The organism is Gilliamella sp. wkB292, from assembly GCF_001690235.1.
GTDB classification, from domain to species: Bacteria; Pseudomonadota; Gammaproteobacteria; order Enterobacterales; family Orbaceae; genus Gilliamella; species Gilliamella apicola_F.
In genome coordinates, this window is the sequence record NZ_LZGO01000020.1 from 1 (window position 1) to 57671 (window position 57671).

General features: G+C 35.8%; 54 protein-coding genes, 1 tRNA gene and 2 pseudogenes (1 of these 57 running past the window's edge). 40 read left to right on the forward strand and 17 right to left on the reverse strand.

Annotated elements, in window-relative coordinates:
* The 6 genes and pseudogenes from A9G09_RS12510 to A9G09_RS01475 all read left to right on the forward strand — a co-directional run.
* On the forward strand, positions 1-1144 hold a 1144-nt coding region (locus A9G09_RS12510), incomplete at its 5' end, for a colicin D domain-containing protein (RefSeq protein WP_081297437.1).
* On the forward strand, positions 1141-1407 hold the full coding sequence (locus A9G09_RS01455) for a colicin immunity domain-containing protein (protein WP_065633147.1): 267 nt from the start codon (positions 1141-1143) through the stop codon (positions 1405-1407). The genes A9G09_RS12510 and A9G09_RS01455, both read left to right, overlap by 4 nt.
* 81 nt (positions 1408-1488) lie before the next feature.
* A pseudogene (locus A9G09_RS13155) lies at positions 1489-1611 on the forward strand (VENN motif pre-toxin domain-containing protein); the annotation flags it as partial.
* 54 nt (positions 1612-1665) lie between these two features.
* Positions 1666-2313 carry a hypothetical protein gene (locus A9G09_RS12515; RefSeq protein ID WP_141671498.1) on the forward strand — a complete coding sequence of 216 codons (648 nt, stop codon included), beginning with the start codon at positions 1666-1668 and terminating at the stop codon, positions 2311-2313.
* Positions 2314-2320: 7 nt separating this feature from the next.
* Positions 2321-2671: a DUF596 domain-containing protein gene (locus A9G09_RS01465; protein ID WP_065633148.1), complete on the forward strand. Its 351-nt coding sequence runs from the start codon at positions 2321-2323 to the stop codon at positions 2669-2671.
* Between the two features lie 330 nt (positions 2672-3001).
* Positions 3002-3385: a DUF596 domain-containing protein gene (locus A9G09_RS01475; RefSeq protein WP_065633150.1), complete on the forward strand. Its 384-nt coding sequence runs from the start codon at positions 3002-3004 to the stop codon at positions 3383-3385.
* A 30-nt stretch (positions 3386-3415) separates the two neighbouring features.
* Here the strand turns inward: A9G09_RS01475 and A9G09_RS13160 are convergent, their stop codons facing one another.
* Entirely contained in the window at positions 3416-3631 is a 216-nt protein-coding gene (locus A9G09_RS13160; RefSeq protein WP_141671503.1) for a SymE family type I addiction module toxin, read from the reverse strand.
* 45 nt (positions 3632-3676) lie between these two features.
* Positions 3677-3805: pseudogene (locus tag A9G09_RS13165) on the reverse strand (transcriptional regulator); the annotation flags it as partial.
* Here A9G09_RS13165 and A9G09_RS01480 point away from each other — a divergent pair.
* From A9G09_RS01480 to csdE, 6 genes are all read left to right on the forward strand, one after another.
* Positions 3765-3959 (forward strand): hypothetical protein, encoded by a 195-nt coding sequence (locus A9G09_RS01480; protein ID WP_065633151.1) that lies wholly within the window; start codon positions 3765-3767, stop codon positions 3957-3959. The pseudogene A9G09_RS13165 and the gene A9G09_RS01480 sit on opposite strands and share 41 nt — an antisense overlap.
* Before the next feature lie 517 nt (positions 3960-4476).
* Entirely contained in the window at positions 4477-5175 is a 699-nt protein-coding gene (locus tag A9G09_RS01485; protein ID WP_141671499.1) for a hypothetical protein, read from the forward strand.
* Between the two features lie 295 nt (positions 5176-5470).
* Positions 5471-6466: a peptidase U32 family protein gene (locus A9G09_RS01490; protein WP_065633153.1), complete on the forward strand. Its 996-nt coding sequence runs from the start codon at positions 5471-5473 to the stop codon at positions 6464-6466.
* A gap of 150 nt (positions 6467-6616) precedes the next feature.
* Positions 6617-7495, forward strand: a complete 879-nt coding sequence (locus tag A9G09_RS01495; protein ID WP_065633154.1) for a U32 family peptidase — start codon at positions 6617-6619, stop codon at positions 7493-7495.
* Positions 7452-8675, forward strand: a complete 1224-nt coding sequence (gene csdA / locus A9G09_RS01500; protein WP_218056781.1) for a cysteine desulfurase CsdA — start codon at positions 7452-7454, stop codon at positions 8673-8675. The genes A9G09_RS01495 and csdA overlap by 44 nt, the downstream gene beginning before the upstream one ends.
* A 58-nt stretch (positions 8676-8733) precedes the next feature.
* Positions 8734-9129, forward strand: coding sequence for a cysteine desulfurase sulfur acceptor subunit CsdE (gene csdE, locus A9G09_RS01505; protein ID WP_065633156.1), 396 nt, complete (start codon positions 8734-8736; stop codon positions 9127-9129).
* 47 nt (positions 9130-9176) lie between these two features.
* On the opposite strand, the gene dolP is transcribed toward csdE, so the two are convergent.
* Positions 9177-9755: a division/outer membrane stress-associated lipid-binding lipoprotein gene (gene dolP / locus A9G09_RS01510; protein ID WP_065633157.1), complete on the reverse strand. Its 579-nt coding sequence runs from the start codon at positions 9753-9755 to the stop codon at positions 9177-9179.
* Positions 9756-10002: 247 nt separating this feature from the next.
* Between dolP and A9G09_RS01515 the strand changes: the two genes are divergently transcribed.
* Positions 10003-10701 carry a DUF1266 domain-containing protein gene (locus tag A9G09_RS01515; RefSeq protein WP_065633158.1) on the forward strand — a complete coding sequence of 233 codons (699 nt, stop codon included), beginning with the start codon at positions 10003-10005 and terminating at the stop codon, positions 10699-10701.
* Positions 10692-13382: a J domain-containing protein gene (locus A9G09_RS01520; RefSeq protein WP_065633159.1), complete on the forward strand. Its 2691-nt coding sequence runs from the start codon at positions 10692-10694 to the stop codon at positions 13380-13382. The genes A9G09_RS01515 and A9G09_RS01520 overlap by 10 nt, the downstream gene beginning before the upstream one ends.
* Positions 13383-13472: 90 nt before the next feature.
* On the opposite strand, the gene A9G09_RS01525 is transcribed toward A9G09_RS01520, so the two are convergent.
* The 3 genes from A9G09_RS01525 to xthA all read right to left on the reverse strand — a co-directional run bounded on the left by A9G09_RS01525 (position 13473) and on the right by xthA (position 17559).
* Positions 13473-15143: a molecular chaperone HscC gene (locus A9G09_RS01525; RefSeq protein ID WP_065633160.1), complete on the reverse strand. Its 1671-nt coding sequence runs from the start codon at positions 15141-15143 to the stop codon at positions 13473-13475.
* Positions 15144-15368: 225 nt separating this feature from the next.
* Positions 15369-16721, reverse strand: coding sequence for an exodeoxyribonuclease VII large subunit (gene xseA / locus A9G09_RS01530; RefSeq protein ID WP_065633161.1), 1353 nt, complete (start codon positions 16719-16721; stop codon positions 15369-15371).
* Between the two features lie 31 nt (positions 16722-16752).
* Complete coding sequence (gene xthA, locus A9G09_RS01535; RefSeq protein WP_065633162.1) at positions 16753-17559, reverse strand: exodeoxyribonuclease III; 807 nt, start codon at positions 17557-17559, stop codon at positions 16753-16755.
* Between the two features lie 114 nt (positions 17560-17673).
* On the opposite strand from xthA, the gene tyrA reads away from it, so the two are divergent.
* From tyrA to A9G09_RS01585, 10 genes are all read left to right on the forward strand, one after another.
* Positions 17674-18795: a bifunctional chorismate mutase/prephenate dehydrogenase gene (gene tyrA, locus A9G09_RS01540; RefSeq protein WP_065633163.1), complete on the forward strand. Its 1122-nt coding sequence runs from the start codon at positions 17674-17676 to the stop codon at positions 18793-18795.
* 158 nt (positions 18796-18953) lie between these two features.
* Positions 18954-20291, forward strand: coding sequence for a phosphoglucosamine mutase (glmM, locus tag A9G09_RS01545; RefSeq protein WP_065633164.1), 1338 nt, complete (start codon positions 18954-18956; stop codon positions 20289-20291).
* A gap of 250 nt (positions 20292-20541) precedes the next feature.
* Positions 20542-21324 (forward strand): F0F1 ATP synthase subunit A, encoded by a 783-nt coding sequence (atpB, locus tag A9G09_RS01550; protein WP_065633165.1) that lies wholly within the window; start codon positions 20542-20544, stop codon positions 21322-21324.
* Positions 21325-21360: 36 nt separating this feature from the next.
* Entirely contained in the window at positions 21361-21591 is a 231-nt protein-coding gene (gene atpE, locus A9G09_RS01555; RefSeq protein ID WP_034901511.1) for a F0F1 ATP synthase subunit C, read from the forward strand.
* A 24-nt stretch (positions 21592-21615) separates the two neighbouring features.
* Positions 21616-22086 carry a F0F1 ATP synthase subunit B gene (atpF, locus tag A9G09_RS01560; protein ID WP_065563773.1) on the forward strand — a complete coding sequence of 157 codons (471 nt, stop codon included), beginning with the start codon at positions 21616-21618 and terminating at the stop codon, positions 22084-22086.
* Between the two features lie 13 nt (positions 22087-22099).
* A complete protein-coding gene (atpH, locus tag A9G09_RS01565; protein WP_065563774.1) occupies positions 22100-22633 on the forward strand; it encodes a F0F1 ATP synthase subunit delta in 534 nt (177 codons plus the stop codon).
* Between the two features lie 11 nt (positions 22634-22644).
* On the forward strand, positions 22645-24186 hold the full coding sequence (gene atpA, locus A9G09_RS01570) for a F0F1 ATP synthase subunit alpha (RefSeq protein ID WP_065633166.1): 1542 nt from the start codon (positions 22645-22647) through the stop codon (positions 24184-24186).
* Positions 24187-24200: 14 nt separating this feature from the next.
* A complete protein-coding gene (gene atpG, locus A9G09_RS01575) occupies positions 24201-25070 on the forward strand; it encodes a F0F1 ATP synthase subunit gamma (protein ID WP_065633167.1) in 870 nt (289 codons plus the stop codon).
* A 47-nt stretch (positions 25071-25117) separates the two neighbouring features.
* Entirely contained in the window at positions 25118-26500 is a 1383-nt protein-coding gene (gene atpD / locus A9G09_RS01580) for a F0F1 ATP synthase subunit beta (RefSeq protein ID WP_065633168.1), read from the forward strand.
* A 26-nt stretch (positions 26501-26526) separates the two neighbouring features.
* Positions 26527-26952: a F0F1 ATP synthase subunit epsilon gene (locus tag A9G09_RS01585; RefSeq protein WP_065633169.1), complete on the forward strand. Its 426-nt coding sequence runs from the start codon at positions 26527-26529 to the stop codon at positions 26950-26952.
* A gap of 82 nt (positions 26953-27034) precedes the next feature.
* Here A9G09_RS01585 and A9G09_RS01590 read toward each other — a convergent pair whose 3' ends face one another.
* From A9G09_RS01590 to A9G09_RS01600, 3 genes are all read right to left on the reverse strand, one after another.
* Positions 27035-27583: a hypothetical protein gene (locus tag A9G09_RS01590; protein WP_065633170.1), complete on the reverse strand. Its 549-nt coding sequence runs from the start codon at positions 27581-27583 to the stop codon at positions 27035-27037.
* An 18-nt stretch (positions 27584-27601) separates the two neighbouring features.
* Complete coding sequence (locus A9G09_RS01595) at positions 27602-28912, reverse strand: hypothetical protein (RefSeq protein ID WP_141671500.1); 1311 nt, start codon at positions 28910-28912, stop codon at positions 27602-27604.
* A gap of 713 nt (positions 28913-29625) precedes the next feature.
* Positions 29626-31212, reverse strand: coding sequence for a hypothetical protein (locus A9G09_RS01600; RefSeq protein WP_065633172.1), 1587 nt, complete (start codon positions 31210-31212; stop codon positions 29626-29628).
* 920 nt (positions 31213-32132) lie between these two features.
* On the opposite strand from A9G09_RS01600, the gene recC reads away from it, so the two are divergent.
* The 14 genes from recC (at position 32133) to lysS (ending at position 46446) form a co-directional block, all read left to right on the forward strand.
* Positions 32133-35348 (forward strand): exodeoxyribonuclease V subunit gamma, encoded by a 3216-nt coding sequence (gene recC / locus A9G09_RS01605; protein ID WP_065633173.1) that lies wholly within the window; start codon positions 32133-32135, stop codon positions 35346-35348.
* 8 nt (positions 35349-35356) lie between these two features.
* Entirely contained in the window at positions 35357-36148 is a 792-nt protein-coding gene (locus tag A9G09_RS01610) for a TatD family hydrolase (RefSeq protein ID WP_065633174.1), read from the forward strand.
* Positions 36149-36205: 57 nt separating this feature from the next.
* The gene (locus tag A9G09_RS01615; RefSeq protein ID WP_065633175.1) at positions 36206-37171 is read left to right on the forward strand and encodes a bile acid:sodium symporter family protein; all 966 of its coding nucleotides are present in this window, start codon (positions 36206-36208) and stop codon (positions 37169-37171) included.
* A 137-nt stretch (positions 37172-37308) separates the two neighbouring features.
* Complete coding sequence (locus tag A9G09_RS01620; RefSeq protein WP_065633176.1) at positions 37309-38712, forward strand: MFS transporter; 1404 nt, start codon at positions 37309-37311, stop codon at positions 38710-38712.
* Between the two features lie 4 nt (positions 38713-38716).
* Positions 38717-39349: an MBL fold metallo-hydrolase gene (locus A9G09_RS01625; protein ID WP_065633177.1), complete on the forward strand. Its 633-nt coding sequence runs from the start codon at positions 38717-38719 to the stop codon at positions 39347-39349.
* Positions 39350-39473: 124 nt separating this feature from the next.
* Positions 39474-40052 (forward strand): biotin transporter BioY, encoded by a 579-nt coding sequence (locus tag A9G09_RS01630; protein WP_065633178.1) that lies wholly within the window; start codon positions 39474-39476, stop codon positions 40050-40052.
* Positions 40028-40609: a YiiX/YebB-like N1pC/P60 family cysteine hydrolase gene (locus A9G09_RS01635; protein WP_081297440.1), complete on the forward strand. Its 582-nt coding sequence runs from the start codon at positions 40028-40030 to the stop codon at positions 40607-40609. The genes A9G09_RS01630 and A9G09_RS01635 overlap by 25 nt, the downstream gene beginning before the upstream one ends.
* 114 nt (positions 40610-40723) lie before the next feature.
* Positions 40724-40799, forward strand: a tRNA-Asn gene (locus A9G09_RS01640).
* Positions 40800-41280: 481 nt separating this feature from the next.
* Positions 41281-42009: a type 1 glutamine amidotransferase gene (locus A9G09_RS01645; RefSeq protein WP_065633180.1), complete on the forward strand. Its 729-nt coding sequence runs from the start codon at positions 41281-41283 to the stop codon at positions 42007-42009.
* 233 nt (positions 42010-42242) lie between these two features.
* Entirely contained in the window at positions 42243-42509 is a 267-nt protein-coding gene (locus A9G09_RS12975) for a VanW family protein (protein ID WP_255307625.1), read from the forward strand.
* A 13-nt stretch (positions 42510-42522) separates the two neighbouring features.
* Positions 42523-42864, forward strand: coding sequence for a VanW family protein (locus tag A9G09_RS12980; protein ID WP_218056783.1), 342 nt, complete (start codon positions 42523-42525; stop codon positions 42862-42864).
* 141 nt (positions 42865-43005) lie between these two features.
* The gene (locus A9G09_RS01655) at positions 43006-43632 is read left to right on the forward strand and encodes a Fe-Mn family superoxide dismutase (protein ID WP_065633181.1); all 627 of its coding nucleotides are present in this window, start codon (positions 43006-43008) and stop codon (positions 43630-43632) included.
* A 175-nt stretch (positions 43633-43807) separates the two neighbouring features.
* Positions 43808-44906, forward strand: a protein-coding gene (prfB, locus tag A9G09_RS01660) for a peptide chain release factor 2 (RefSeq protein ID WP_141671502.1) whose coding sequence is annotated in 2 segments (ribosomal slippage) — positions 43808-43882 and positions 43884-44906 — 1098 coding nt in all. Because the reading frame shifts where the segments join, the coding sequence is not laid out codon by codon here.
* A gap of 25 nt (positions 44907-44931) precedes the next feature.
* Complete coding sequence (gene lysS / locus A9G09_RS01665; RefSeq protein WP_065633183.1) at positions 44932-46446, forward strand: lysine--tRNA ligase; 1515 nt, start codon at positions 44932-44934, stop codon at positions 46444-46446.
* 786 nt (positions 46447-47232) lie between these two features.
* Here the strand turns inward: lysS and A9G09_RS01670 are convergent.
* From A9G09_RS01670 to upp, 3 genes are all read right to left on the reverse strand, one after another.
* On the reverse strand, positions 47233-48579 hold the full coding sequence (locus A9G09_RS01670) for a hypothetical protein (protein ID WP_065633184.1): 1347 nt from the start codon (positions 48577-48579) through the stop codon (positions 47233-47235).
* Between the two features lie 635 nt (positions 48580-49214).
* Positions 49215-50435, reverse strand: coding sequence for a uracil-xanthine permease family protein (locus A9G09_RS01675; protein WP_369126352.1), 1221 nt, complete (start codon positions 50433-50435; stop codon positions 49215-49217).
* Positions 50436-50567: 132 nt separating this feature from the next.
* Positions 50568-51194, reverse strand: coding sequence for a uracil phosphoribosyltransferase (gene upp / locus A9G09_RS01680; protein WP_065633185.1), 627 nt, complete (start codon positions 51192-51194; stop codon positions 50568-50570).
* A gap of 254 nt (positions 51195-51448) precedes the next feature.
* Between upp and A9G09_RS01685 the strand changes: the two genes are divergently transcribed.
* Positions 51449-51808, forward strand: coding sequence for a DUF805 domain-containing protein (locus A9G09_RS01685; RefSeq protein WP_065633186.1), 360 nt, complete (start codon positions 51449-51451; stop codon positions 51806-51808).
* 64 nt (positions 51809-51872) lie between these two features.
* On the opposite strand, the gene gntR is transcribed toward A9G09_RS01685, so the two are convergent.
* Positions 51873-52877: a gluconate operon transcriptional repressor GntR gene (gene gntR / locus A9G09_RS01690; RefSeq protein WP_065633187.1), complete on the reverse strand. Its 1005-nt coding sequence runs from the start codon at positions 52875-52877 to the stop codon at positions 51873-51875.
* On the reverse strand, positions 52877-53563 hold the full coding sequence (gene ung, locus A9G09_RS01695) for a uracil-DNA glycosylase (protein ID WP_065633188.1): 687 nt from the start codon (positions 53561-53563) through the stop codon (positions 52877-52879). Before ung ends, gntR begins: the two co-directional genes overlap by 1 nt.
* A 742-nt stretch (positions 53564-54305) precedes the next feature.
* Between ung and grcA the strand changes: the two genes are divergently transcribed.
* A complete protein-coding gene (gene grcA, locus A9G09_RS01700) occupies positions 54306-54689 on the forward strand; it encodes an autonomous glycyl radical cofactor GrcA (RefSeq protein WP_065633189.1) in 384 nt (127 codons plus the stop codon).
* Positions 54690-54768: 79 nt separating this feature from the next.
* On the opposite strand, the gene A9G09_RS01705 is transcribed toward grcA, so the two are convergent.
* The 3 genes from A9G09_RS01705 to dnaK all read right to left on the reverse strand — a co-directional run.
* The gene (locus A9G09_RS01705; RefSeq protein ID WP_065633190.1) at positions 54769-55860 is read right to left on the reverse strand and encodes a DUF695 domain-containing protein; all 1092 of its coding nucleotides are present in this window, start codon (positions 55858-55860) and stop codon (positions 54769-54771) included.
* A gap of 250 nt (positions 55861-56110) precedes the next feature.
* Positions 56111-57259, reverse strand: coding sequence for a molecular chaperone DnaJ (gene dnaJ / locus A9G09_RS01710; protein ID WP_065633191.1), 1149 nt, complete (start codon positions 57257-57259; stop codon positions 56111-56113).
* Between the two features lie 126 nt (positions 57260-57385).
* Positions 57386-57671 carry the final stretch of a molecular chaperone DnaK gene (dnaK, locus tag A9G09_RS01715; RefSeq protein ID WP_065633192.1) on the reverse strand. 1628 nt of this gene lie beyond the right edge of the window, so the window shows 286 of its 1914 coding nt (coding positions 1629-1914); its start codon lies beyond the right edge, outside the window — the gene reads right to left on this strand; the stop codon is at positions 57386-57388.

Consider the following 57671-nt stretch of genomic DNA (forward strand, 5'->3'; position numbering starts at 1 on the left):
GCAGCAAACCGGTGACAATAAGGTCGCTAACACTATCAGTCATGCCATCCTTGGGGCCGTGGTTGCCGAGCTACAAGGTAACTCAGCTGTTGTTGGCGGAGTTGGTGCAGCGGTCAGTGAGCGAGGCGCAGAAGTGATTGCCAGTATTCTTTATCCGAATAAAAGTATAGATGAATTAACTCAGGATGAAAAACAACAAGTCAGCGCACTCGCCCAACTGGCCACCGGTCTGACTATTGCCGCATTAGGTGGTGATGCTCAGGATATTAATACCGCTATTGCTGGTGGTAAAAATGCGGTTGAGAATAATGCTATGAGCTGGGGCGACGGTGGTGGATTTGGTGGGGATATTGTAGGTCTTTCACCTGAAACAGGAGCAAATTATGACGGCATCCTCCATGCCTCAGCAGCGGGTTATTTAACGCCAGAAGAAACAACTCAGCTGATTGATGATATGAACTCAGGCAGGTTCATGTATGATCCACTGAGAGAAGATTTAAAACGTTTACCTGAAGATATTGCAATATTAACCACTCCATATGGTGACTATATTGCTTTCAGGGATGCTGAAACCTGGGGTGATTATGCAATAGCAGCTGTCGGTGCATTACCATTTGCAAAATACATTAAAGTAGCTGGAAAAATTGTTAAAATAGAGACTAAAGCTGGGCAAGCATTAGTGAAAGAAGCTGAAAAGGCTTATCATTCCGGTGATATCGCCACAGGTAATCAACTCATGAATCAGGCTGCCAGCCATGGAACGACGGTTGAAACTACGGTTGTAAGAAATAGTGGTGCCGGAAAGGGAATGGGTGGTAATTCGGTTGCCAATGAATTAACAGGGATCACACAAAAACAGTTAGATAAAAAGTTTAAACATGCTGCTGATTTTGGGATAACAACAACAAAGAAAAACGCTGAAACACTTAGTCAATATGAAACAGCAATTAAAAGCCATATGGGAGATAAAGCAACCAAACCTCTAGGTACTTATGGCTTTGTAACAGACTCGAAAGTATTTTTTAATTCAAATACAAATAATGTAGTTGTTCTTGATAAATCAGGTAATTTTGTTACCGGATTTAAGATTACTCCAGGAACACCTCAATATGAAAACTATATGAAAAATGGAGTATTACGATGAGCCTCACGATATTAGAATTTGCTAGATCATTAGTTAATGGAAGGATAACTCCTCAAGTTTTTGTTGAAGCTTATATTGAACTTTATCAAATAGAACGAGATAACAATATCTTGATTAATGATGAAGATAGTATAAGTGAATGTTTATCATCCATATTTTGTTTAGCTGATCTTTATAATCCTGATTCTGACAGAGAAGAATATGAATTAGATGAATCACAACTTATTGAACAAATTGAGCAAGAACTAAAAAAGCTAGGATAGTTAAAGGCTACACGTTGGCATGGGATCTTAACTTAACTGACTCGTTAACAACTTTACGGTAAAAATACTAGCAAGTTAACCGAAGCAGAAAAACAACAAGTCAGCGCACTCGCCCAACTGGCCACCGGTCTGACTATTGCCGCATTAGGTGGTGATGCTCAGGATATCAATACCGCTATTGCTGGTGGTAAAAATGCGGTTGAGAATAATTATTTGTGTGTTGAAGCCACCTGCAAATTACGCCCAGGAGAGATAAAAATGACTGGTGGCGGCGGTGCAATTGTTGGTGGGGTACTGGTAGGCAGTGTAATTTTAGCAGAAGAAACTGGTGCATTAGATGGAGCTAAAAATTCATTTGATGAATGGTTGACGACGGGAAGAGATGGTGTTCTTATAAAATCTGATGATGGTTTATCAAATGATGAACCAGCAATTAATAATCCAGTTACTGGTTCAGTAATAGGTGGCGCACCAGGATTACCACCAGATGATGAAGATAACAATAATAGCAAGAAAAATAATGAAAAATATCAAAATGAAAAGCAACAAAAACGATTTGATGAGTTAAAAGACATTTATAATAAAGATAATCCTAAAACTGATTTAGAGATTGATGGTCAATTAATTAGACAAAATGGTGGGAATCGTTACACAACAAGAATATATGATAGCCAAAATTTGACTGACAAACAGATTAGAAATTACGTAGAAGAGTTAGCTGGACAACCATTAACAAAAAAAGCTGATGGTATTTATACAACACGGCTTCAAGATGGTACTAATATTACATTAAGAAATGTATCTAGTTCTAATACTGGAGCTCGTTGGACTGTAGATATAAAAAGCAATCCACAAATGATAAGGTTTGAAAATGGTCTCAGAAGTATAGAGTTAAAATTTAGGTAATATAAATATGTTAACATCAAAAAAGTATTATTTTATAAAGAGTCATTCTGAATTTGGATCTTTCTATTTATTATGGGGACAATGTGCCTCTTTTCCTAGTGACTTTAGTAATTTTTCATATGAAGAGCATAAAAAACTATTTTTTGAAGTACTAAGAAGGTTATTAAAAGATGGTTATTTGAAGCTACACAAGAAAGGAATCTTATTAGATGGCTCAATTGATGAGCAATTACAAAAATTCTATATAAGCTTTCCCAATACTGAAAAAGAAATGGAGGATGGACTCTGGTTTTATTATGACAACTGTCCCGCTGAACCAGCTTGGTTAAAGGAAGATGGTACAATAGAATTTTCTTGATTTCGCTAATATAGAAATTGTCTATATAGATTCATATTTGTTTAGTTTAGTGAACTTTTTCCAGAACTGAGTTTACCCCGTCACTTACCTTTTTACCAATGGTGCATTACTTAGTTCGTTGAAAAAACTAACCGAGCAGCCATTAACAAAAGTTAAAAATGGTATTTATACCGCACGTCTTCAAGATGGAACTAATATTACATTAAGAAATGTATCCAATTCAAATACGGGCGCTCGTTGGACTATTGATATAAAAAATAACCCAACTTTGATAAATTTACATAGGGGATTAAGAACTGGGGCAGAAATTAAATTTAAATAGGAAAAAGTATGATAAACGAGAATGATTTTAACACGGTTGTTGATTGGTCAGAACTAAGAGCATTTAATGGGTTATGGAACTGTATTTCTCCAGAATTGGTTTTATCTTCAGAGTTTACTGGAAACGAGATTCCATTCCAAAAAAGAAAAGCGTTATTTTTTTATTTTGTTCATAGATTACTAAAAGAAGGTCGTCTTAAGTTAGCAAAAGATGGACATCTTCTATCGGGTTCAATAGACGATCAAATAAAATTATTTTATGATGCTTTTCCAAAAACGGCGGATGGAATGTTTGATAAACAAAAATTAATGGATGATTATTGGTTTTTTGATGATTCTTGTCCGGCAGAAGCCGTCTGGGTTTTGGATGATGGTTCTTTAGAATGGACTTAGGTAGTGAGTTCACAATAAATTATCTTCTGATTATGCGATCTGCTTCGCAAGTTCGACAATTAACTTGCCCTGCTCAATCTGAATGATAACATAGCAGTCCACATAAAAGCCGAATTGCTCCTGCCACCTGCCTTTAATTGTTAGTTGTGGTCTGGGGTTGGGTTTTGTGCCTTGTAGCACGTAACCCACGGTATAAAACCGCTCATTGAGTTGTGATGTTAGTGCACCGTTAATCTGCGCTGTTATTTACTGTGTTGTGTTACTTCTCTTGTTTAGCTCGCCCTGTTTTAATTAACCAATCAACTGCTTAGCCTGATGTTTTAAAATCATAGCGCCTAAAATCTCTTTTATTGATTTCTGCTCGTCAGCTGTCATCTGCTTGACCGTCTCAAACTTAAGCTCATCTTGTGGCTTTAGTTCCTCGCTTTTTCAACTATCCACTAATCAAAATCATAGCGAAAATAAAGAGGATTATAAAGTCAGTAGCAGCAGTGTTGGCGTCAGCACCGTTGGCATGCCAATGGTGCCAGCCGGTTATAATAAAAAAGACAATGAACAATCGATAACGCATTAAGCAATAGATAATGGTGAGTTAATTATTCGTGATAGAAAGAATCAGATTCTGGAAGTGAATTAATATGTTAGATTTAAAAACAGTCGTTCATAAGTGTTCAAAGTAAAGTACATGATATTTTTCACTAAATTCTCTACAAGTTGAGATAAAGATGCATTATGTCATATTAATAAAAAACAGTTATTGAATTGATTAATTGAAATATATAGTCAGCCTCCAACAAAAAGCACTACTTAAGACTACATCAACGTTTTTTTAATATTTTATCGCATGTTAATTACAAAATCAGGTAAGAATTAACACTGCTCGAATATAAATATACAAAACAAAAACACAAATAAAAACATTTTTAATCGAAAATATAGATGCATCAATTAAGCTCAAATGTGGCAAACAAATCTCGACATTCGATACTTTTACAACCATAATGAAAACGCATCAAAAAAACACATAGACACATTTCGCATAACTTATTGAAAAATAACAAAAATAATAACACCTAATAGGAATAATAATGATGAAACTTTTTAAATTGTTTATAGTAACCTGTAGTATGTTAAGCCTAATTTCTTGTGCTAATAGAGAGTCACTACCTAGAACAATAATTGTAAATACCGATACAATAACGTTAAATAATGGCACGACAGTTGATATTTTAACTGAAAACGCGATTAATGGTGACGTTGTAGACGATACAAATAATTATTTAAATATTGTCTCTCGTGCAGATACAGCAAAAGTTGTCGGATTAAAGGTTCTTGAATTTGCCACACTATTCCTTGATGGGACTGGTAGCGGTAGTATTGATGGTTTTTCAAAAGAGGATTTAAAAGGCAGTTATATCAATTCGGTTCCAAATAAAACTATGGATTATTTAACCCCACAGTTATATACAATAATTAAAAAATTCGATGCTAATAACCAAAAAGACAATGTTATAACCATACAACCTTATAAATTTAAATTAATTTATGATGGATTAACCGATAATAAATATAATTTTATTTATAACACCACTATACGTACTAATGGATTTCATTTTGATTGTTCTGAGCAAAACGATCTGACACCAGAAGAGAGAACTAAGCCCTTTAATGAATGGGAGATCAATAATTATCAATTAGTACAAGATACCGCCAGTAAAGCAATTAATGCCTGTATAAACCGATTAAAATCAGAGCAAAATATAACTAATTTCGAAAATGCGCTAAAATAGAAAATAAATTAAGTTAATTTTTTATAACATCTAGACCAGATAAAAAATAGTTAATATCTGGTCATTAATTTATTAAATCAGCTCAGTAAGTTGCTACTATTTTACAGTGTCACCGTTACTGACTGTTTTAATTCCTTATTATTTTCAATATTAATTAATCACTATTAACTTTATAATACCTAAAACTAAACTTGTGCTGTTCTTTTAGCTAAGATTAGCTTTCTATTCGCATTAGATGATAATTTATTGCATAATACACCGCGTATTGAATACATAACATAAGTTAGGAATTATTATGGAACTTCTGTGCCCTGCTGGATCTTTACCTTCACTAAAAGTGGCAATTGATAATGGCGCTGATGCTGTTTATATCGGTTTGAAAGATGACACTAATGCTCGTCATTTTGCTGGTTTAAATTTTAATGAGAAACGATTATTAGAAGCTTCAGACTATGTGCATAAACGTGGTAAAAAATTGCATATTGCGATTAATACTTTTGCTCATCCTGAAAACTTTGAGCGCTGGCAACATGCGGTAGATACCGCAGCTAATATTGGCGCTGACGCTTTAATTATTGCAGATCTGGCCATGCTTGATTATGCAGCAGAGAAGTATCCAAATCTTGAACGCCATGTGTCGGTGCAAGCGTCGTCAACCAATGAAGAATCAATTAAGTTTTATTATAATAATTTTCACGTGCATCGTATTGTTTTACCCCGCGTTTTATCTATGCATCAAGTAAAACAACTTTCACAAGTTTCACCGGTACCTTTAGAAGTGTTTGCTTTTGGTAGTTTATGTATTATGGCTGAAGGTCGCTGTTATTTATCGTCTTATTTAACTGGCGAATCACCTAATACCGTTGGCGCCTGTTCACCCGCAAAATTTGTGCGTTGGGAAGAGACCGAAAAAGGTCTTGAGTCCCGTTTAAATAATGTGTTAATTGACTGCCATAAAAAAGGTGAAAACGCCGGCTATCCAACTCTTTGCAAAGGACGTTACTTTGTTGGTAATGAGCTTTATCACCCAATTGAAGAACCGACGAGCTTAAACACTATCGAATTATTACCCGAACTGTTTGCAGCCAATATTGCATCAGTTAAAATTGAAGGTCGCCAGCGTAGCCCAGCTTATGTTGAGCAGGTAACAAAAGTTTGGCGCCAAGCGATAGATCGCTATAAAGCTAATCCTCAAACATTTCAGGCAGAAAAAAGTTGGATGGATACACTTGGTTCAGTTTCTGAGGGAACGCAAACAACATTAGGTGCTTATCATCGTAAATGGCAATAATGTGATATTGGTCGACTTAAAATACCACAATCAAACATTTAAAAAAGATTAAATCTTTTTTAAATCGCTTCTTTTTTGAAGAAATGATGTCGATTAACAATTATTATTAATCATTTTTAACAATAAAATATCAATATAGTGAGCAAAACTATGAAATACGCATTAGGTCCAGTGCTTTATTATTGGCCTAAAATCGAAACAGAAGCTTTTTATCACGCAGCTAAAGATAGTGAAGCTGATATTATTTATATGGGTGAGACCGTATGTACTAAGCGTCGTGAAATGAAAGTGGCTAATTGGTTAGAATTAGCAAAGCAGATCGCGAAATCAGGTAAGCAAGTTGTCTTGTCAACACTTGCATTACTTGAAGCCCCTTCAGAACTTAATGACTTACGACAATTAGTTAATAATGGCGACTTTTTAGTTGAGGCTAATGACTTAGCTGCAATAAATATAGCGCAAGAACATAAATTACCCTTTGTAGCAGGCCCTGCGATTAACTGCTATAACGCTTTAACCTTAAAATTATTACAAAAACAAGGTATGGTACGTTGGTGTATGCCAGTTGAACTGTCACGTGATTGGTTAACTAATGTACTTAATCAATTTGATGGTTTAAATATTGAACGAAAATTTGAAGTTGAAGTGTTCAGTTACGGCTATCTACCTTTAGCGTATTCAGCGCGTTGTTTTACTGCAAGATCAGAAGATAAACCTAAAGATAAATGTGAAACTTGTTGTATCAAGTATCCAGTTGGTCGAGAAGTATTTTCCCAAGAACAACAAAAGGTCTTTGTACTAAATGGCATTCAAACACAAAGCGGTTATTGTTACAATTTAGGAAATAATCTTAAAGACATGAAAGGACTTGTCGATATCGTTAGAATTTCGCCACTTGGGCTAGCAACACTCGACATTGTTAAGCAATTTAAAGCAAATGAAGATGGATCACACCCATTAAACATTGAACATAAACGAGATTGTAATGGTTACTGGAATGGTATCGCCGGACTTGAACTCAGCCAATAAACATTTTTCGCCTAAACAATTTAGAGCGGATTTTCCTGCATTAAATAGCGAAAGTGTTTACCTAGACTCAGCAGCAACCGCACTCAAGCCTAAAGCGATGATTGATACAACAATGCAATATTATACCCATAATACGGCAACTGCTGAGCGTAGTTTACATCACGATGCTGTAAAAGTGACGGAAGCAATCAAGCAGGCCAGACAAAATGTTGCTGATTTAATTGCAATCAAAAACAGTAGTGAAATTATTTGGACCAAAGGGGCGACTGAATCAATTAACTTAATTGCACAAAGTTATGCTCGCCCTTTATTAAAGCCGGATGACGAAATTATTGTTAGTGAATTAGAGCATCATAGCAATTTATTACCTTGGCTAATTGTTGCGCAGCAAACCGGTGCCAAAATTATAAAATGGTCGTCCAATGTTGATGAACTAACATCGCTACTTTCATCGAGAACTAAAATTGTAGCTATCACGCAAATGTCGAATGTCACTGGATTTTGCCCTGATTTATTCGCTATTAGTCAGTTAGTACATCAATATAACGCCATTTTAGTGGTTGATGGTGCCCAAGGCATTGTTCACCAACCGATCAATGTAGAAGCTTTCAACATTGATTTTTATGCTTTTTCTGCCCATAAATTATATGGACCAACAGGTCTAGGTATTTTATATGGTAAAAAAGCATTACTTGAACAAATGACGGTTTGGCAAGGCGGGGGCAAAATGTTAAAAAAGGCGTCCTTTACAGAATTTGTTGTGGCAGATCTACCATATAAGTTCGAAGCAGGTACCCCTAATATTGCTGGAATTATAGGATTTAATGCCACACTACAATGGCTTAAAAATTGGCCATTGACTCAACTTGAGCAATATACAGATCAATTATCTCAGTATGCTAAAACACAGTTAACACAATTAGCTAATATTAAGTTTTACAGCGTTGATAATAGCCCAATTATTAGTTTTAATATTAATCAAATTCACCACAATGATATCGCGATTTTATTAAGTGAGCAGCAAATAGCTATTCGAACAGGTGAGATTTGTGCTCAGCCTTTAATGAATAAATTAGGTTGCCACGGCGTGATCCGTATATCACTCATGCCATATAATAATCAGAATGATATTGATAAATTCATTACAGCATTAAAAAATGCGATGAATGTATTAATCTGACTATACATACATTAGCTTAATCTACTTAACAAGTAATTAGCGATAAAAGGGTTTAATTATGCTATCACCGCAAATGTTAACTGAATTATTTTCAGCACAACAAAACTGGCAAGATCGTTATCGCCAGTTAATTATACTGTCCAAACAGTTACCCGATTTTCCAGACGAACTCAAAACCGAGCAAAATCTAGTACAAGGTTGTGAAAATCGAGTATGGTTAACTTGGCAAAAACAAACAGATGGTACATTCATTTTTCAAGGAGAAAGTGAAGGTAGGATTGTAAAAGGGTTATTGGCTATATTGATTATATTGGCAAACAATAAAACAGCACAGCAAATTAGTAATATTGATTTTCTGGCTGTTTTAAATAAGCTCAAAATTACTGATGAATTAAGCCCTTCACGTTTACACGGATTAAGCCAATTAATTACTCGGATTCAATCTATAGGTTAATTGCAATTAAAATGGGGAGTCAGTTCCCCATTTAATCATCAGATAAATTAATTTTCTGGAGAGGTAAAGAGCGTAATTACCTTTTTAACGCCATCAACTTTACTTGCAACGTCAGCAACAGATTTGCCTTCTTGCTCAGTAACAATACCGATTACAAAAACTTCTCCGTTTTCGGTCACAACTTTTATTTTACGAGCTTTTGTTTCAGCATTGAAAATTAATTGAGATTTTACTTTGGTAGTGATCCACGCGTCATTGGTCATGGTACCTGCATCAACAGGCTCACCAACACGAATTTGATTATAAACTTTTTTTACTCCCTCAACTTCATGGGCTAAGCTATCAGCTTTTTCAATTTGTTCATTCGTTGCCTGACCAGTTAAAAGAATATTACCATCATAAGCAGTTGTTGCAATGTGGGATCCAATAAATGTGGATGCGTTATCTTTTAACTTCATGCCCATACGTGAATTGAGTGTAGTGTCATCAACTTGTGTTCCTGCTGTTCGAGGATCTGAAGCCACTTTAGCAGTAGCACCTGCCCCTGCGCCAATTACGGCAGCAACACAACCTTGCAACATAAACACACCAAATATTAATATTGCGAATAAAGCAATTTTTCTCATGGTGACTCCTTTTTATTTATTGCTTAATAGTAATCAAATAGTGATTACTTTGCTTTTATTATGCCTTGTTGATATTGATTTGCAAAATATAATTACCGTAACTTGCAACAATTCTAAGATTCATTTCACTCAATTAAAGGGATTTTTAAAATGTATCTAATCCCATTAATTTAAATAACAATTTCTTTTTTTAGCTTAAATCTGCTATCTTTTTATATTAAATAATATAAGTAATGATATAAAAAATATGAATCAAGATATTATCGATTGGTTATATGGATTGTCAGCACCAATGGTTGTATTACATAAAGATAAGGGTGCCAGTTATACTTCACCATTTTTTTATCCTCAACAAGATTTTGTTGATATGAGCGAAAGTTGGGGGATTGATTCTCGAGAAACTTTACTAAATTGCGTGTTTGATATGGTCGATGATGGACATGCTTCAACCCTATCTCAATACTATTTTATCTATTCACGATATGCAGAATTTGACTGGTGTAACTATTATAATGAGCAAACTGACTACCAAAAAGTGTTGCTTGATTTTGTTAAACAAACCTTTCCTATATGTGGTGTAGCTAGCATCCGAAGTTGGGATTATGCACGAATGGCCTATATTTTACGTAATGGCATTACAAACAAATATATCACCGAACAAGAAGCATTATGGATTTTATTCAGAATTGGTATTCGTGCCCAATACTATTATAGCTCTTGGCAACATTATTTCACCAGTTGGTTTATTGGCTATCAGTATTGGATATCACTAAATAATAAAGAAAACTTAGAATTACTACGTTGCGAATTATCCAGAGCTTCAAACGCACATACCATGACCAATTTATATTCAGACTTACAAGCACCATTTAACCGCTTACCTTGGTTTATTGATTTGGATGATCAACAAAAACCTGAATCATTAATGGAGTATCAATGGTCATGAATGAAGATATTTGGCATTTATTAGGGATTGTTCCAACAAAAGATATCGCAGTTATTCGTCAAGCATATCGAACTAAGTTACCTGATTATCATCCTGAAAGGGATCCTGAGGGGTTTAAAGCGTTACATCAAGCCTATGACAATGCAATACTGTATGCACAATCTACCGAAACAGTAATTGATCAACCACAAGCAGAATCTGAAGTAAAACCCAACGATCCTGTAAGTGACGAACAAATTCAGGCCAATGAAATTTGTGCTGCTTATCAAGCGCTATTAAACGATCCTAACCGTTGTTACAAAATTGATGAGTGGCAAAAATTTATTGGTTCATTTTATGATTATCCAATGGCGGTAATAGATATCGTCAAATGGCAATTGCTAGAAATAAGTTATGAAACTACCAATATATCACAATCATGTGTTAACTTATTAGCCGAAAATTTGCGTTGGCGACAACAACTCATCACCCAATATCCCGATCAATATGAACACTACAACAATTTTTTAAAATATCTTGAGGGTGGGGATTTTTTTGATTACACCGCCTTACCCACAACGAATAAGCAAATACAAAATGTCACAATTGACTATGTGTATAATGCCAAATGGACATATTGGGAGCAACGTTCAGCTGACCTTTATGCCTATTTACAACAAGATACTGTTATTTATTTGCCTGATGATAAAACATTGATGCTTGCTTTAAGCTACTGGCATTGTGTGGCTGAATTAGAAAATCAAGCAATTTTAGACTATGCGCTATCAGCAATAACACAACCAGATCAAGCCGAACATCTGATTATTGAATGGAAATATATTGCGGCAAATCAATATACTTTACTCAATAATAAAGAACAGGCTTTACAAGCTTGGATTGATCTTTACCATTCAGGGCATTATGTAGAAAAAGCAGAAAGTTGGATTGCGGGTTGGTGTGCATATTATGCAAGTAATTACCTGCCATTATTATTTGTTGCGCTTAATGACTCTTACTGCCTTGAAGTAGATAAAACTGACAATTATCTATTTACCATTCCACAATTTACACCAACCACCATCGCTCGATTAGCCAAAATTGATCCGAGCGAATATAACACTGAGATTGCGGATTTTATTAATTGGGCTTTAAGTACAAACTGGAATTACCGGCAAATATTATTAATGTTATTACATGATGATGGTAACAATCGCTTATTCCGTTTATATCGTCATGCCATCATGTTACGCCACGGTAACGAAACATTGTTACAACAAATTTTAGATGAACAGAGCGATGATCCATTTGAACAATTTATTCTAACTAATTTAAAACGACAAGCTAAACAACATTTAGCATGGCTATCAAGGCTTACACCAGTAAAAGAGTTCAAAGCTTGGCTATATGATAATAATGAAAACTTACCTATTCCAGCTAGATTCGATCCAGATGAAAATGGTGATCAGTTTTTATATAGCCGGTTGTTCCTTGATAGGTTCGATCATTTACCTGACATCGCAATATTACATCTTTATAAAAATCTAAACTACACGCATATGGAGATGTATGACTGGGTTGTATATTTTAAATTTCAAAAAATTTATCAATTACCCTCATCACCCAATGACAACACAATATTTTACAACGAAAATAAATATTGGCAGTGGTATCGTGAATGTATCTTGGCGCTAGCCATTGTTAACTCGCCTTTTAAAACTGCTCAATACCTGCAACAACACAGTAATACCTTTAATTTATCGAATAATAATGAACTTAAACCCATTATAGAAATTTTTAAAAATCCTAAATGGCAAACAAGCGATGAATTATACTGTCTGATTAATAATGATAATAAATTGATTAATAGTATGTTAATCAGTTATCCAGATTCGATAGAGTCTTTTATTGATGACCCAAACAGCGTTGATTTTGATGATATTGAACAAAAATTAGCGCACTCATGGCATGCTAAATTAAAAAATGGCAATCGAATTTATTTAATGTTTTTATATAAAATTGTCTTAAATAAACCTTCGCAAGCTAAACAGCTAGATCAAATACTAAAAAACTTTGCTGGTGATGATAAAGCATTAATCAAATTAGCAACTAATTTAAATAAAGATAGGGGTTTACCCTATTTAAATAACTTCAAACAAAACGCCAGCCATTACCAACCAGCTCAATTGATTCAGTCAATGATTGCACTTTTATCTCAAAAATATGGTATATGTTCAGAAACTGAACTTGAAAAATTAGAAGAGCTAAAAGATAACACAGATAATGATTTGATACTGCGACTTTGTGCCACACTACTTTTAGCCCAAAATAACCAAAAACAAGCGTATTTAAACTCGTTATCGCTGCCTAAAAATGAATGGACGCAATTTTGGCGTTGGAATGGACGTACTGACCTATCAGGATTTGTTAAACAATCATTTGTTAGTTTGATTATCATTGTTTACGGTAAGATATTTATTGATATATATAATCAAACGCCAAATATATTTTATGTACTCCTGACTATATCTTATATTTTTGCCGGAATAAATATCGTGTTTGCCATAAAACGACGTCTGAATGATAGCTATCAAGGACAAAAATACTTTTTTAGTATAGGCACATTTTTGTTAATCTTTTTACTGTATCCTTGTTATCAGCCTAGTTTAAAACAGATCAATCGTTTTGGTCCGCCTTTAGAATAAGGCAAAAGTAATTAGCCAAACTCCCCCTTTTTTAAATCAACAAAATAAAAGGGGGGAATTAAACGTTCATCAAATCATGCAGCTAAGCGATTACCTACCTAACTCGTTTAATTGTGACTCAATTTCAACGCGCATCTGATTTATTTCATCTAAATTTTGTTGATTTAATACCGTTAAAAAATCTTCAATATAAGATCCAATCAACAGTCGTTCATCGCCTAGTGATTGCGCCCACGCACGTTCTAATCTTGCCAATAAAGTACGATTTGGCATTTCATCACGTGGATGTATTTTTAATGCTGTTAACCGCTCATGGCTTTCCTGTTTTTGCTTATCGGTTAATCCAATTGGGCTTTGATCGATCACTTTACCATATTGTTCACCGGTCTCAAGTAGAACGACATCTACTTCTAATAATCCATTTAAATCATAGCTAAAACGAACATCAACACCTTGTGTTTTTTCCATCGGTGTAAGTGGTATTTCAAACTCATCAATCAACACATTATTTTCTACGCGAGGATTTTCGCCTTGATAAACCGAAATGCAGATCGCTTTTTGCTGTGGTTGCGTTGAATAAAACGTTTTTACCTTAGATGTTGGCACAATAGTGTTACGTTCAATGATAGGTGAAAACAAGCCACTTACCTTACCTGAACAACTTTCAATACCAAGTGTATAAGGACAGACATCAGTTAATATTACCTCTTCTACATCTTGATTGCGCAAACGGCAAGCCGCTTGTACCGCCGCACCTTGTGCCACAATCGTAGTCGGATTGATGTGACGATAAGGTAATTTACCAAAAAGTTTAGTCACCAATTCACGTACTACACCTAGCTGTGATGATCCCCCCACTAATACGATATGTTCAAGTTGAGCTGGTTTTAAACGCGCATCACTTAAGGCTTGTTCAACTGGCGCTCGCAAACGATTAAGCAGTGGTAACCAAATCACTTTAGCTCGACTTTCATTAAGTTCAAATTGCCACTCTTTATCTTGCCAAAACCAAGTTAAATATTGCATTTGTTCACCATTTAACTTGCATTTGACTTGTTCAGCTAAATCTAATAATCGAGCATAATCATCAACAGCAATATCTTGTTGTTTAAGCTTCCATTCACTTAAACAAGCTTGAACAATTTCATGGGTAAAATCTTCACCACCTAAATAGTTATCACCCGCTGACGCGTGAACTTCAATAATGGGTAATGCATATTCAAGCACTGTTACATCAAAGGTCCCGCCACCTAAATCAAATACTAACGTATTACCTGATTGTTCTTCATGTAATCCATAGGCCATGGCAGCAGCGGTTGGTTCATTAATCAAACGAACTGCGTTTAAACCGGCTAACTCGGCAGCAAAACGAGTCTGCTTTCGTTGTTCATCATTAAAATAAGCCGGAACAGAAATAACGACATCACGAATTTCTTGTTGCAAAAATGCTTCGGCATCGGCTTTTAACGATTTTAAAACTAATGCTGAAAGTTCTGTTGGGGTGAATTTTTTACCCGCTAGCTCATAAATTTTATTTGAACCTAAAAATCGTTTAAATGCGGCAGCACTTTTATCAGGATGAGTCGTTAAACGAGACAACGCTGCACGACCTACTAAAATAGAATCATCTTCATCAATACTTATCACAGAAGGTGTTACAACTTCACCGATAGCATTGGGAATCAACGTTGGCTTACCTTCTTGCCAGACACAAATTAAACTGTTTGTCGTACCTAAATCAATACCAATTGGAGGATTCATACACTTTTTAAATAAAATAATAATTTGTTATGCTCGAATTATATACTAGTGCTAGCCTAAATTGCAAAGCAAATAACACATTGAAATATCAATAAAAAATATAATTTTCAGCAAGTTTTAACAATTCAATTAATAAATACAGTGAACAATCAATTTAAATATCAGCCTTGTGATAAAGCTTATTTAATTTAGATCGAATACTCTTAATTTTTATATTCACTGAGATTACTTTGAGGTGATATCTTTATCATCAATTGTAGTAATTTGACTAACAAGTTTACCTTGTTTTAACCTGGTAATGATGAAATCACCAACGGTAACTTGTGCAGCACAGCCAACTACCGCATTATCAACCGTTGTGGTCACTGAATAACCTCTTTCTAATGTGGCAAGTGGACTAACACTATTAAGCTGTGAGGTTTGTAAGGCAAATTGATGTTGTGATTGAGTAAATTTTTGCTCAATCAGATGGATTATTTGTTGCTGACGTTGATTAATTGTCTGCTGTAAAGCGCTTATCGTATTTTGCGGAGAGACACGTAACAATCTTTTATCTAAATAATTATAGAGATTTGTTTGTCGAAGCAAATATTGCTGAATATTGTCATATAAGGCATGACGATAAGTTAATAACACATTTAACTGTTTGGCTAACTTTGCTTGCGGATGTTGAGTTTGTAATCGATGATACCCTTTATTTAACATTTCACGACATCTTGTTAAATAGTAATCAATAGCCATAGATAAATACTGTTCTTGAATCTGTAGCCGCTTTATTTGATCTAAGCTATCTTGGCTAACTAATTCAGCAGCAGCCGAAGGCGTAGCAGCTCGAACATCAGCGACAAAATCAGCAATGGTAAAATCAATTTCATGCCCAACTGCGCTGACAATCGGCAAACGGCTGGCAAAAATCGCTCTTGCTACGACCTCTTCGTTAAAAGACCAAAGATCCTCTAACGATCCCCCTCCACGACCAACAATTAATACATCACATTCTTGCCGAATATTGGCAATTTCAATCATTCGAGCAATTTGCGCGGCAGCTTCAGTACCTTGTACTTGTGTTGGATAAATAATTAAATGCAAACTTGGATCTCGGCGCTTTAATATCTGACAAATATCATGTAGTGCTGCACCGGTTGATGAAGTAATAATACCTACTGTTCGAATATTATCCGGTAAGGTTTTTTTATAAATAGCATCAAATAGTCCCTCATCGGATAGTTTTTGCTTTAACTGTTCAAATTTTTGTTGTAATAAACCTGCACCTGCTGGTTGTAGCTTATCAATCACCAGTTGATATTCACCGCGTGCTTCATAAAGTGTGACAGTTGCTCGAACTAAAACTTGCTGGCCATTTTGTGGAGTAAAGCCCGTTCGAAAATTACTATTACGAAACATAGCACATCGCACTTGAGCTGCATCATCTTTTAGCGTGAAGTACCAATGACCTGATGATGGGCGAGAAAAATTAGAAATCTCACCCACTAACCAAATCTGGCCAATAGCATCTGAAAGTACATCTTTTACCATTTGATTAAGATCTTTAACTGATAAAATTGAACTATTTTGCATGCTATTATCCTTACTAAATAGGTGTATAAACTTAAACTAAATCAAACTCTGCCCAAATTGGCGCATGATCAGACGGCTTTTCCATTGCCCGAATTTCATAATCAATACCTGTTTGCTGACAATGAGATAATAGTTTTGGACTGGCTAATATTAAATCAATTCGAAGCCCAGTACCGGTATCAAAGCCTTTGGAACGATAATCAAACCAAGAATATTCTTGTTTTGTTCGATGTTCATTGCGATAAGTATCCGTAAAGCCAAGCGACATTAAATTGTTCATCCAATCTCGCTCTTCAGGTAAAAACGAACATTTACCAGTACGTAGCCAACGTTTACGACTATCGTCTGATATACCAATATCAATATCAGTTGGACAAATATTCATATCGCCCATAATTAAACATAGCTGTTCACTTAATTGTTGCTGTTTTAGGTAATTAATCAGATCCTGATAGAACTTACGTTTTGCTGGATACTTGATTTCATGATGTAAACTCTCGCCTTGAGGAAAATAACCATTAATCACCGTTAAATTACCTTCATTGGTGGGTAACTGTGCCATGATTAAACGACATTGGGCATCTTGTTCATCGGTTGGAAAGCCACATTGTACTGATATAGGCTGTTGCTTGGTTAAAAGTGCAACACCATAGTGCCCTTTCTGCCCATGATAATGTAAGTGATAACCAAATTGGGCTAACTCTTCAACCGGAAACTGATCATTATGGACTTTCGTTTCTTGTAAACCAATTATATCAGGCTGATGGGTATCAATAATCGCAGCGAGTTGATGAATTCTGGCGCGAAGACTATTAATATTAAATGAGATAACTTTCATAATAAATTTATTATACTGGAATTAACGTTGTCATTGACTCATGCTACCAAAAATACGTTATACTGTTAAGCTATTACAGTAAAAGCTTCAATTTGTGCTAAAGGAATCCCATCTATGTCAACGGAATTACTCACACTACGCGATAAAATTGATGAAGTTGATAAAGCAATTTTATCGTTAATTAATCAGCGATTAGCGCTAGTTGCCGAAGTTGGCAAAGTAAAAAGTAAACATGGTATTCCAATATATGATCCAAAACGTGAAGCTGAAATGTTAACAAAAAGACGACAAGAGGCACAAAATATAGGTGTATCCGCCTCTTTAATAGAAGATATTTTACGTCGGTTAATGCGTGAATCCTATATCAGTGAAAACGACAAAGGTTTTAAAAAAGTTTACAACGGCAAAGGCTCGATTGTCATCATTGGTGGTAATGGTCAAATGGGAAGACTATTTGCCAAACTATTTACCCTATCAGGTTATGAAGTTAAAACCTTAGGTTCAAAAACCATGCATCAAGCTGCTGAAGTTGTCGCTGATGCAGCTGTAGTAATAGTTACGGTTCCTATCAATAAAACGTGTGATATTATTCATCAATTACCACCATTACCTAAAGATTGTATTTTAACTGATTTCACGTCTATAAAAGCCAAACCATTACAAGCCATGCTTGATAAACATTCAGGGCCAGTAGTTGGATTACACCCAATGTTTGGTCCAGATGTCCCCAATCTTGCCAAACAAATTATTGTTTATTGCCAAGGTCGTTATCCAGAAAAATACCAATGGCTTATCGAACAAATGCGAATTTGGGGTGCTAACTTATGCGCAATTGACGCTAAAGAACATGATAAATGCATGTCGTTTATTCAAGCTTTACGCCATTTCACCTCTTTTTCATATGGCGTTAATCTACAACGTGAACAAGCCGATTTGGAGCAGCTTATTGCTCTATCATCGCCGATTTATCGATTAGAACTCATGATGGTCGGTCGTTTATTTGCTCAAGATCCAGAGCTCTATGCCGATATCATCATGGCATCAGATGATAATATTGAACTAATCAAACGCTATTATGAATGTTTTGGCCAAATGGTGAAATTAATTGAACAAAGAGATAAGACTAAATTTGTTGAAAATTTTAATGAAGTCACCAAATGGTTTGGTCCTTATGCCGAGCGATTTATAAAAGAGAGCCAAGTTTTATTAAAATTTGCCAATGATAATCGAGATTAAAATTACAATTAACATTCAGTAAAATTTAAATATTTTACGATAAATTAGTCATTAATTGCGCCTTATTGGCGTGTGATTATTAATTATTAATGTTTAATAATAAAAATTACTCATTATAAATGGGTAAATCAAAAATACTTTTGTGTGAGGGAATAAACATGTCGAATCGAAAATACTTTGGAACCGATGGAATTCGAGGAAAAGTGGGTCAATATCCTATCACGCCAGATTTTGCACTTAAATTAGGTTGGGCTGCCGGTCGCGTATTAGCGAAAGATGGAGTAAAAAAAGTTCTTATCGGTAAAGATACCCGCATTTCAGGTTATATGCTTGAATCAGCTTTAGAAGCAGGATTTGCTTCTGCGGGCGTGGCTGCTGCTTTTACTGGACCAATGCCAACGCCTGCTATTGCTTATTTAACCCGAACATTTCGTGCAGATGCTGGGGTTGTCATTTCAGCTTCACATAACCCTTTTTATGATAACGGTATTAAATTTTTTTCGACAGAGGGTAAAAAACTTGATGACGAAATTGAATTAGAGATCGAAGCTCAGCTTGAAAAACCAATAGACTGCGTTGAATCAAAACAACTCGGCCGAGCTAGTCGTATTACTGATGCTGCTGGCCGCTATATTGAATTTTGTAAAAGTACTTTTAACCATGATCTTAGCTTATCTGGTTTAAAAATTGTTGTCGATTGTGCTAATGGGGCAACCTACCATATCGCCCCTAAAGTATTACGTGAACTTGGTGCCAACGTGATAAAAATCGGTTGTGAACCAGATGGCGTCAACATCAATGATAATTGCGGTGCTACAGACATTAGAGCATTATCCAAACGTGTAATTGATGAAAAAGCGGATTTAGGTTTTGCTTTAGATGGTGATGGTGATCGCATTATTATGGTCGATCATAAAGGCTGCAAAGTTGATGGAGATCAGATCATCTATATCGTCGCCCGAGAAGCTTTAAGACAAGGGCAACTGAAAGGCGGCGTTGTCGGCACATTAATGAGTAACATGGGACTTGAGCTAGCGCTAAAAAATCTGGGTATCCCATTTGAAAGAGCAAAAGTTGGCGATCGTTATGTACTAGAAAAACTGATTGAAAAAAACTGGCGACTCGGTGCTGAAAATTCTGGACATGTCCTTTTACTAGATAAAACCACAACTGGCGATGGCATTGTTGCTGGTTTACAAGTATTGGTTGCAATGGTACACAATAATATGTCTTTAGCCGATCTTTGTAGTGGTATGACTATGTTGCCGCAGGTATTAATCAATGTTCGATTCACAAGCCAACATGATCCTCTACAAAGTAATACAGTAAAAACCGCTATTGAACAAGCCGAACAACAACTTGGTAACCATGGTAGAGTTTTGATTCGTAAATCAGGCACAGAACCGCTTATTCGAGTTATGGTAGAAGGAACCGATCAATCCGAAGTTCAAAACCTAGCTGAACAAATTGCCCAAGCAGTCAAAGCGCAAAATTAGCCCCATTTATCCCCATTAATTTAGCTATTGATGGGGTAATATTTCTAATAAAGTTATTCTTACAGCTTCTATTCTTTACACAAAATTAGTAAAAAGTGTCTAAATTCTTAATTTTGTTAATCAGTTGTTGACTTAATATAGGCAATTGGGTTTAAAATAGTAGCTTCGGTTATTACAGCGATTGCTTATACCTTTTAAGGTTAAAAATAAGCAGTGTTTTTTTATTATTAGAAATAGGTAAGAGGGTTATATGTCAGTTTCCTCTCCAGCTTCACCACAAGCTTATATTAAGCATCACCTTGAGAACTTGCAGGTGGGCTCGGGTTTTTGGACCTTTAATCTTGATTCATTATTTTTCTCAATTTTACTTGGTGTTATCTTTTTGTGGATTTTCCACCGTGTAGCCAAAAAAGCAACCAGTGGTGTACCAAGTAAACTACAATGTGCTGTCGAGATGATCTTCGAATTTGTTAATAATACTGTCAAAGACATGTTTACAGGTCAAAATAAACTCATCGCTCCACTTGCTTTAACAGTGTTTATCTGGGTTTTCTTAATGAATTTAATGGACCTTATCCCTGTTGATTTTCTACCTTATGCAGCGCAATGGTTAGGTCTTTCTCATTTAAGAGTGGTACCAACAGCTGATGTTAGCATTACAATGTCAATGTCACTCGGCGTGTTTGCACTTATCGTCATTTATTCAATCAAATATAAAGGGATTTCAGGGTTTATTAAAGAATACACCTTGCATCCATTTAATCATTGGGCATTTGCGCCGATCAATTTAGTGCTTGAGTTAGTTAGCCTTTTAGCTAAACCGGTATCTTTAGGTCTTCGACTATTTGGTAACATGTATGCAGGTGAGCTTATCTTTATCTTAATTGCTGCACTATTGCCTTGGTGGTCACAGTGGGTATTATCATTACCGTGGGCCATTTTCCATATTTTAATTATTACATTACAAGCATTTATTTTTATGGTGTTGACGATCGTCTATTTAGCAATGGCATCGGCAACGGAAGATCATTAATTTCACTATTTTTTTGATAATAAACTGGAGTATATAATGGATAGTATGTTATTTGTAGCCGCAGGCATAATGATGGGATTAGCTGCAATTGGTGGTGCAGTTGGTATTGGTTTACTAGGTGGTAAATTCTTAGAAGGTGCTGCACGTCAACCAGAATTAATGCCTATGTTACGTACTCAATTCTTTATTGTTATGGGTCTAGTTGATGCGATTCCAATGATTTGTGTAGGTATTGCACTATATGTCATTTTTGCTGTTGCAGGTTAATAAAATTTTAAGAGGAATCGTCTCATGAATATGAACGCAACTCTCCTCGGCCAAGCAATTACATTTGTATTGTTTGTTTGGTTCTGTATGAAGTTTGTTTGGCCTCCAGTTATCCGCGCGATTGAAAAACGCCAAAAAGAGATAGCTGAAGGACTTGCTTCAGCAGAAACAGCAAAAAAAGATTTGGAATTAGCCAAAGCAAATACATCTGACATAATGCAACAGGCTAAGGTTGAGGCTAATGCAATTATTGAGCAAGCGAATAAACGCAAAGCAGCCATTCTTGAAGAAGCTAAACAAGAAGCTACTCGTGAAAAAGAAAGGATTGTTGCTCAAGGACTTGCTGAAGTTGAAGCTGAGCGTAAACGCGCTCGTGAAGAGCTTAAACAACAAGTTGCTACACTCGCTATTGCCGGTGCAGAAAAAATTATTGAACGTTCTGTTAATGAAGCCGCTAACAGCGACATCATTGATAAACTCGTAGCTGAACTATAAGGAGAATAGAGCAATGGCTGACTTAATTACGATTGCTCGCCCTTATGCTAAAGCCGCTTTCGACTTTGCTGTTGAAAAAAATAGCATCGAATCATGGCACAAAATGTTAGTGTTAACTGCTGAAGTGAGCAAAGATGCTCAAATAAAAAGTATTTTAACATCTGACATGAAAACCGATTCAGTGGCGAACTTACTCATTAACATCTGTAAGGATGTACTTGATGAGTTTAGCACTAATTTTATTAAAGTGATGGCTGAAAACAAACGCTTATCCCTTCTTCCTGAAGTGTTAACACTGTTTGAGCAATACTGTTTAGAAAGAGAAGCACAGGCAGACGTTGATGTAATTTCTGCCAATGAGCTGACCAGTGAACAACTTGATAAAATTTCTGTCGCTGTCGAAAAACGTTTATCACGAAAAGTAAAACTAAAATGTCATATTGATAAATCGCTCATTTCTGGTTTTATTATTCGTACGGGCGATATGGTTATTGATAGTAGTATCAGAGGACGTCTAAATCGACTAAATGACGTTCTACAGTCTTAAGGGGACTGATAATGCAGCTAAATTCAACTGAAATAAGTGAACTAATTAAAGAGCGAATCGCTCAGTTCAATATTGTGAGTGATGCTCACAATGAAGGAACAATCATATCAGTAAGTGATGGTATCCTTCGAATCCACGGATTAACTGATGTCATGCAAGGCGAAATGATTGCATTACCCGGCAACCGTTATGCAATGGCATTAAACCTTGAAAGAGATTCTGTTGGTGCGGTGGTCATGGGACCATACGAAGACTTGTCTGAAGGGATGAAAGTACAATGTACTGGTCGTATTTTACAGGTACCAGTAGGTGATGGTTTATTAGGCCGAGTTATCAACACACTTGGTGAACCAATTGATGGTAAAGGTTCGATTCAACATGACGGCTTCTCACCTGTAGAAGTCGTTGCGCCAGGCGTTATCGACCGTCAATCCGTTGACCAAGCGTTACAAACTGGTTATAAAGCGGTTGACTCAATGATTCCAATTGGTCGTGGTCAACGTGAACTTATCATCGGTGACCGTCAAACTGGTAAAACTGCTTTAGCAATTGATGCCATTATTAACCAACGTGATTCAGGTGTTAAATGTATATACGTCGCAATCGGTCAAAAACAATCAACTATTGCTAACGTAGTACGTAAACTCGAAGAGCACGGTGCACTTAAAAATACCATTGTGGTTGTTGCATCAGCATCTGAATCAGCAGCATTACAATACTTAGCACCTTACGCAGGTTGTGCGATGGGTGAATACTTCCGTGATCGTGGTCAAGATGCACTAATTGTTTATGATGATTTATCTAAACAAGCAGTTGCTTATCGTCAAATTTCATTACTACTTCGTCGCCCACCTGGACGTGAAGCTTATCCTGGTGATGTGTTCTATCTTCACTCACGTTTACTTGAACGTGCAGCTCGTGTTAACGAAGCTTATGTTGAAGAGTTCACAAAAGGCGAAGTAAAAGGTAAAACCGGTTCATTAACTGCGTTACCAATTATCGAAACTCAAGCGGGTGACGTTTCAGCGTTCGTACCAACTAACGTAATTTCAATTACAGATGGTCAGATCTTCCTTGAAACCAGCTTATTCAACTCAGGTATCCGTCCTGCGGTAAACCCGGGTATTTCGGTTTCTCGTGTTGGTGGTGCGGCTCAAACTAAGATAATGAAAAAATTATCAGGCGGTATTCGTACAGCACTTGCACAATATCGTGAATTAGCAGCTTTCTCACAGTTTGCATCTGACTTAGACGAAGCAACAAGAAACCAATTAAGCCATGGTGAAAAGGTAACTGAATTGCTCAAACAAAAGCAATATTCACCAATGACAGTTGCTGAGCAATCAATTGTGCTTTACGCTGCTGAACGTGGTTATCTTGAAGATGTTGAACTGACTAAAGTGTTACCATTTGAAGCAGCACTCCTTGCTTATGCCCATAGCCAATATGCCGATTTTGTTAAGGAAATCGATGCAACAGGTAACTACAATGATGAGATTGAAAATAAGCTAAAAGCAATGCTTGAAAGCTTTAAATCAACTCAAACTTGGTAAGGATGGGATAACAAATGGCTAATGCAAAAGAGATTAGAACGAAAATTGCCAGTATCCAAAGTACACAAAAGATCACTAAAGCAATGGAGATGGTTGCCAACTCTAAAATGCGTAAAACGCAGGATAGAATGGCAGCTAGCCGACCATATGCTGAAATGATTCGTGAAGTAATTGGACATTTAGCGTTAGCTCAAATAGGTGCCAAACATCCCTATTTAGAAGAAAGAGATGTTAAGCGAGTTGGCTATCTTATCATTTCAACCGATCGTGGTTTATGCGGTGGTTTAAATATTAATCTTTTTAAAACTGTCATTGCTGATATGTCAGCATGGCAGGAAAAAGGTGTTGAGTCTGATGTCGCTTTAATTGGATCACGAGGGGTATCGTTTTTCTCATCAGTTAAAGCGAACATATTAACCCAAGTAACCAACTTAGGTGATGAACCAACATTATCTGATTTGATTGGACCGGTAAAAACAATGCTTGAGGCATATGACAATGGCAAGGTTGATAGATTATATATTGTCACCAATAAATTTATTAATACCATGTCACAAAAGCCAACTATACAGCAGTTATTACCATTACCACATTCAGATGATGAAAAGCTTAAAGCTTCATCAGGGGATTATATTTATGAGCCAGATGCGAAATCATTACTAGATGTGATTTTACGTCGTTATATTGAATCACAAGTCTATCAAGCTGTGGTTGAAAATCTAGCGAGTGAACAGGCAGCAAGAATGGTAGCCATGAAAGCAGCAACCGATAACGGTGCAAACTTAATCAATGAATTACAAATTGCGTATAACAAAGCACGTCAAGGTGCAATTACCAATGAATTAATTGATATTGTATCGGGTGCCGCTGCTGTTTCAGGTTAAGGCTAAATATTGGCTAATAGTTAAGAAAAAGACGTAGAGGATTAAAAATGGCTACTGGAAAGATTGTCCAGATCATCGGTGCGGTGGTTGATGTCGAATTCCCTGAAGATGCTGTACCAAAGGTATATGATGCATTAGAAGTGGAAACCGGCACTGAAAAATTAGTTCTGGAAGTTCAGCAACAATTAGGTGGTGGCGTTGTATGTTGTATTGCAATGGGCTCATCTGATGGTTTAAGACGTGGACTTAAAGTAGTAAATACAGGACACGGCATAGAAGTTCCTGTGGGAACAAAAACACTTGGCCGAATTATGAACGTACTTGGTGATCCTGTTGATAAAGCAGGTCCTATTGGTGAAGAAGAGCGTTGGGCGATTCACCGTGCAGCACCAAGTTATGAAGAATTGGCTAACTCAACAGAATTACTTGAAACCGGCATCAAAGTTATCGACTTAATTTGTCCTTTTGCTAAAGGGGGTAAAGTTGGTCTATTTGGTGGTGCGGGTGTTGGTAAAACCGTTAACATGATGGAGTTAATTCGTAACATCGCGATCGAACACTCAGGTTACTCAGTATTTACTGGTGTGGGTGAACGTACACGTGAAGGTAACGACTTCTATCACGAAATGAAAGAATCAAACGTACTTGATAAAGTATCGTTAGTTTATGGTCAGATGAATGAGCCACCAGGAAACCGTTTACGTGTTGCATTAACCGGTTTAACCATGGCTGAAAAATTCCGTGACGAAGGTAAAGACGTACTCTTATTTATCGATAATATTTACCGTTATACCCTAGCCGGTACCGAAGTATCAGCTTTATTAGGACGAATGCCATCTGCAGTAGGTTACCAACCAACACTAGCAGAAGAAATGGGTATTCTTCAAGAACGTATTACCTCAACCAAAACAGGTTCAATTACTTCAATCCAAGCGGTATATGTACCAGCGGATGACTTAACTGACCCATCACCAGCAACAACCTTTGCTCACTTAGATGCAACAATCGTATTAAGTCGTCAAATCGCATCATTAGGTATTTACCCAGCGGTTGATCCACTTGACTCAACAAGTCGTCAATTAGATCCACTTGTTGTTGGTCAAGAACATTACGATTGTGCTCGTGGCGTACAGTCAATTTTGCAACGTTATCAAGAATTAAAAGATATCATTGCAATCCTTGGTATGGATGAATTATCAGAAGATGATAAATTAACTGTTGCTCGTGCACGTAAGATTCAACGTTTCTTATCTCAACCATTCTTCGTTGCGGAAGTATTCACTGGTTCGCCAGGTAAATACGTACCATTAAAAGACACCATCAGTGCATTTAAAGGTATTATGAACGGTGATTATGACCATATTCCTGAACAGGCATTTTATATGGTTGGTTCAATCGACGAAGCGATTGAAAAAGCAAAATCTCTCTAAGAGATTTATAGAACGGAGAGAGCATTATGGCACTAACTTCCTATCAATTAGAAGTTGTTAGTGCTGAATCTCACCTTTTTTCAGGTGATGTTCAGCGAATCAGAGTCACAGGACAAGAAGGTGAACTTGGGATCTATCCCGGTCATACCCCACTACTTACCATGATTAAACCGGGTATGGTAGGCATTGTGAAAGCGGATGGTGAAGAAGAGTTTATCTATCTATCAGGTGGCATCTTAGAAGTGCAACCAACCCTTGTAACGATTTTAGCCGATACCGCTATTCGTGGAGAAGACTTAGACGAAGCCAGAGCCCAAGAAGCAGTAAGACAAGCGCAAGAGCATATTAATCATCCGAGTGATGATATGTCATTTGCACAAGCCTCTGCCGAACTGTCAAAAGCGTTGGCAAAAATCCGAGTCATCGAATTAACTCGCCGTATTGGACAATAACTGAGTTACCCTATCCAAACTTAAAAAAGGTTACAAAAATTAGATTTGTAACCTTTTTTACATTTGAACTAAGTGTTAAATGTTAACTATTAATTTTAGACAAACCTGCAAGTATTTTATTTTTTAAACTTTCAATAAAACATCTATCAACGTCAATCGGGTAAGCACCAGACTGCCATGATCGAAGATAAGCGATTTGTTGAGAGGTTAACTTTACATAATTATTGTTTAAATAAACAACAGCGCTTTGCTCCGACGCCTGCTTCTCGTTCGTTTGCAACGACTCGTTGCTGGCTTTTGCCTTTACTTTCGCTCTGCTCTCTTCACGGCAACGTCGCTCATACCACTGCTGATAATCATCAATTTGATAGGTACATTCCAGTTTAGCACCAAAATCGGTTAACACGGCTTCTGGCAATCGTTCGCTTAGCTTATTTAATGGAAAGGCACAAGCAATAACCCATCTATTTTGATATTTTTTCAGTCGTGCCGTTTGTAATTTTAAAGCGTAACCAAATAACTGTGTTAAAACATAAGCACCTTGATTATAACTACGTAAAAACACACCTTCTTTAAAAAGTAAAATACCCTTAAATTGGTGTTGTAAATTGAGTTTTTCAGAGATATTCATACAAAATATTATAATTCATCAGCCTCGACATGCAGTCATAATTACCCAACCTAAATTAGAACCATCATCAAAATAGATATCTCCCATATATGAAGAAACAATATAACGACGAGTTCCATCAGAAGTTGTATTTCTAGTTAAGAACCATGCACGTTCCCAATTAGAATTTGGATAAGAAAGTTTTTCTGTTCTGCCCCATTCATTAAATATACCGCCACCAATAGCACGGGTGAATGCGTAACCACGCTGAGACGAAACCCTAGAATTAGTTAATTCTGAACTTGATAAGACATTATATGCACCATTACAAACTACTGTCGCAGTTTGCCAATCAGTACTTTGATTATAAGGTTTAGCCCAAACATCAGTTGGCATAAAACTATAATCAAAATAATAATTAACATTATTTTTGCGTAATGTTGCTCGCACAGTGACTTTACCTGTTGGTTTTGCAATGAATAGAACATTACCTATACTATCTACTGTCACTGCATTACCAGGATTAACTGGAACACTGTAACTATAATCACTTTGCGCTCCCTCCATGATTAATTGAAATTGAGCCCCAACAAAACCCGTAGTTGGAAAAAATTTATTGGAACTAATAGGCCGAGCTCTAAAACCTTTATCTGGAACATAATCAGCAGTAAAACCACCACCATATGTAGCATCGGGCTGAGTTATATTACTACTATTCCAGCCATATATAATATTACTATCGCCATCTGCAATTCCTGTATCCTCATGTCTTCCTGAAGTATCGTAACCAATCCATTGTTCATACGGGAAAACTTTAATCGCATTTGGCGATAAATAACATATACCCTTAGGTTCAATTTGATAGTTTTTCTCAATACGTCGCCACTCGCCTTCATTCGGTATACCATATTGTGACAAAGCTTTTATGTCAGTATAAATTTTTAATTTTAATGGTAATTTGAAATTACTATCACAGCCAATCATGTTGCCATAATTTGAGGCTGGAATTTCTTGACCAGTGGCATCATACCAAGTGTACTTGATTGGATTTATATTAAATGGTTGTGAATTTGCTATATCGCCATCTCTATCAGCATAATTTTCTGCTACATTCAAATTACTAGCAGTATAATTTTGTACAATAAAATCACTTAATTTATTAGTTGCAGAAAAAGGATTAACAATTGAACTATTAATATTACCAGCATACTCACTATAGATTTTACTGCCAATTGTGAAACCTAATTTATTTTGCGCAGCATCAGTTATAACAAATTCTGGTTTATATCCTTGTATGATATTTGCTGTTTTGGTGGTTAAAGCATGGACTGGTGTTATGTAATAAAACAAAAAAATAACCGCACTTATACGTTTAAGATAAAATAATATGGAATTGAACGATAAAATGCTTGAAAAGAAGACTAAATTAGAAACTAAAAAATTAGCACTGATTAAATGATGATTGAGAATTTCCCGATGCCCGATGCCCGATGCCCGATGCCCGATGCCCGATGCCCGATGCCCGATTAAGACCACATTTTAACATATTTTTGCTACTCCTTGCAGCGATTTACTTAATTTTTTCATAAAATTCAATTGGATAATTTTATTTATCTTTAGTCATTTGGTTAAATGTTGTGAGAATTATCTTACAAAAAACCTATTTTACATGATAAATAGGTTTAATCGCTTTGTAATCTAATTTAATGTAAATGTTTGTTAAGATATGGTTTTCATCTCACTTACTATCAACGTATTTTAAAATTTCTTTTGCTCTAACTAACAGACGTTTTGGCTATATTTTTATAATAAAAATGACTCGCGAAATATTAAACAACAACAAAGCGCTTTTTGTCATTTAACGAGGCTTAATTTAAGAATTTCTACAAGTCATAATTTTGACTCACTTTTGCTTATTTTTTAAGCTAGTTCGGCGCCGGCGGCTCCGACGCCAGCATATGCATTAACATCGCATATGCCGGCTATTGCCATTATAGGCGCATAGCGCCAACAATGGCATCGTCGCCCATATCATCACTTATTTTTTATAACGCTGCTTTAATTTAACGTTTACACGCCACTCGCCCACCAGAACTATTAGGGGCCTCCATATGTGAAACATAACCGGAAAAATTCACAATAAAATAAATATTATAAGCAGACCAATCTAATTCGCGCGTCCAATAGTAAGAGAAATAGGTATTTTCCGTTTCCCAATTCGAATTAGGATAGTTTGTGCCTACTACCAATCCCCATTCTCCCATAATAGAACTACCAATTGCGCGGATAAAGCTGTTCGTATAAACAGTCCAATTGACGCCAACTGAATTTGCTGGAGAGTTGGTATAATCGCGCCTTGATGGCACATTAGCAAGTCCACCACATAAATTTTGCGCGGTAGCCTGATTTATATCGCCACTCTTTACAGGAACTAACCATACTGATGTTGGATTAAAGGTATAATCATGCGATATCGATTTATCATACCCTAAAGTTGCGCGCACTGTCACATTACCTGTTGGCTTATCATTTAATGTAATAAAACCTAATGAATCTACAGCAACCTTCCCACCAGGATTACTGATCAAAGTGTAAGTATAGTCCGTTTGTGCACCAGTCATCACTAACTGAAATTTAGCTCCAGGAAAGCCAGTTGTCGGAAATGTTTTTGCAGATACCGTTGGTTGAGCTTTAAATCCATAATTAGGCACATAATCAGCTGTGTAACCACCACCATGAACAGCATCCGGCGTGCCTTTAGAACCATTCCATTCCCAAGGTCCTGAAACAGGTGAAGTTATTGTTTCATCATAAGTTCGCCACTGCATCTTAGGTGAAAGAACGATGTCATTAGATTTAGCATAACAAATCATAGATTCAGGAGCGATCTTATATTTTTTGGTTAACGTCACACTATCACTTTCATTGGGTATGCCGTATTGAGAATAGGTTTTGAGCGCTGCTGATATCTCTAATGTTAACGGCATGACATAACCACTGCCACAACCGATAATATTATTCAAATCACTATTTGGTATTTTATTTCCCTTTCCATCATACCATTGAGAACTTGTCACTGTGAGTAAAAAAGGCTTAATGGGATCTGCTTTATCTCCATCAATATCTGAAAAATTAGTTATACTACTTAAGTTATTGTAATAATACATTTTGACAACAAAATCGCTGAACCGAAGATTTCCATCAAATCTTTTTACTACATCACTAGTAATATTGCCACTTGCTTCGCTATAAAATACATTTTTTACCGTAAAACCATGTTTATCGGATGCTTCTTTTACATTTGCCACTTTCGGCGCATTACCTATAATATTTTGCACGGTAGTAGAGGTTAAGCCATACGCATTTGGTTGCAAAAATAAACTCATAAATAATATAACGATTATTAACTTTATCTTCGCTATCGAAAAATATAAATTGAAAAATTTTGAGCTAAAAACATCGAAAAAGTGAATAGATGATTTTACTAATGTAAATGGAAGAATATTTTGTAATAATGCCAATACAGAAAGTCGGTGTTTACTCTCTAATTGACTTAAACCCGATGCCCGATGCCCGATGCCCGATGCCCGATGCCCGATGCCCGATGCCCGATGCCCGATGCCCGATGCCCGATGCCCGATTAAGACCACATTTTAACATATTTTTACTAATCCTTGTAGTGATTTACTTAATTTTTTCATAAAATTCAATTAGATAAACATTAAAACCATTTCAACAAGCCAGTATAAAAGCTTGTAAAAGTTTTCGTCATAGTAAATAAGTTCGAAAATTTTGTAATGATAATTTTGGTAAAGTTATGTAAAAACTAATTTATTCAATAAGATAGACAATTGGCAATATGATCATAAATAACATTTTTTAATGTTCATTTAGTTTGCATTGATCAAAAAAACGTAAAGTCGATTATTCAGCTGTTAACAGGTTTATACGACTTTTAAGCACAAAATTTTTAGTAACAATAATCATTGTAATCAAGTAAATAGCGTTGTATTTAACAATGAAAAATCAACAAGTTAAAAAAGACAATAGTTCAACTTTAAAAGTTTTGGCAAAAAAGAAAAACGATTTTGTTGTTGATAAGTCAGATTAATTATTAGTTTATAATCATAAAGTCGATTACTGGGCTAATTTAGACACGTCATCACCTCAAAGTGTAATTAAGCGAGCAATATAGTTTAATTCTTTCACAGCAAAATAGGTTATGATCCACTATACATTTAGTAAATTAAATGCCGATCAATAGCAAGTTTGATAAAAGAGAATATAAAATATTTTGTTTCCTATAAAATGGATCCCCATGTTTTTTGGTAACTATAGTTTGTAGGTGATTAATTTAAAATAAACATACACAGTTATCATTCAAAGACCTTGTCAGCATTTATCATAATTAAGCTAAATGATAAAACATTAAACGTTTGCCTTTTTCAAAAGGAAAATCCTATCGAAAATATTCATGCATAAAAGATCAAGTGTGAATAATTATCGTTGCTGGATTTATTAATCACTATCAGCGATAATTTCAGGTAACTATACTAATTTTGATGTGATTATGTTTACCATTTACCATTCAAATCAAGTCGATTTACTCAAGTCTTTGGTAAGTCAATTAATGCGACAACAACCATTAAATGATCTATTTATGCCAGACATGGTTATTGTGCAAAGCCAAGGAATGGCACAGTGGTTACAAATTGAGCTTGCTAATGAATTGGGCATTATAGCCAATGTTGAATTTCCTTTTCCTACTCAATTTATTTGGCAACTTTATCAAACGCTATTACCTAATGCTCCCATTGAAAATACGTTTAATCCGGAATCTATGGCTTGGCGCTTATATTATTTATTGCCTAAAATTATCGATGAGCCTGAGTTTATTACCCTTAAACATTATTTAAGTATTGATAAGCAAGATAGAAAGTTATATCAACTTGCAACGCGTATTGCTCGTTTGTTCGACCAATATTTAGTTTATCGTCCTGATTGGCTAGCACAATGGGAAGCCAATAAAACAGTTCAAGAATTAAACTTACATGCCGATGAAGTTTGGCAAGCAAAACTCTGGCGTAAATTAATATCAATTAGTCAACCTTACCATCGCGCTAATATCTATCAACAAATGTTGGAGATTCTAGCAGATCCTCATTTCGATCCAGCACAGCTGACGCCATTACCCAAACGAATTTTTATTTTTGGTATAACTTCACTTCCACCAATTTATTTATCACTACTTTCAGCATTAGGACAACATATTGATGTCCATTTAATGTTTAATAACCCGTGTAAATGGTATTGGGGAGATATCGTTGAGAAGCAATTATCACAAACACATAATGACCCAACCCAAATACCCAATGCTCTATTAACCTCGTGGGGAAAATTAGGTCGAGATAATCTATTTTTATTGCAAGAGTGTATGAATAAGCAAGATATTGATGTGTTTGTCGATCAACAACGTGATTGTTTATTACACTCTATTCAACAAGATATTTTGGATCTTTATCCCCAAGTGGCAACTCAACAATATATACAAACTCAAGACCGCTCTATCTCTTTCCATGCTTGTCATAGTGAACAACGCGAAGTTGAAGTGTTATATGACTATCTTTTATCAATTTTTGATGCCGATCCATCACTTGAGTTACGAGATTGCATTGTAATGGTATCGGATATTGATAAATATGTTCCTTATATTCGTTCAGTTTTTGGTAATGCTTATGGGCAACGCTATCTACCTTTTACAATTTCAGATCAAAAAGCTCGTAATATTGATCCAATAGTACAAGGTTTCTTTGCGATATTAAATTTTCCACAAAGCCGGTTTACTGCTGAAGAATTGTTTAACTTACTTGAAATACCTGCTATTTCCAAAAAGTTTTCAATTAATGAATCACAATTATCACTATTACGAATTTGGATTGTTGAATCAGGCATTCGTTTTGGACTTGAACATAGCCATAGTTGGCTATTTGGGCTTGAACGATTACTACTGGGTTATACCATGGCAAGTGAACAAGGTGGTTGGCAACAAATTTTACCTTATGATGGTGCAACGGGTTTAGATGCTGAATTAATTGGTCAATTAGCTGAATTTATTGGTGTAGTCAGTAAATGGTTGGTGTTATTAAATGAAGATAAACCTTTGGCAGAATGGCAAAGCTGCTGCCTTGAAATTATCAATGACTTTTTTTTCAAGGATACTCAAAACGAATCAATATTATTGATGATTGAACAAGAGTGGCAAAAACTGATAGACAGTGGATTAACAGCCAATTTTTCTGACAAAATTTCAATTACAATTTTACATGATGCAATGCAGGCACGTTTAGAACAAAACCATTTAGCCCATCGCTTTTTAATTGGTAAAATTAACTTTTGTACTATGATGCCGATGCGTTCAATTCCATTTAAAGTGGTATGTTTACTCGGTATGAATGATGGTGATTATCCTAGGACTTCATTACCACTAGATTTTGATTTAATTGCTGAGCACCCAAGGCGAGGTGATCGAAGTCGTCGTAATGATGATCGTTATCTTTTTTTAGAAGCAATATTATCGGCTGAAAATCAATTATATATCAGCTACATAGGTCGTGATATGAAAGATGATAGTGAGCGCTATCCATCTGTTTTAGTTGATGAACTTTGTGATTATATTGCGCAATACTATTGTGAAGAAGGTGCTGAAAAAACAGAAAATACAAAACATTTTCCTGATTTTTTATGTATCCATCATACTCGAACCCCTTTTAATCCACAAAACTTTTTACAAGATCCAAGAAGTTATGCCGATGAATGGTTACCTGCCGCATTACAGCAAGGTAAAACTGTACCTTTTATCAGCCAAATTACCACTATCACAGTAGATAGTATTAATCTTGATGAACTAAAAAGGTTTTATCAGCATTCAATAAGGTTTTTTTTACAAAAACGCTTCCATTTTTATATCCATTATTTAGATGATAACTTACCCGATGCAGAAAATTTTAATTTAGATAACTTAAAGCGTTATCAATTAAATATAGCAATACTTGAACAACTAATTACAAAAGATGGCAATAATTCACAAGACGATCTTTATCAACGTTTAGCATTAAGTGGGGATTTGCCCGATGGCGCTTTTGGACAGATCATCTATGATGAGCAAAATCAAGCTATGCACGCTTTAGCTGATAAAATTAATCAAGAACGCCTAAACTTTACTACTCAAGAAGTTAATTTAACTATTTCTACAAGTCAATACGATTGTCAGTTGAAAGGATGGTTAACCCATATTCAACAAGATGGTATTTTAACTTGGCGCCCATCTAAATTATCAATTCGTAATGGGATTTCGTTATGGATTGATCACTTACTCTATTGTATTTTAAATCCCGATACACTCGACACTCAAAGCCGTATGTATGGTCGAGAAGAGACTCAATGGCGTTTTTCATATTTAAACGCTAATCAAGCCTTAGGTTTTCTGACTGATTTAGTCGAAGGGTATTTACAGGGGATAAATGAACCATTATTTATGCCAATCGAAAGTGCGTGGAGTTGGTTAATAACAGCCTACAACCCGAAAACCGGTGAAATTGTGCCGAGTGAAAAAGCCAATAATAAATTGTTAAGTACTTGGCAAGGTGGTTTGTATTATCCAGCTGAATGTGATAGTTACTATCAAAGGCTTTATCCTGAACTAACTCAAAATTTGATAGAACAAATTATTGTTTTAGCTAAGCGGTTTTTATTGCCGATCTTATTGCATCAAACAACAGTTGAATAGGAGGCATTATGTTTATTGATACACATTGTCATTTTGATTTTCCACTGTTTACCAATCATTTAGACGAATCAATAAATTATATCCGACAAGCAAATATTACCGGATTGATTATCCCGGCGGTTGCCGCTCATCATTTTGATACGGTGCTACAATTAGCCAATCATTATAACGAAATTTATGCTGCATTAGGATTACACCCAATATATAGCCATACTGAAGCTGATTTAGAACAATTAGGTAATCGACTCAGCCATCTACCCCAAAAAATGGTTGCAATTGGTGAAATAGGTTTAGATAAATATAATCTGACGATCGATTGGCAACAACAATTATTCTTTTTTAGATCACAATTAATGTTGGCTAAACAATTCGATTTACCGGTACTTATCCATTCACGTAAAACTCATGATATTATGTATCACGAGTTACACCAAGCCGATCTGCCTTGTCGTGGCGTGATACATGGTTTTTCAGGTAGCTATCAACAAGCGATGCAATTTATTAAGCTTGGTTATTCTATTGGTGTTGGAGGAGTCATTAGTTATGATCGCGCAAACAAAACACGCAACACAATTGCTAACTTGCCGCTTGCAAGCCTTGTACTCGAAACTGATGCGCCCGATATGCCATTAAGTGGCAAGCAAGGTCAAGCAAATCGACCTGAAAATATCGTCGAGATATTTAAAATTTTAACTGAATTACGCAGTGAATCACCCGAGCAAATACTTAACACTATCTTAACAAATACCTTGACGCTATTTAGTAGAATTAATAGAATGACCACACTGTGCAAAAAATAAATAACTAATTAATTATTATAAAGATATTTTATTTAACTAACCAGATGGTGTTTTTTTATGGCGAAACGTTATAACCAATTTTTTATTCAATCACTCATATCCCTTACACGCTTATTCCCGCTGTGGGCAATACTTTGTGCCGTAGCAGCCTATTTTTTCCCAAGCACATTTTTACCTGTGCGCCCTCATACATCACAGTTATTAATGTTTGTAATGTTTACTATGGGCGTAACGTTAAGTATTGATGATTTTAAACGCGTCGTTACCAAACCTAAAGCGGTAATAATTTGTACCCTACTGCATTATATCGTCATGCCACTGACCGCTTTAATCTTATCTAAATTGTTTACCATGCGACCTGAGTTATTAGTTGGCATGGTTTTAGTCGGTAGTGTTGCGAGTGGTACCGCATCAAATGTTATGATCTATTTAGCAAAAGGCGATGTCGCGTTATCTGTCACAATTTCGTCAGTATCTACCCTAGTTGGCGTAGTTGTTACCCCGCTACTCACGTTATTATTAGTTGGTACCACTGTTGAAGTTCCGGTTCTGGATATGCTTGTTCATATTGTGCAAATTGTGTTAATTCCAATTATATTAGGTTTATTGGTGCACCATTTACTCAACCCATTAGTAAAAAAATGTGAACGTTTTTTACCACTTTTATCGATGATCTGTATTTTATTAATACTTTGTGTTGTAGTTGCAGGTAGCCATGCACAAATAGGACAAGTTGGTTTTACAGTTATTTTTGCAGTTATTATTCATAATGGCTTAGGAATACTGGGTGGTTATTGGGGTGGACGTCTATTTGGATTTGACGAATCAACCTGTCGAACTATGTCACTGGAAGTAGGTATGCAAAACTCAGCATTAGCAGCAACCCTTGGTACAACTTATTTTTCAGCATTATCCGCTTTACCAGCAGCAGTATTCTCAGTTTGGCATAATATTTCAGGTTCATTACTTGCAGGATATTGGCAAGGCAAACCCGTTAAAAATAAGAAAAAAGCCAACAATTAACAAATATTATTGTAGAATAACCTTCAGTACTTTGTCTGGCTTAATAATCGATTAAGCTAGGCAAAACAATATACATTCAGGGCTGATATTTTTCCCCTGTTAAGCCCAGTATTCCGATGAATTTTAGGTTAATTAAAATGAATAGCGAATTACAATTATCCCCTTTTGTGTATCGCATATTACCGTGGATCGCGGCATTTGCTTTTTTTATGCAATCGCTCGATACCTCGATATTAAACACTGCACTGCCAACCATGGCTAAAGACCTTAATCAATCACCGTTAAATATGCAATCAGCTGTCATTAGTTATGCTTTAACACTTGCATTGTTTATTCCGGTTAGTGGTTTTTTATCTGACAAATTTGGTACCAGAAATATTTTTGTTATGGCGGTGGGGCTATTTACTTTAGGGTCATTACTTTGTGCTTCATCCAATTCATTAATTTTCTTAGATATCTCACGCGTTATTCAAGGTATTGGTGGCTCCATGATGGTTCCAGTATCACGTTTGGTGCTCATCAAGTCATTTAAACGAAGCGACTTTTTAGTCGCTTTAAACACTGCAACTATTCCCGGTTTAATTGGACCGGTATTAGGGCCGGTACTAGGCGGTTATTTAGTTGACATGGTCAGTTGGCATTGGGTATTTTTGATCAACCTACCTATTGGTTTATTAGGAATGATAATTAGTTTCCGATATATGCCCAACATAAAAGGCGTGCGAATGCCTTTTGATTTATTTGGTTTTATATTTATTGTCATTACTTTTATTAGTGCAACGTTAAGTGTTGAACTTTTAAACCAAAATCAACAATATCAGCTACCCTTGTTACTTGTAATAATTAGTATTGTGTTTTTGTTTATTTATCGAGGATATGCAAATAAAAAACCAGCGCCGTTATTCCCTTTATCACTATTTAAGATTCGTACATTCAAAATAGGAATTATTGGCAATCTAATTTGTCGTTTAGGCATATCGGGGGTGCCTTTTTTAATTCCTCTATTATTACAAGTAGGATTTGGTTATTCAGCCATTTTTGCAGGTATGATGTTGGTACCAATGGCGCTAGCTTCAATCTGTACCAGAATATTCATTCCTCGAATTTTAGGGCGTTTAGGTTACCGTTTTGTATTAGTTGCTAACACCATATTTGCAGGCATTATGATTGCTTTAATGTCACTTTTGAATTCATCATCACCGCTTATCTTTATGTGTTTATTGCTATTTTGTATTGGTGGCATTAACTCTATTCAGTATACAGCGATGAATAGCATCACATTAGCAAATTTAGAAGGCGAAAATACCAGCAGTGGTAATAGTTTAATGGCAGTAAACCAACAATTAGCGATCAGTTTTGGTACAGGATTTGGCGCAGTATTGGTACGATTGATTAGTCATTCAACCAGTACTATTCATGCATTTCAATATACCTTTATTATACTCGGCGTTGTTACCATATTATCAAGCATGATCTTTGCCCAGTTAAAAAAAGAGGATGGACAAAATCTAACCTCTCATCATCAAGAAACAAGGAGATAACAATATGTTCCAGTATCAAATCATTCCAGTTACAGCTTTCCAAGAAAATTGTAGCATCATTTGGTGTGATAAAACCATGGAAGGCGCAATTATCGATCCTGGTGGTGAGCCTGAATTATTAGAAAAAGCAGTAGAAAAGTTAGGCGTTAACATAAAACAAATTTTGCTAACACATGGGCATTTAGATCATGTAGGTGCAGCAGTTACATTAGCAACTAATTTTGGTGTGAAGGTTATCGGACCTAGTCATGAAGATGAGTTTTTATTTAATGCCTTACCACAACAATCAATGCAATTTGGTTTTCCCTATACCGAAAGTTTTTTACCCGATCGTTGGCTGAAAGAAGGCGATAAAATCCAAGTCGGCAACATTACACTTGATGTACTTTTTTGCCCCGGCCATACTCCAGGACATATCGTATTTATTAATGCAAAAGATAAAATTGCATTTGTTGGTGATGTACTATTTAAAAGTAGCATTGGACGAACCGATTTTCCTCGTGGAAATCATGCTGATTTAATCTCATCAATAACCCATAAACTTTTCCCACTGGGTGATGATTTTATCTTTGTTCCTGGCCATGGACCTATGTCGAGCTTTGGCAATGAACGAATGACTAACCCTTTTTTAGTCTAAGACAACTATTGGTTTAAATAAAAAGCAACATTAATAATGTAAACTTTTTAATGTTAAAATAGTTTACATTATAGTTTTTTGTATTATTATTGCACTACTGTTTATTTTTTAATGGTAGAAAATAATGAAACTCACAACATATTATCCAACTTATATCAATACACTATTTAACTTATCATCTTGGCAACGCAAACTGTGTGCAACTACAGGGGCGGCCCTACTGCTAGGGTTAGCAGCTAATATCAGTATTCCCACATACCCAGTACCATTCACACTTCAATCGTTAGCCGTATTGTTAATTGGCGCTTTTTTAGGTCGTAAACTAGGTGCATTAACCATACTTCAATATCTCTTTTTAGGTGCAATGGGATTACCACTATTCGCTAACGGTAGCGGTGGAATTATGGCATTAGCTTCACCGTCATCAGGTTATTTGTATGGTTATATATTTAGTGCTTATTTAGCCGGTTTTGCTGCCGAAAAAGGGTACGATCGTCACTTTATTTTAGGATTAATTGCCTTCGCTTGTGCACATCAACTCTTATTTGTATTTGGTGTCGTTTATCTAATGGGATATATGCATATTTCACTTATCGAAGCACTAAAAGTCGGCTACTTACCTTTTGTTGGTGTTGATGCAGCTAAATTTATTATTGCAACTTGCGTAATGTTCTCATTATGGCGCCACCACGCACGCAAATAACCATGCAAATTGGCGATATTATTTTCCAAGCCCAGAATGAAGAAAGCGAATTCAATACAGCGATCACTCATTCTGGTGCCCAAATCAGCGCTGATGACATAATCAATCAAATAAGCCATGTCGGGTTATATATTGGCGATAATATCGTTATTGAAGCCACCCAAAAACATGGGGTAATCTATACCCCCCTTAATGACTTTTTAGCCGTTGCAAAATATAATCTTGTCGCAACCATTTATGATGAGTCAGTCATCAAAAATGCATTAACACGAGTTCAAACCTGCCTTGGGTTGCCCTATAACCATAGTTTTCGAGCAGATGATAAGGGCTTTTACTGTAGTGAACTGATTACTTTTGCCTTTAAATACCCGTCAGGTAAAGATTATTTTCAATTATATCCAATGAATTTTAAAGATTCTGTTACTAACCAAATTATCCCCTATTGGATCGATTATTATCGAGCACTTAACCAAACTATTCCACAAGGTACATTAGGTTCACATCCACAACAGTTAATGCGGCAAACACATTTATTTAAAACTATCCGAACATATTAAGCTTAGCAAATAAAGTCAATAAAATAGGTCAATTGAACATAAAAAAGCGATTTGAAATAATTTAATTGTTGACATAGCGACATTAAATCTATAATATGCGCGCTACATTTCGGTTCCTCCATAGTTCAGTCGGTAGAACGGCGGACTGTTAATCCGTATGTCACAGGTTCAAGTCCTGTTGGAGGAGCCAACTTCATTCACCTTATGTTTTTCCAATCTTAGCAAATCATTTGAATTATCGATTTTCAAAGTTACTGATGAATACTTGGCGTTAAGCTAACTAGAAAGCTTCTTTAAATGGCATAATGCTGTTGAAATTATAAGCCTCAATCATCCTTCAATCCTGCAAAACGTTATAAAACAAAATTGTTTTGCTAAAATCCTAAATGATAACGGTTTAATGATATTATCTAAATGAGTTTGAACTGTGACTCACCACTAGAATATAGAATTTAAAAAATAATTTTAGTTGATAAATTGAAAGAATATCTTGCAAAAAAAATCAATCAATAGCATATTTAATACTATTTATTTGATTTAAAGCTTATTTTTAAAATAAGTTAGCTGCTAAAACGCATTTATGAACAATGGCTTAAACGATTAACAATCGTCAATAATTTATAATAAAATTAAAATAAATTTTGTAAAAATGAAATTTAGGAAAAAGAATAATGCATATACATTTTATTATTCATGAAGAGTTTGAAGCACCCGGCGCTTATGAACAATGGGCAAAAATACATCAACACACAATTAGCTATTCACGTGTCTACCTTGGTGAACCCCTTCCAGATAATATCAATAGTATTGATTTTCTAATTATTATGGGTGGACCACAATCACCGGCAACCACAAAACAAGAATGTGCCCATTTTGACTCGTTAGCTGAGCAAGCTACCATTTTATCTGCAATTAAAGCCAATAAAGTTGTTATTGGTGTTTGCCTTGGTTCACAACTAATTGGTGAAGCACTCGGTGCACATTACGAACATAGCCCAGAAAAAGAGATTGGCAAATTCCCAATTACGTTGACCGAAGCAGGCAAAAAAAATCCGCTTTTTTCTCATTTCGGTGATAGTTTGGCGGTCGGCCATTGGCACAATGATATGCCGGGTTTAACCCCAAATGCCCAAATCATTGCCTATAGCGAAGGTTGTCCTCGGCAAATTATTGCTTATGGCAAATTGGTGTATGGTTTTCAATGTCATATGGAGTTAACTCATGAAGTGGTTGCTAAGCTCATTGCACATTCTCAAGATGATATTAGTCAAGCTGCAAATTATCGCTTTGTCGATACAGAAGACAAATTACGCACGCACGATTATAGCCAAATGAACTTGAAGCTGTTTATTTTTCTCGATAAACTTAACGAGTATTATCACTCCACCTGTAAAAATTGATCCATTATTCGATATAAAAACAGTCAATTATGCAAAAATTTGTAGTAGATAAACCGGAAAAACGCAGCTCTTTAAGGTTAAAATTAGGAAAAGAATACTTTATTTTAAAACGTAAACTAAATTGGTGAAAGAATCGTAAGTTATATAGTACTGTCGAAATCAATAATCATTCGTGTTGTTATTCCCCAAAAAAACATCGATCAGTTTTATTAAGGTAGTTAAAAGATGTGGATATGCATCTACAATACAACAAAATTACCAATCTGCGCTTAGCGGTAGAAAAACTCAATGGTTCAATCATAAAACCGAATCAATGCTTTTCGATCTGGCATAACGTCGGGCGCCCAACGAAAAAACGCGGTTTTTTAGAGGGTCTTTCACTGCACAATGGCAAAATTGGTAAAGATATTGGTGGGGGACTCTGTCAGTTAGGCAATTTAATTTATTGGATGTTTTTGCATTCTGAATTAACGGTTACAGAACGTTGGCGACATTTTTGATGTTTTTCCTGATGTGAACCGCACTATCCCTTTTGCTTGTGGCGCGACCTTATCTTATAACTATGTTGATTTGCAGCTACTCAACAAAACCAATACGACATACCGACTCAATCTTTGGCTTGATGATAAATATTTACATGGGGAACTACTTGCTGATACACCGATATGTTATCAATATGAAGTTTTCGAAACGGATCATCGCATTGAGCAACAATGGTGGGGAGGTTACACAAGTCACAATAAAATATGGCAACGAAAAACCCATTTAATAGATCATTATCAGCAAGAAAAGCTGATTAGTGAAAATCATGCCATTATGATGTACGTACCCTATTTAAAAAATAATGAAGATTAATTAACAACCATAAGAAAAATAGTAATTTTCACAAACAAATAGTCATCAACTATCTAAATAATAGTTTGTGAGCCATATTAATAACTCGTATACTGTTTAGATTAAGTAGTTAATAATAATATATATGAAAGGAGCAACTTCATGGCCTACACTTTACCAGCGCTACCTTATGCGTATGATGCATTAGAACCTTATATTGATGAACAAACTATGCATCTACATCATGACAAACACCATCAAACTTATGTCAATAATGCTAACGGTATTTTAGAAACACTATCTGATGAAATCAAACAATTAAGCCCTGAAGCTTTATTAGCTAATTTGGACAAAGTGCCAAGCGATAAAGTTACAGGAATTAGAAATAATGTGGGTGGACATGTTAATCACACGTTATTTTGGGAACTCCTAAAAGTGGGAACTGAACTTAAAGGTGAACTAAAAGCCGCAATTGAAAAAGATTTTGGTACAGTTGATGCGTTTAAAGAAAAATTTTCAGCAGCAGCGGCAAGTCGTTTTGGTTCAGGTTGGGCATGGTTAGTATTACAAAATGGTAAACTTGCAGTTGTATCAACAGCAAACCAAGATTCTCCGCTAATGGGTGAAAAATATTCAGGTGTTTCTGGTACACCAATTTTAGCACTTGATGTTTGGGAGCATGCTTATTATCTAAAATACCAAAATCGTCGTGCTGATTACATTGGTGCATTTTGGAATGTCATTAACTGGGATAAAGCGGCTGAACTTTATGCTCAAGCTAAAAAATAATTAATTTAAATAGTTCTGTTTTGAGTTAAAAATGACGCATCATGCGTCATTTTTATTTTCAACAATAATGTATCAAAGCAAGGATAAGGCATAAAATTGCCAATTGCTAATTTATGTATAAATCCGCTACAATGTGCGATTATGCCAAAGTTATAAAAACTAACAAAAATAAAACATGTTTGAAATTAATCCAATAAAATCCAAAATAGCTGAACTTACCGATCGCACAAATGTCATTCGGGGGTATCTTTGACTATGATCTCAAGAAAGAACGTCTTGAGGAAGTCAATGCCGAATTAGAACAATCCGAAGTTTGGGCCGATCCTGAAAAAGCACAAACATTAGGTAAAGAACGCGTTGCGCTAGAAGAGATCATCAATACCATCAATACTTTAGAACAAGGTCTGGACGACGTCGAAGGTCTACTTGAACTTGCTATTGAAGCAGAAGATCAAGACACTTTTGACGAAGCCAATCAAGAACTTGAACAACTCGAAAAAAAGCTAGCCGGTCTTGAATTTCGCCGAATGTTTTCGGGTGATTATGACAGTGCTGACTGTTACTTAGATATCCAATCAGGCTCAGGCGGTACCGAAGCCCAAGATTGGGCTGAAATGTTACTGCGAATGTATTTACGCTGGGCTGAATCGAAAGGTTTTACAACCGAAGTGATGGAAGTATCAGACGGTGACGTAGCTGGCATAAAATCAGCCACAATCAAAGTAACCGGCGATTATGCTTATGGTTGGTTACGCACTGAAACCGGTGTGCATCGATTAGTGCGCAAAAGCCCATTTGACTCAGGAAACCGCCGTCATACCTCATTTGCATCGGTATTTGTCTATCCAGAAGTTGATGACAATATTGATATCGACATCAATCCAGCCGATCTGCGCATCGACGTTTATCGTGCATCGGGCGCAGGTGGTCAGCATGTTAATAAAACCGAATCTGCTGTACGTATTACCCACGTACCAACGGGAATTGTGACACAATGTCAAAATAACCGCTCGCAACATAGTAATAAAGATCAGGCCATGAAACAGTTAAAAGCAAAACTGTATGAGCTTGAAATGCACAAAAAGAATGCCGAAAAACAACAAATGGAAGAAAACAAATCCGATATTGGTTGGGGCAGCCAAATTCGTTCGTATGTACTTGATGATTCACGAATCAAAGACTTACGCACAGGCGTTGAAACACGCAATACGCAAGCCGTTTTAGACGGTGATTTAGATCAATTTATTGAAGAAAGCTTAAAAGCCGGTTTATAACTGGTAATAAATAAAAGGTAAAATTATGTCAACACAGCAAGAGCAACAAAACCATATTGAAGAGTTAAATAACGAGCTTACAATACGTCGTGAAAAGCTAGCTGCAATTCGCAAACAAGGCATTGCTTTCCCGAATGATTTTCGTCGTGACGCAATTTCAAGCGATCTTCATAAATTGTATGATGATAAAACTAACGAAGAGTTAATTGAAAATAAAATTACTGTCACTGTTGCTGGTCGAATGATGATGCGCCGTATTATGGGTAAAGCCTCATTTGTATCATTACAAGATGTTGCAGGGCAAATCCAGCTCTATGTCACTCGTGATGATCTACCAGAAAATTACTACAACGAACAATTCAAAAAATGGGATCTTGGTGACATCGTCGGTGCTAAAGGTTACTTATTCAAAACCAAAACAGGTGAACTATCAATCCACTGTGAAGAAATCCGCCTACTAACTAAAGCATTACGCCCATTACCCGATAAATTCCACGGCTTAGCAGATCAAGAAATGCGCTATCGTCAACGTTACCTTGATTTAATTACTAATCAACAATCACGTGACACCTTTATTGCTCGCTCAAAAGTGGTAACTGAAATTCGTAACTTTATGTTAGAAAATCACTTTATGGAAGTCGAAACCCCGATGATGCAAGTCATCCCAGGTGGTGCATCAGCCAAGCCATTTATTACTCACCACAATGCGCTTGATTTAGATATGTATCTACGTATTGCCCCTGAACTTTACTTAAAACGTCTAGTTGTAGGTGGTTTTGAACGAGTATTTGAGATTAATCGAAACTTCCGTAATGAAGGCGTATCACCAAGACATAATCCAGAGTTTACCATGATGGAAATGTACATGGCTTATGCCGATTACAAAGACCTGATTGTTTTAACTGAAGCATTATTCCGCCGCCTTGCAATCGCCGTAACGGGTAATCCAGTTGTACAATATGGCGAGCATACTTTCGATTTTGGCAAACCATTTATCAAAATGACTATGCGTGAGGCAATTTGTCATTACCGCCCAGAAACCGATAATGCTGATTTAGATGATTTTGATAAAGCGTGTGCAATTGCCAAAGCTATCGGTATTAAAATTGAAAAAAGTTGGGGACTCGGTCGAGTAGTGACTGAAATCTTTGAAGAAGTTGCCGAGGCTAACTTAATTCAACCAACGTTTATTACTGAATATCCGGCTGAAGTATCGCCACTTGCTCGCCGTAACGACGAAAATCCATTTGTAACAGATCGATTTGAGTTCTTTATTGGTGGACGTGAAATTGGTAACGGCTTCTCAGAACTTAACGATGCTGAAGACCAAGCACAACGTTTTGCCGATCAGGTATCGCAAAAAGATGCGGGCGATGACGAAGCAATGTTCTATGATGAAGATTATATCACCGCATTAGAGCACGGCTTACCGCCAACAGCTGGACTAGGAATTGGGATTGACCGAACAGTAATGCTATTTACCAATAGCCATACCATTCGGGACGTCATTTTGTTCCCAACTATGCGTCCAATTAAATAAACCCAATACCATAAAAAAACTCATCTATTAAAAAATAGGTGAGTTTTGTCAGTAAACACTCATATTTTCTTTAACTTTTCTAAAATTATTTTACTCACAATAAGCATATTATATATACAATATATATCTAATTAGACTTTTCCAATTACCAATCAAGTTCAATTAACATTAATATAATTTAGCATCATGCTTAACTCCACACATGTAGCCTGTAACTTAATTAGCAACAGATAAATAATATAGTAAGTTATTACTCACTATAAACATGACCACTAAACGTGGATTACGAATATATAAAGGTTTTATCAAGACTTTTCATTAAACTAAATACTGAAAAGTGAATTTTACATAAACATAACTTAGCAATCATAGAGTATATTTGTTTGATTCATACCCAAATAAGTTATTAACTTACGCTAAAGCAAATCAGCAGTCTTTGCGTTTTTAATGCTCACTATTATTTAGCATTAGGTTCACTTAATTACATAAATAACCATAATATGATAATCAATCACGTATAGCTTAACCTAGAAAGTAAGTACTTAATCACTTTAGATCATAACCGATTGTTCATCAATACAATAACTTAGCCTTTATGTAGATTTTGGGTTCGCAAGCAACGTTGGCTATAAATTTAACCAACGTGATGTTACTGCAATTTACTCAACTATATCGGTACAGGCTTAGACACCACAAAATTACTATTTATCGCTCACAAAACCATTTAAGTTAACGAATAAACACTATTTTTGCTAACCCTCAACTTTCGCGCTCAAGAAATAAGCACTAAGGATAGACACAAACCAGATCGTTTCGGGAGGAGTAGTCGTGAACGACGCCTATGTCGTAAAAAACAGTCAACAGTGTCGAATCATCACCGATGGCAATAGCGGTGCTGCCGGTAAAAATGGAAGAGATATAAAAGTGCACATTGCCCCATTCAGAAAGGAAACCTGCGCCGATATTAGCATCGGCATAGTTACCACTGGATGGCGGTGTGGCAGGTGTCCATGTTCCCCGTACAATGTTGCTTTGAACTGCGTTAGTTAAGTCTTTTACTTGTGGCAGACGATAACCACCGCCTAAACTGCTACACCAGGATGAGGCGCTATCAACAGTGATATCGCCTACGCCTAATGGGCGGGCAACAAACCACTGCTTTAACACAAAACCATAGCTTAATACCGCTTTATTACGACTATCTTTACCCGCTATCACAAAAGTCTGCGGCAAGCTAGCTGGAGCAACACTACCCGGTAATGCTGAATCCTGTTGGGCTTTTGTTACTGCTGGACCAGTAAGCGTGACACGTATGAAATTTGGCTTAGATGGTGATGGTGTCATGGTAGCGGTAATACCACCTTGAGTGACAGTTGGCCAGGTTAATGTAGAGCTATCAATATTTTCTATGTCTAAATCAAAATACAGATTATTAGCACCGGTAGTCGGGAAGTTAAGCTTGTACTGTGATGGCTCAGCTGCTTGCTTTACAAAACCCCGTTGTCGATTCCAAATATCGGAAGGTTTGGAATAAACGGGCCCCCCCTGACGACCCGGCCATGCGTAACAGATTTTAGGCACGGATTTAGGTCTGCTGATATAATAGGCAGCAGTGCTACCACTAAAATTACCACTATTTGGTACCCCATACTGGGTGGTTAAACTACCAGCAGTACTGGTTAATTCTACCTTATAAGGTGCCATACAGTTATCTACATTGGCACTACGCGTCACGGCTCGATTCAATCTATCGGTAATGCTCACGCTTAAATTACCAGTCGCGGTAATTCCATTAGTAGCCTGACCATCACCATCATCATCCCCCCAATAATTGTAAGGCTCACCAATTAAGTCGTTTAAGGCGATAGCGTTAACAGTGGCAGGAACCAGCATTCCAATATCGCTAAAGTGTTCATTGGCTTCTGGGAGAACGATTGGATTATCTGCGGTTGAAGTATTATTGTCCGGTGTGTAGGTGGTTTGAGTCGTGCCGTCAGAGACGGTAATACCTAACAGCCCCTCAGTAGTGGTAATTTTAGTTACCCCATTATCAGAGGTTAAATAGGGCGCACTACCATGAATGACTTGCGCCGTCGTTGCCGACAACGCTTGAGTCGTAGTGGCATACAGCAATAATAACCATGGTATCGATGCTAAAGCCAGTTTAGATAACGGGCCTGATGCTTGAATTTGCGTAAAAAACAGGGTTGGACGTAAGATTAACCTTAAATTTATCGCTTTAATTAAGCGATAGCATAACGCTAAACTAAATGTGCATCTTTTGCTTACTCTGATTGCTGAAAAACGAGGGTGAGTTACCTTACTTTGATGAAATAAGTTAAGTGTAGAAGTCAGAATTGAATTAAATTTTAGCCTAAAGAGAGATTGGGGAGTTTTTAAAACATTGTTTTGCCAGCGCTGGTGTCTGGTGTCTGGTGTCTATAATTATACTGCATGGCGTTCCACCCGTCAACTAATCTGTTATTTTATTTGATTTTTTTATGTTAAATGGCTATAAATCAAGCTTAAATAAGCTTAATTTTTTGAAATTATAAGGCTATGACAAAAAAAGCCACTCATTCAGCCGAGTTATTTGCAAAGAAATGTAAATAACACCATAAATAATAAACTCTCATAGCCTTTAAATAGTCAGATATAGTTAAAATATAGCGGATTATTTTTTTATTCGAAAATATATCACCCGCTCTTTTCGAAAAAATAAGCGACATTTTTAGCCGTTAATCAACTTAATAATTAACGGCTATTTATTAGTCAGCTGATTTATGAGGTAAAATTAAATTTAGTACAATCGCTAAAATTCCACATAAACTGATTCCTTGCAAAGCATAAGATCCAAAATCAAAAATCATGCCGCCAATACCAAATACAAGTACTAACGAGACGATACACATATTACGTGATACAGAAAGATCAACTTTATGTTTGACTAAAATATTAATACCAACCGAAGCTATCGAGCCAAAAAGTAATACCATAATTCCGCCCATTACAACTGTCGGAATAGAGCTTAAAAAAGCACCAATCTTACCAATAAATGACATTAAAATAGCCCAAATAGCTGCCCAAGTCATTACTCTAGTTCTAAAATTACGCGTTAATGTGACTGCGCCAATAACTTCAGCATAGGTAATACATGGCGGGCCACCAAAGAAACCAGCAGCAGATGTTGCTAACCCATCCCCCAGTAACGTGCGCTGTAATCCTGGTTCTTTAGTGTAATCTTTACCGGTGACAGAACTAATGGCCATAATGTCACCAACATGCTCGATAGTTGGTGCTATAACGATCGGAATCATATATAAAATGGCTTGCCACTGAAACTCAGGAAAAGTGAAATCGGGAATTTTAAACCAAGGTGCATCGATGACTTGTTGAAAGTTGACAATACCAAAAATACAAGAAAACATGTAACCAACAATAATTCCAGCAATAATTGGTACTAATTTAAAAAAACCTTTTGCCCAGATTGCCACAATCAACGTCGTTAATAAAGAAGCCATTGAAATAATAATCAATTGATAGTTTTCTGCGGATAAACCGCTATTTTTACCCATTGCCATGCCAACCGCTACCGGCGCTAAAGATAAACCAATAACCATAATAATTGGCCCTGTTACAACTGGAGGTAAAATGCGATCAATAATATGGCTGCCATTAATTTTGACTAAAAAAGCAAAAAACATAAAAACCAAACCTGCCGCAACTAATCCACCTAACGTAGCTGAAATTCCCCACTGTGCAACCCCAAAAGAGATAGGTGCAATAAATGCAAATGAAGAAGCTAAAAATACAGGCACTTTTCCTTTAGTGGTTAATTGAAATAATAACGTACCCACACCCGCTGTAAACATTGCAACATTTGGATTTAATCCAGTTAAAAGTGGCACTAAAACCAATGCACCAAAGGCAACAAATAACATTTGTGCACCGGTAAAAATATCTTGCCAAGTATGTTTAAGTGGCGAGATATTATTGTTTATTTGATCAAAAGCATTTTTAGTCACGTGGTCCTCTCTTAATTACTCTATTAATTGATATTTATTTCTTAACTAAATAGCGGACATAAAAAAACCGGATAAACCGGTCTAAAATTTGAGATTTTATTTTGTGCCAAATATCTTATCTCCAGCATCGCCAAGCCCTGGTAATATATAACCTTTATCATTCAATTTATCATCGATTGAAGCAGTATAAAGTTCAACATCAGGATGAGCTTGTTCCAAGACTTTAATACCTTCTGGTGCGGCCACTAAAACAAGCACTTTAATATTTTTACAACCTGCTTTTTTTAGTAGATCAATTGTTGCAACCATAGAACCACCCGTTGCTAACATTGGATCAACAACTAAAGCCATACGTTCATCAATATCAGAAGTTAATTTTTGGAAATAAGGAACAGGTTCAAGCGTTTCTTCATTACGATAAAAACCAACAACGCTTATACGAGCACTAGGTATATGCTCAAGTACACCATCCATCATGCCTAAGCCGGCACGTAAAATAGGTACTACGGTAATTTTTTTACCTTTAATTCGTTCAACTTGTACTGGTCCACACCAGCCTTCAATGGTCACTTTTTCAGTGGGTAAGTCAGCGGTAGCCTCATAGGTTAATAAACTGCCAACTTCACTAGCAAGATCGCGAAAATCTTTAGTGCTAATATCATGTTCGCGCATTAAACCAATTTTATGGCGTACTAGAGGGTGTTTTACTTCAACTATTTTCATGGGAGGGCCTCAGTGTTACTTTTTATCATCTATTAGTAGGTATAAATAACCACTGAGCGATAATGTTAACATAGATCATTGTAACTGAAAACCTATAATCGTGAGCAAAGCATAGCAAACATAAAAATAACATATTGTTTGTTAATATATTATTAGTGATATGTAAATATTTTGTTTTATTTATGTTTTTTTATTAGAATAGTCGCCGCTTTAAATAGCAAAAGTCTAATATAAATAAAGAAGGAATTATAACAATGAATTGGTTTATCAGTTGTATGACAAAAAATTATGCAAACTTTAGTGGTCGAGCTCGTCGTAAAGAGTATTGGCTTTTCAACTTATTTGTAATCATATTTTTTTTCGTATTAATGTTTTTAAGTTCGCTTAGCCAAGCTATGTCATCATTAATGCTTTTAGTTGGAGTAGTTGCAGTATTAGCATTTTTTATTCCAAGTTTAGCAGTGACTGTACGTCGTTTGCATGATACCGATAAATCAGGCTGGTGGTATTTAATTAGTTTCATCCCATTTGGTAGTATTGTACTGCTTGTTTTCATGTGTATAAATTCTACACCAGGTAGTAACCAATATGGTGATAATCCGAAAGGATTATAATTGCTTGTTTACCTCATCAATTTTAATGATGAGGTTCTATTATTCCAACATTATTTTTATGCAATTAAATACTTTCTCCATCTAGATATTCAACAGACAAATCCACCACTTTTTGATCTATCCTTTCCCCATTAATTCTTTTTAATAATAGTTCTGCAGCTATTTTACCCATTTCAATTCTTGGAGTATGTATCGATGCTAATCTTGGATTCATATATTGACCGATTTGATGCCCATGAAAACCAACAATAGCGATTTGTTTAGGAATTTCAATACCCATTCGTTGACATTCAAGCAGTACTCCTAAAGCCAAATCATCGTTAGTACTAAAAATCCCATCAACGGCAGGAAACTCTTTTAAAATTTGGTGTAAAAAACGTGCGCCAAGTTCATAAGAGGAGGCTTCTTTAGTCGCTAACGTACGCGGCGTTAACCCTGCTTCTTGCATAGCTTTTTCATAGCCTTTTTGCCGAATGATGCTACGTTGATCTTGCCTTGCACTAAAATAAACAATATTGCGACGCCCTTTTTCGATCATGCGATGAATCATATTTCGGGTTGCAGTAAAATTATCAAAACCAACCGCCATATCAATACACGGTGATACACTATCCATAATTTCAACTACAGGAACGCCCGAAATTTCGATCATTTTTAATGTGGCAGGATTATGGATTCTTTCAGTTAAGATTAATCCATCAATATTATAAGAGAGTAACGAACGAACACGTTGCTCTTCTTTATCGACATTGTACCCTGTATGAGTAATCATGGTCTGATATCCTTTGGCATCAGTAACCATCTCAATTCCTTTTAAAATATCAGCAAAAACTTGGTTGGTTAACGATGGAAACACAACCCCAATCGCATTACTTTTTGCATTTGATAACATATCAGGTGCTTTATTAGGGATATAACCAAGCTGTTCGATTGCTGCTGAAATCTGAGACTGTAGTGGTTTAGACACTAAATTAGGATCGCGTAAATATCGACTCACTGTCATTTTACTTATGCCAATTAAATTAGCAATTTCTTGCAAACCAGTTCGCCGTTTTTTACTATAACTCATTACTGTTTTTCCGGAAGTTGTGGCTGCCAATCAATCGGGGTTTTACCCTGTTTTATAATAAGATCGTTTGCCTTTGAGAAATGCTTACAACCCAAAAAGCCACGATGTGCAGATAATGGTGATGGGTGCACAGACGTTAAAACATGATGTTTTTGCCGATCGATAAATTGCCCTTTTTTTTGAGCGGGTGATCCCCACAATAAAAATACAACACCTTCAAGATATTTATCAATTGCCGCAATAACATGGTCAGTAAACGTTTCCCAACCTATTTTAGCGTGGGAATGAGCTTGTCCTGCTTCAACAGTTAATACCGTATTTAATAAAAGAACACCTTGATTTGCCCAAGAACCTAAATAACCATAAGAAGGAATTTTAAAACCCTCAATATCCGTCGAAAGCTCTTTATAGATATTAAGTAACGATGGGGGTGGTTTAACGCCAGGTAGTACTGAAAACGACAAACCATGAGCTTGATTTGGTCCATGATATGGATCTTGTCCTAATATCACGACTTTAATGTCATTAAAAGGCGTAAAGCGAAATGCATTAAACACATCATGCTGTGGAGGGTAAATCACTTTACCTTTAGCTCGTTCTGATGCGACAAATTGCATTATTTGTTGAAAATAAGGTTTATCTTTTTCCGATCCAATGACATCATGCCATGTTAATTGATTACTCATACAATACCTATATTATTATTTCATATGGCTCAACAACATTATCAGCCGATAACATTAATTATACCTAAAAATAATAATAAACCTAACAGTAATCAAGTACGTTTAATCTAAATAAACACGCTTAAAAATTCAGTCAAACATAAATTAGACATAACTTGTTCGTATAGTATCAATATTTAACGATCTTTTTTGTAATAATCCAAGTTTATGAATTAAGATCTGAAATTTGGATTTATTAATAATCTGATTAATTTTATTAATGAGTAACACACTCATCATCAAAGTAATCATCCCAAAGGGATTAATGATATTTATGGTTTATTGGTAATGTGTATACTTGGATGAATAAGATAAAATATACATAAAATCATATTTGTATTGATAAGCGTATTGCTATTGATAAAAAATTATTAAATGATAATAGGCTAGGTGTGGCATTAAAATTTACTTTTACCTTAAGGGAACCACTTAAAATTGAAGTAAAAAATACCGTTTTTAAGGCAACTTGATTTACTTAACTTATTAATCATCGTTTTATTACTTGTAAAGTATTTTAATACAATTGAATAATAATATCTTACATATCAATAAGTTGATTAGTTTAAAAAAATTATTAATCATTTTTTATCAAAGGTATTACTTATCGAATTAATAGCTTTTTTTGACTTTAATCAAAACTTGAAAGTGCTATATTAACCTTAATTATTTTAGGGCAATAAGGCCCCGTTAGGAGGATTTAAAAATGATTACAGGTATCCAAATTACTAAAGCAGACAATGCAGCACTTCTTAACTCTTTCTGGTTATTGGACGACTCAACAAAAGAAGCTCGTTGTGTAGCTGCAAAATCAGTTTATAAAGAAGATCAAGTTATCCCAACTGCAGAACTTGGTCAATTCGAATATCGTGAAGTTCCATTAGATGTTGCTCCAACTATCAAAGTTGAAGGTGGTCAACACTTAAATGTGAATGTTCTTCGTCGTGAAACTTTAGAAGATGCTGTTCAACATCCAGAAAAATATCCACAATTAACTATTCGTGTTTCTGGTTATGCAGTTCGTTTCAACTCATTAACTGCTGAACAACAACGCGACGTTATTGCTCGTACATTCACAACTAAAATGTAATTTTAGTTTATTATCGAATGATTAAAACCCAGCTTATGCTGGGTTTTTTTTATGAAAAAACAAATTTCTTTGTTCTAAACTAGTCTACCCAAGCTAAATACTCCATCCAAGCAGGATCAAACTCACAGTCGATTTTTACTGATAGATCTTGATATTGATTTAATATATTTTGAATTATTTGAGTAGCACGATGTTTATCTTCTACATACCAAAGCATAGTTCTTGTTGCTTGGTGTAAAGAATTTTGGGCATGAATGCCTTTCTTATTTTCACGGAAAGCGGCGCTAATGGCATCTTCTATATCGTAAACCAACGATAAGGTCTCTTTACAATCTAGTTCTATACTCAGATTAAGTCCATAACCATAATTAATATCACAAGCCAATGCATTAGCCGTCTCGTTACGCTGCACTAAAGTCGTATCATCAGGATCATCTTTACTTGCCAATTCGAATACAAACAATTGATCTTCACTTTCAGAAATAGGAAAAATACCGGTGTGTTTTAAATCATTTTTCCAGATATCATCAAATCGTTTAGCAAACTCTTCAGCCGTAATACTATTAGTATCAAGCATTGTGTCGACAAAATTAATTGATTGCACTTTTATAGCTAAGTCGTACTCCCCTAAAAGATGATCCAAAATGACTAAAGCTAATGTTTGTGCATAATTTATTTGATCTTTGGCGATTGGTTTAGCAAACATTAAATCCAAAGCAATTTTTCGATGATCTTCATGATATTGAATCAATAAATCTGATGCCCCCAATGAAAAAGAGGTACCATTAAAATTTATTTCAAAATCAGAAATTTTATTAGCTCGTTGTCGAAATGCCTCAATTTCAAATAGATCTAAACTAGGTGCTAATTTAACAATTTCTACTACTAGTTCAAAACGTTCAATTTTACCTTCGGCAGTAAAGATAATTTTATGTTTTTTTACCTCTCCCCCCATAATTTCGGCAATAACGTCTAATTGGTTTTCACTTAACAAGTTATTGAGCTTTTCCATTAAATCTAAGGGTTGCAATTCACTAAGCGGCTGTTCTGACTGTTTAACTTTATTCCAAAAGGATTGGATAGCTATTTTGAGGTTATCATCTGGTGTTGATTGTTGAGGAATGACTTCATTTTGTGGTCGCAATTTTTGCCAAAGTTTTTTTAAAAACATAAAAAAATCCTATAGATAAAAGTGATTAAAATTATGTACAAATAAAAATAATATGTAATTCAATATACTACATCAATTTAATTTTGAACAACATCGATTATCTACGTTTGATACAAAATATTGCACAAAATTTAGCTATCAAGAATTAACAAAAAAACATTTAAAAATGAGGGTTTATTGATATGAACTAGATAAATAAAAATGGCGAGGTAGTTTTTCTGCCTCGCCATTTGTACATTATTGAAAATTATTAGCCAAAAAACTTTTTCACTTTATCAAAAAAGCTTTTTTCTTTTGGACTATGCTTAGAACTTTTATCGGCTTTAAAACTTTCGCCTAATTCTTTTAACAACTCTTTTTGTTTACCCGTTAAATTAACAGGAGTTTCAACCACAACATGACAATACAAATCACCCATTGTACTACCGCGTAATGATTTGACACCTTTACCACGTAATCTAAACATTTTTCCTGTTTGTGTTTCGGCCGGTATCGTTAAACTAACTTTACCATTAAGTGTTGGTACTTCAACTTCTCCACCTAGTGACGCCAATGCAATATTAATTGGAATTTCACAATGTAAATTATTACCATCACGTTCAAAAATACCATGTGGTTTAACTTGCACTTGAACATATAAATCACCAGCTGGTGCACCGTTTAAGCCTGCTTCACCTTCACCGGAAAGTCGAATACGATTACCCGTATCCACCCCCGCAGGAATAGTTACAGAAAGTGTTTTTGTTTTTTGGATACGACCTTCGCCATGACACTTTTTACAAGGATTTTTAACCACTTTGCCTCGTCCATGACAAGTTGGACACTCTTGCTGTACGGCAAAGAAACCTTGGCGCATTTGCACAACCCCTGCACCATGGCAAGTTTCACAGGTAACAACATCTGATGCCTTTTCTGTACCTTGACCATGACAAGTATCACAAGTAACCCATGTTGGTACTTTTATTTCTTTGCTGACACCCGCAGCGGCTTCTTCAAGTGTTAAGGTAATATTGTATTGCAGATCAGCACCACGTGATGCGCTTTGCGCTCGTCCGCCACGACCACCACCAAAGAAATCACTGAATATATCATCAAATGCTGAACCACCACTAAAGCCGCCGAAGCCACCAAATCCACCGGCACCCGCTCCTGCACCACCGCCAAAACCTTGCTCGAAAGCAGCATGCCCATATTGATCATAAGCTGCTTTTTTCTGCGCATCGGTCAAAACTTCATAAGCTTCTTTCACTTCTTTAAATTTTGCTTCTGCTTCAGCTTTATTATCCTGATTTTTATCAGGATGATATTTCATGGCAAGGCGTTTATAGGCTTTTTTTATTTCAGCTTCAGTGGCACTTTTACTTACGCCTAATGTTTCATAATAATCTTTCTTCGCCATAATTTACCTTTATTTTTATTTATTACATAAACAACTAAACGGGCTTGAGTTACCTCGCGCCCGTTTAATGTGTTACATGTTTAAAACTCGTTGAAATAACTCATTAAAAAACACAGCGGTTAATGCTTATTTTTTATCATCATCAACTTCTTTAAAGTCTGCATCAACAACATCGTCTTGCGCTGTAGAGCTACTTCCAGCTTGATCTGACTGTTCTGCCTGACCTTGTTGCTGTGCTAATTCAAGCAATTTTTTAGATGCTTCCATTAATGCATTAATTTTCGCTTCGATTTCAGCTTTATCTTCACCACGCGCTGCAACTTCTAATGCACTCACTGCATCTTCAATGGCTGTTTTATCAGCAGCTGGTAATTTATCGCCTGCATCAGACACTTGTTTACGTGTTGAGTGA

Bases quoted from the DNA above. Each gene is read 5' to 3' on its own strand.
- A9G09_RS01455 (WP_065633147.1), top strand. From the start codon at position 1,141: ATGAGCCTCACGATATTAGAATTTGCTAGATCATTAGTTAATGGAAGG.
- A9G09_RS12515 (WP_141671498.1), top strand. From the start codon at position 1,666: ATGACTGGTGGCGGCGGTGCAATTGTTGGTGGGGTACTGGTAGGCAGT.
- A9G09_RS01465 (WP_065633148.1), top strand. From the start codon at position 2,321: ATGTTAACATCAAAAAAGTATTATTTTATAAAGAGTCATTCTGAATTT.
- A9G09_RS01475 (WP_065633150.1), top strand. From the start codon at position 3,002: ATGATAAACGAGAATGATTTTAACACGGTTGTTGATTGGTCAGAACTA.
- A9G09_RS01485 (WP_141671499.1), top strand. From the start codon at position 4,477: ATGAAACTTTTTAAATTGTTTATAGTAACCTGTAGTATGTTAAGCCTA.
- A9G09_RS01490 (WP_065633153.1), top strand. From the start codon at position 5,471: ATGGAACTTCTGTGCCCTGCTGGATCTTTACCTTCACTAAAAGTGGCA.
- A9G09_RS01495 (WP_065633154.1), top strand. From the start codon at position 6,617: ATGAAATACGCATTAGGTCCAGTGCTTTATTATTGGCCTAAAATCGAA.
- csdA (WP_218056781.1), top strand. From the start codon at position 7,452: ATGGTTACTGGAATGGTATCGCCGGACTTGAACTCAGCCAATAAACAT.
- csdE (WP_065633156.1), top strand. From the start codon at position 8,734: ATGCTATCACCGCAAATGTTAACTGAATTATTTTCAGCACAACAAAAC.
- dolP (WP_065633157.1), bottom strand. From the start codon at position 9,755: ATGAGAAAAATTGCTTTATTCGCAATATTAATATTTGGTGTGTTTATG.
- A9G09_RS01515 (WP_065633158.1), top strand. From the start codon at position 10,003: ATGAATCAAGATATTATCGATTGGTTATATGGATTGTCAGCACCAATG.
- A9G09_RS01520 (WP_065633159.1), top strand. From the start codon at position 10,692: ATGGTCATGAATGAAGATATTTGGCATTTATTAGGGATTGTTCCAACA.
- A9G09_RS01525 (WP_065633160.1), bottom strand. From the start codon at position 15,143: ATGAATCCTCCAATTGGTATTGATTTAGGTACGACAAACAGTTTAATT.
- xseA (WP_065633161.1), bottom strand. From the start codon at position 16,721: ATGCAAAATAGTTCAATTTTATCAGTTAAAGATCTTAATCAAATGGTA.
- xthA (WP_065633162.1), bottom strand. From the start codon at position 17,559: ATGAAAGTTATCTCATTTAATATTAATAGTCTTCGCGCCAGAATTCAT.
- tyrA (WP_065633163.1), top strand. From the start codon at position 17,674: ATGTCAACGGAATTACTCACACTACGCGATAAAATTGATGAAGTTGAT.
- glmM (WP_065633164.1), top strand. From the start codon at position 18,954: ATGTCGAATCGAAAATACTTTGGAACCGATGGAATTCGAGGAAAAGTG.
- atpB (WP_065633165.1), top strand. From the start codon at position 20,542: ATGTCAGTTTCCTCTCCAGCTTCACCACAAGCTTATATTAAGCATCAC.
- atpE (WP_034901511.1), top strand. From the start codon at position 21,361: ATGGATAGTATGTTATTTGTAGCCGCAGGCATAATGATGGGATTAGCT.
- atpF (WP_065563773.1), top strand. From the start codon at position 21,616: ATGAATATGAACGCAACTCTCCTCGGCCAAGCAATTACATTTGTATTG.
- atpH (WP_065563774.1), top strand. From the start codon at position 22,100: ATGGCTGACTTAATTACGATTGCTCGCCCTTATGCTAAAGCCGCTTTC.
- atpA (WP_065633166.1), top strand. From the start codon at position 22,645: ATGCAGCTAAATTCAACTGAAATAAGTGAACTAATTAAAGAGCGAATC.
- atpG (WP_065633167.1), top strand. From the start codon at position 24,201: ATGGCTAATGCAAAAGAGATTAGAACGAAAATTGCCAGTATCCAAAGT.
- atpD (WP_065633168.1), top strand. From the start codon at position 25,118: ATGGCTACTGGAAAGATTGTCCAGATCATCGGTGCGGTGGTTGATGTC.
- A9G09_RS01585 (WP_065633169.1), top strand. From the start codon at position 26,527: ATGGCACTAACTTCCTATCAATTAGAAGTTGTTAGTGCTGAATCTCAC.
- A9G09_RS01590 (WP_065633170.1), bottom strand. From the start codon at position 27,583: ATGAATATCTCTGAAAAACTCAATTTACAACACCAATTTAAGGGTATT.
- recC (WP_065633173.1), top strand. From the start codon at position 32,133: ATGTTTACCATTTACCATTCAAATCAAGTCGATTTACTCAAGTCTTTG.
- A9G09_RS01610 (WP_065633174.1), top strand. From the start codon at position 35,357: ATGTTTATTGATACACATTGTCATTTTGATTTTCCACTGTTTACCAAT.
- A9G09_RS01615 (WP_065633175.1), top strand. From the start codon at position 36,206: ATGGCGAAACGTTATAACCAATTTTTTATTCAATCACTCATATCCCTT.
- A9G09_RS01620 (WP_065633176.1), top strand. From the start codon at position 37,309: ATGAATAGCGAATTACAATTATCCCCTTTTGTGTATCGCATATTACCG.
- A9G09_RS01625 (WP_065633177.1), top strand. From the start codon at position 38,717: ATGTTCCAGTATCAAATCATTCCAGTTACAGCTTTCCAAGAAAATTGT.
- A9G09_RS01630 (WP_065633178.1), top strand. From the start codon at position 39,474: ATGAAACTCACAACATATTATCCAACTTATATCAATACACTATTTAAC.
- A9G09_RS01635 (WP_081297440.1), top strand. From the start codon at position 40,028: ATGGCGCCACCACGCACGCAAATAACCATGCAAATTGGCGATATTATT.
- A9G09_RS01645 (WP_065633180.1), top strand. From the start codon at position 41,281: ATGCATATACATTTTATTATTCATGAAGAGTTTGAAGCACCCGGCGCT.
- A9G09_RS12975 (WP_255307625.1), top strand. From the start codon at position 42,243: ATGCATCTACAATACAACAAAATTACCAATCTGCGCTTAGCGGTAGAA.
- A9G09_RS01655 (WP_065633181.1), top strand. From the start codon at position 43,006: ATGGCCTACACTTTACCAGCGCTACCTTATGCGTATGATGCATTAGAA.
- lysS (WP_065633183.1), top strand. From the start codon at position 44,932: ATGTCAACACAGCAAGAGCAACAAAACCATATTGAAGAGTTAAATAAC.
- upp (WP_065633185.1), bottom strand. From the start codon at position 51,194: ATGAAAATAGTTGAAGTAAAACACCCTCTAGTACGCCATAAAATTGGT.
- A9G09_RS01685 (WP_065633186.1), top strand. From the start codon at position 51,449: ATGAATTGGTTTATCAGTTGTATGACAAAAAATTATGCAAACTTTAGT.
- gntR (WP_065633187.1), bottom strand. From the start codon at position 52,877: ATGAGTTATAGTAAAAAACGGCGAACTGGTTTGCAAGAAATTGCTAAT.
- ung (WP_065633188.1), bottom strand. From the start codon at position 53,563: ATGAGTAATCAATTAACATGGCATGATGTCATTGGATCGGAAAAAGAT.
- grcA (WP_065633189.1), top strand. From the start codon at position 54,306: ATGATTACAGGTATCCAAATTACTAAAGCAGACAATGCAGCACTTCTT.
- A9G09_RS01705 (WP_065633190.1), bottom strand. From the start codon at position 55,860: ATGTTTTTAAAAAAACTTTGGCAAAAATTGCGACCACAAAATGAAGTC.
- dnaJ (WP_065633191.1), bottom strand. From the start codon at position 57,259: ATGGCGAAGAAAGATTATTATGAAACATTAGGCGTAAGTAAAAGTGCC.